The sequence below is a fragment of the Microcoleus sp. BROC3 genome, from assembly GCF_036702515.1.
GTDB lineage: Bacteria > Cyanobacteriota > Cyanobacteriia > Cyanobacteriales > Microcoleaceae > Microcoleus.
In genome coordinates this window covers 1-57,671 of the sequence record NZ_JAUBTQ010000018.1, presented here as the reverse complement: position 1 = coordinate 57,671, position 57,671 = coordinate 1, and the positions used below count along the sequence as shown (strand labels likewise).

General features: G+C 46.8%; 51 protein-coding genes and 1 pseudogene (1 of these 52 running past the window's edge). 17 read left to right on the top strand and 35 right to left on the bottom strand.

What is annotated here, in order from left to right:
- From QUB30_RS13700 to QUB30_RS13670, 7 genes and pseudogenes are all read right to left on the bottom strand, one after another.
- On the bottom strand, positions 1 to 1,341 hold the 5' portion of the coding sequence (locus QUB30_RS13700) for a hybrid sensor histidine kinase/response regulator (RefSeq protein ID WP_333334041.1). 528 nt of this gene lie to the left of the window's left edge; 1,341 of the gene's 1,869 nt are visible here — the first part of the coding sequence; its start codon is at positions 1,339 to 1,341; the stop codon falls past the left edge of the window.
- A gap of 676 nt (positions 1,342 to 2,017) precedes the next feature.
- Positions 2,018 to 2,200, bottom strand: a pseudogene (locus QUB30_RS13695) (Hpt domain-containing protein); the annotation flags it as partial.
- Positions 2,201 to 2,604: 404 nt separating this feature from the next.
- Positions 2,605 to 8,397, bottom strand: a complete 5,793-nt coding sequence (locus QUB30_RS13690; RefSeq protein WP_333334039.1) for a PAS domain S-box protein — start codon at positions 8,395 to 8,397, stop codon at positions 2,605 to 2,607.
- 90 nt (positions 8,398 to 8,487) lie between these two features.
- A complete protein-coding gene (locus QUB30_RS13685) occupies positions 8,488 to 8,988 on the bottom strand; it encodes a chemotaxis protein CheW (RefSeq protein ID WP_333334037.1) in 501 nt (166 codons plus the stop codon).
- Positions 8,985 to 9,143, bottom strand: a complete 159-nt coding sequence (locus QUB30_RS13680; protein WP_333334035.1) for a hypothetical protein — start codon at positions 9,141 to 9,143, stop codon at positions 8,985 to 8,987. Before QUB30_RS13680 ends, QUB30_RS13685 begins: the two co-directional genes overlap by 4 nt.
- Before the next feature lie 106 nt (positions 9,144 to 9,249).
- Positions 9,250 to 9,615, bottom strand: a complete 366-nt coding sequence (locus QUB30_RS13675; protein ID WP_333334033.1) for a response regulator — start codon at positions 9,613 to 9,615, stop codon at positions 9,250 to 9,252.
- 264 nt (positions 9,616 to 9,879) lie between these two features.
- Positions 9,880 to 10,230, bottom strand: coding sequence for a hypothetical protein (locus QUB30_RS13670; RefSeq protein ID WP_333334031.1), 351 nt, complete (start codon positions 10,228 to 10,230; stop codon positions 9,880 to 9,882).
- A 1,343-nt stretch (positions 10,231 to 11,573) separates the two neighbouring features.
- On the opposite strand from QUB30_RS13670, the gene QUB30_RS13665 reads away from it, so the two are divergent.
- From QUB30_RS13665 to QUB30_RS13655, 3 genes are all read left to right on the top strand, one after another.
- Positions 11,574 to 11,783 (top strand): hypothetical protein, encoded by a 210-nt coding sequence (locus QUB30_RS13665; protein WP_333334029.1) that lies wholly within the window; start codon positions 11,574 to 11,576, stop codon positions 11,781 to 11,783.
- Complete coding sequence (locus QUB30_RS13660) at positions 11,744 to 12,478, top strand: phosphoadenylyl-sulfate reductase (protein WP_333334027.1); 735 nt, start codon at positions 11,744 to 11,746, stop codon at positions 12,476 to 12,478. Before QUB30_RS13665 ends, QUB30_RS13660 begins: the two co-directional genes overlap by 40 nt.
- 174 nt (positions 12,479 to 12,652) lie before the next feature.
- Entirely contained in the window at positions 12,653 to 13,630 is a 978-nt protein-coding gene (locus QUB30_RS13655) for a class II fructose-bisphosphate aldolase (protein WP_333334025.1), read from the top strand.
- Between the two features lie 54 nt (positions 13,631 to 13,684).
- Here the strand turns inward: QUB30_RS13655 and QUB30_RS13650 are convergent, their stop codons facing one another.
- Positions 13,685 to 14,524, bottom strand: coding sequence for a Uma2 family endonuclease (locus tag QUB30_RS13650; protein ID WP_333334023.1), 840 nt, complete (start codon positions 14,522 to 14,524; stop codon positions 13,685 to 13,687).
- A 243-nt stretch (positions 14,525 to 14,767) separates the two neighbouring features.
- On the opposite strand from QUB30_RS13650, the gene QUB30_RS13645 reads away from it, so the two are divergent.
- Positions 14,768 to 16,978: a Tex family protein gene (locus tag QUB30_RS13645; protein ID WP_333334021.1), complete on the top strand. Its 2,211-nt coding sequence runs from the start codon at positions 14,768 to 14,770 to the stop codon at positions 16,976 to 16,978.
- 524 nt (positions 16,979 to 17,502) lie between these two features.
- Here the strand turns inward: QUB30_RS13645 and ndk are convergent.
- Positions 17,503 to 17,952 (bottom strand): nucleoside-diphosphate kinase, encoded by a 450-nt coding sequence (gene ndk / locus QUB30_RS13640; RefSeq protein WP_333235397.1) that lies wholly within the window; start codon positions 17,950 to 17,952, stop codon positions 17,503 to 17,505.
- Between the two features lie 302 nt (positions 17,953 to 18,254).
- Here ndk and QUB30_RS13635 point away from each other — a divergent pair, with 302 nt between their 5' ends.
- On the top strand, positions 18,255 to 19,010 hold the full coding sequence (locus QUB30_RS13635; protein ID WP_333334018.1) for a hypothetical protein: 756 nt from the start codon (positions 18,255 to 18,257) through the stop codon (positions 19,008 to 19,010).
- A gap of 91 nt (positions 19,011 to 19,101) precedes the next feature.
- Here QUB30_RS13635 and proB read toward each other — a convergent pair whose 3' ends face one another.
- The 7 genes from proB to QUB30_RS13600 form a co-directional block, all read right to left on the bottom strand.
- Complete coding sequence (gene proB / locus QUB30_RS13630; protein ID WP_333334016.1) at positions 19,102 to 20,274, bottom strand: glutamate 5-kinase; 1,173 nt, start codon at positions 20,272 to 20,274, stop codon at positions 19,102 to 19,104.
- Positions 20,275 to 20,349: 75 nt separating this feature from the next.
- Positions 20,350 to 20,871 (bottom strand): YqeG family HAD IIIA-type phosphatase, encoded by a 522-nt coding sequence (locus QUB30_RS13625; RefSeq protein WP_015174714.1) that lies wholly within the window; start codon positions 20,869 to 20,871, stop codon positions 20,350 to 20,352.
- Between the two features lie 149 nt (positions 20,872 to 21,020).
- Complete coding sequence (gene mltG / locus QUB30_RS13620; protein ID WP_333334013.1) at positions 21,021 to 22,145, bottom strand: endolytic transglycosylase MltG; 1,125 nt, start codon at positions 22,143 to 22,145, stop codon at positions 21,021 to 21,023.
- Positions 22,146 to 22,393: 248 nt separating this feature from the next.
- The gene (locus QUB30_RS13615) at positions 22,394 to 22,972 is read right to left on the bottom strand and encodes a DUF3727 domain-containing protein (RefSeq protein ID WP_333334011.1); all 579 of its coding nucleotides are present in this window, start codon (positions 22,970 to 22,972) and stop codon (positions 22,394 to 22,396) included.
- Between the two features lie 319 nt (positions 22,973 to 23,291).
- Positions 23,292 to 23,750, bottom strand: a complete 459-nt coding sequence (ruvX, locus tag QUB30_RS13610; RefSeq protein ID WP_333334009.1) for a Holliday junction resolvase RuvX — start codon at positions 23,748 to 23,750, stop codon at positions 23,292 to 23,294.
- A gap of 263 nt (positions 23,751 to 24,013) precedes the next feature.
- Positions 24,014 to 25,345, bottom strand: coding sequence for a GNAT family N-acetyltransferase (locus QUB30_RS13605; protein ID WP_333334006.1), 1,332 nt, complete (start codon positions 25,343 to 25,345; stop codon positions 24,014 to 24,016).
- Positions 25,346 to 25,536: 191 nt separating this feature from the next.
- On the bottom strand, positions 25,537 to 26,718 hold the full coding sequence (locus QUB30_RS13600) for a F420-0:Gamma-glutamyl ligase (RefSeq protein ID WP_333334004.1): 1,182 nt from the start codon (positions 26,716 to 26,718) through the stop codon (positions 25,537 to 25,539).
- 24 nt (positions 26,719 to 26,742) lie between these two features.
- Here QUB30_RS13600 and QUB30_RS13595 point away from each other — a divergent pair, with 24 nt between their 5' ends.
- Entirely contained in the window at positions 26,743 to 27,021 is a 279-nt protein-coding gene (locus tag QUB30_RS13595) for a hypothetical protein (protein ID WP_333334001.1), read from the top strand.
- On the opposite strand, the gene QUB30_RS13590 is transcribed toward QUB30_RS13595, so the two are convergent.
- Both QUB30_RS13590 and QUB30_RS13585 read right to left on the bottom strand, forming a co-directional pair.
- Positions 26,982 to 28,058 (bottom strand): flagellar assembly protein H, encoded by a 1,077-nt coding sequence (locus QUB30_RS13590; protein WP_333333999.1) that lies wholly within the window; start codon positions 28,056 to 28,058, stop codon positions 26,982 to 26,984. The genes QUB30_RS13595 and QUB30_RS13590 overlap by 40 nt on opposite strands.
- Before the next feature lie 183 nt (positions 28,059 to 28,241).
- On the bottom strand, positions 28,242 to 28,982 hold the full coding sequence (locus QUB30_RS13585) for an SIMPL domain-containing protein (protein ID WP_333333997.1): 741 nt from the start codon (positions 28,980 to 28,982) through the stop codon (positions 28,242 to 28,244).
- A 286-nt stretch (positions 28,983 to 29,268) separates the two neighbouring features.
- On the opposite strand from QUB30_RS13585, the gene QUB30_RS13580 reads away from it, so the two are divergent.
- The 3 genes from QUB30_RS13580 to QUB30_RS13570 all read left to right on the top strand — a co-directional run bounded on the left by QUB30_RS13580 (position 29,269) and on the right by QUB30_RS13570 (position 33,026).
- On the top strand, positions 29,269 to 29,652 hold the full coding sequence (locus tag QUB30_RS13580; RefSeq protein ID WP_333333995.1) for a YkvA family protein: 384 nt from the start codon (positions 29,269 to 29,271) through the stop codon (positions 29,650 to 29,652).
- A 209-nt stretch (positions 29,653 to 29,861) separates the two neighbouring features.
- A complete protein-coding gene (pcrA, locus tag QUB30_RS13575; RefSeq protein WP_333333993.1) occupies positions 29,862 to 32,228 on the top strand; it encodes a DNA helicase PcrA in 2,367 nt (788 codons plus the stop codon).
- A gap of 192 nt (positions 32,229 to 32,420) precedes the next feature.
- Positions 32,421 to 33,026 carry a hypothetical protein gene (locus tag QUB30_RS13570; RefSeq protein ID WP_333333991.1) on the top strand — a complete coding sequence of 202 codons (606 nt, stop codon included), beginning with the start codon at positions 32,421 to 32,423 and terminating at the stop codon, positions 33,024 to 33,026.
- A 272-nt stretch (positions 33,027 to 33,298) separates the two neighbouring features.
- Here the strand turns inward: QUB30_RS13570 and QUB30_RS13565 are convergent, their stop codons facing one another.
- From QUB30_RS13565 to QUB30_RS13535, 7 genes are all read right to left on the bottom strand, one after another.
- On the bottom strand, positions 33,299 to 33,499 hold the full coding sequence (locus QUB30_RS13565) for a hypothetical protein (protein ID WP_333051533.1): 201 nt from the start codon (positions 33,497 to 33,499) through the stop codon (positions 33,299 to 33,301).
- Entirely contained in the window at positions 33,496 to 33,840 is a 345-nt protein-coding gene (locus QUB30_RS13560; RefSeq protein WP_333333990.1) for a hypothetical protein, read from the bottom strand. The genes QUB30_RS13565 and QUB30_RS13560 overlap by 4 nt, the downstream gene beginning before the upstream one ends.
- Before the next feature lie 105 nt (positions 33,841 to 33,945).
- Entirely contained in the window at positions 33,946 to 35,220 is a 1,275-nt protein-coding gene (locus QUB30_RS13555) for an FGGY-family carbohydrate kinase (RefSeq protein ID WP_333333988.1), read from the bottom strand.
- 327 nt (positions 35,221 to 35,547) lie between these two features.
- Positions 35,548 to 36,975, bottom strand: a complete 1,428-nt coding sequence (locus QUB30_RS13550) for a serine/threonine-protein kinase (protein WP_333333986.1) — start codon at positions 36,973 to 36,975, stop codon at positions 35,548 to 35,550.
- Between the two features lie 326 nt (positions 36,976 to 37,301).
- A complete protein-coding gene (gene ilvB / locus QUB30_RS13545) occupies positions 37,302 to 39,137 on the bottom strand; it encodes a biosynthetic-type acetolactate synthase large subunit (RefSeq protein WP_333333984.1) in 1,836 nt (611 codons plus the stop codon).
- Between the two features lie 189 nt (positions 39,138 to 39,326).
- Entirely contained in the window at positions 39,327 to 39,581 is a 255-nt protein-coding gene (locus tag QUB30_RS13540) for a hypothetical protein (RefSeq protein ID WP_333333982.1), read from the bottom strand.
- On the bottom strand, positions 39,571 to 40,869 hold the full coding sequence (locus tag QUB30_RS13535) for an MFS transporter (protein ID WP_333333980.1): 1,299 nt from the start codon (positions 40,867 to 40,869) through the stop codon (positions 39,571 to 39,573). Before QUB30_RS13535 ends, QUB30_RS13540 begins: the two co-directional genes overlap by 11 nt.
- A gap of 351 nt (positions 40,870 to 41,220) precedes the next feature.
- Between QUB30_RS13535 and QUB30_RS13530 the strand changes: the two genes are divergently transcribed.
- Positions 41,221 to 41,559, top strand: coding sequence for a P-II family nitrogen regulator (locus QUB30_RS13530; RefSeq protein WP_265234570.1), 339 nt, complete (start codon positions 41,221 to 41,223; stop codon positions 41,557 to 41,559).
- Positions 41,560 to 41,676: 117 nt separating this feature from the next.
- On the opposite strand, the gene rdgB is transcribed toward QUB30_RS13530, so the two are convergent.
- Both rdgB and QUB30_RS13520 read right to left on the bottom strand, forming a co-directional pair.
- Positions 41,677 to 42,267 (bottom strand): RdgB/HAM1 family non-canonical purine NTP pyrophosphatase, encoded by a 591-nt coding sequence (gene rdgB, locus QUB30_RS13525; RefSeq protein ID WP_333333978.1) that lies wholly within the window; start codon positions 42,265 to 42,267, stop codon positions 41,677 to 41,679.
- 213 nt (positions 42,268 to 42,480) lie between these two features.
- Positions 42,481 to 43,905 carry a phosphoglucomutase/phosphomannomutase family protein gene (locus QUB30_RS13520; RefSeq protein WP_333333976.1) on the bottom strand — a complete coding sequence of 475 codons (1,425 nt, stop codon included), beginning with the start codon at positions 43,903 to 43,905 and terminating at the stop codon, positions 42,481 to 42,483.
- 317 nt (positions 43,906 to 44,222) lie between these two features.
- On the opposite strand from QUB30_RS13520, the gene QUB30_RS13515 reads away from it, so the two are divergent.
- Both QUB30_RS13515 and QUB30_RS13510 read left to right on the top strand, forming a co-directional pair.
- Entirely contained in the window at positions 44,223 to 44,630 is a 408-nt protein-coding gene (locus QUB30_RS13515; RefSeq protein ID WP_333333974.1) for a hypothetical protein, read from the top strand.
- Positions 44,631 to 44,995: 365 nt separating this feature from the next.
- Complete coding sequence (locus QUB30_RS13510; protein WP_333333972.1) at positions 44,996 to 45,325, top strand: hypothetical protein; 330 nt, start codon at positions 44,996 to 44,998, stop codon at positions 45,323 to 45,325.
- Between the two features lie 421 nt (positions 45,326 to 45,746).
- Here QUB30_RS13510 and QUB30_RS13505 read toward each other — a convergent pair whose 3' ends face one another.
- The 4 genes from QUB30_RS13505 to accA form a co-directional block, all read right to left on the bottom strand.
- Positions 45,747 to 47,192: a tyrosine-type recombinase/integrase gene (locus QUB30_RS13505; protein ID WP_333333970.1), complete on the bottom strand. Its 1,446-nt coding sequence runs from the start codon at positions 47,190 to 47,192 to the stop codon at positions 45,747 to 45,749.
- Between the two features lie 581 nt (positions 47,193 to 47,773).
- The gene (gene folE, locus QUB30_RS13500; protein WP_333333968.1) at positions 47,774 to 48,508 is read right to left on the bottom strand and encodes a GTP cyclohydrolase I FolE; all 735 of its coding nucleotides are present in this window, start codon (positions 48,506 to 48,508) and stop codon (positions 47,774 to 47,776) included.
- A 117-nt stretch (positions 48,509 to 48,625) separates the two neighbouring features.
- Positions 48,626 to 49,351, bottom strand: coding sequence for an SDR family oxidoreductase (locus QUB30_RS13495; protein ID WP_333333966.1), 726 nt, complete (start codon positions 49,349 to 49,351; stop codon positions 48,626 to 48,628).
- Positions 49,352 to 49,601: 250 nt separating this feature from the next.
- Positions 49,602 to 50,582: an acetyl-CoA carboxylase carboxyl transferase subunit alpha gene (accA, locus tag QUB30_RS13490; protein WP_333333964.1), complete on the bottom strand. Its 981-nt coding sequence runs from the start codon at positions 50,580 to 50,582 to the stop codon at positions 49,602 to 49,604.
- A gap of 175 nt (positions 50,583 to 50,757) precedes the next feature.
- Between accA and QUB30_RS13485 the strand changes: the two genes are divergently transcribed.
- Complete coding sequence (locus QUB30_RS13485; RefSeq protein ID WP_333333962.1) at positions 50,758 to 51,039, top strand: hypothetical protein; 282 nt, start codon at positions 50,758 to 50,760, stop codon at positions 51,037 to 51,039.
- 78 nt (positions 51,040 to 51,117) lie between these two features.
- Here the strand turns inward: QUB30_RS13485 and QUB30_RS13480 are convergent, their stop codons facing one another.
- Positions 51,118 to 52,140: a long-chain acyl-[acyl-carrier-protein] reductase gene (locus tag QUB30_RS13480; protein WP_333333960.1), complete on the bottom strand. Its 1,023-nt coding sequence runs from the start codon at positions 52,138 to 52,140 to the stop codon at positions 51,118 to 51,120.
- A gap of 149 nt (positions 52,141 to 52,289) precedes the next feature.
- A complete protein-coding gene (locus QUB30_RS13475) occupies positions 52,290 to 52,982 on the bottom strand; it encodes an aldehyde oxygenase (deformylating) (RefSeq protein ID WP_333293278.1) in 693 nt (230 codons plus the stop codon).
- Between the two features lie 71 nt (positions 52,983 to 53,053).
- On the opposite strand from QUB30_RS13475, the gene QUB30_RS13470 reads away from it, so the two are divergent.
- From QUB30_RS13470 to QUB30_RS13460, 3 genes are all read left to right on the top strand, one after another.
- Positions 53,054 to 53,245, top strand: coding sequence for a hypothetical protein (locus tag QUB30_RS13470; RefSeq protein WP_333303059.1), 192 nt, complete (start codon positions 53,054 to 53,056; stop codon positions 53,243 to 53,245).
- Between the two features lie 231 nt (positions 53,246 to 53,476).
- Positions 53,477 to 54,295: a carbohydrate ABC transporter permease gene (locus QUB30_RS13465; protein WP_333333958.1), complete on the top strand. Its 819-nt coding sequence runs from the start codon at positions 53,477 to 53,479 to the stop codon at positions 54,293 to 54,295.
- A 241-nt stretch (positions 54,296 to 54,536) separates the two neighbouring features.
- Positions 54,537 to 54,785: a transporter suffix domain-containing protein gene (locus tag QUB30_RS13460; RefSeq protein WP_333333956.1), complete on the top strand. Its 249-nt coding sequence runs from the start codon at positions 54,537 to 54,539 to the stop codon at positions 54,783 to 54,785.
- A 60-nt stretch (positions 54,786 to 54,845) separates the two neighbouring features.
- Here the strand turns inward: QUB30_RS13460 and QUB30_RS13455 are convergent, their stop codons facing one another.
- Positions 54,846 to 55,874, bottom strand: a complete 1,029-nt coding sequence (locus QUB30_RS13455; RefSeq protein ID WP_333333955.1) for a hypothetical protein — start codon at positions 55,872 to 55,874, stop codon at positions 54,846 to 54,848.
- 116 nt (positions 55,875 to 55,990) lie between these two features.
- Here QUB30_RS13455 and QUB30_RS13450 point away from each other — a divergent pair, with 116 nt between their 5' ends.
- Positions 55,991 to 56,125, top strand: coding sequence for a hypothetical protein (locus QUB30_RS13450; protein ID WP_333333953.1), 135 nt, complete (start codon positions 55,991 to 55,993; stop codon positions 56,123 to 56,125).
- Between the two features lie 43 nt (positions 56,126 to 56,168).
- Here QUB30_RS13450 and QUB30_RS13445 read toward each other — a convergent pair.
- On the bottom strand, positions 56,169 to 57,671 hold a 1,503-nt coding region (locus QUB30_RS13445), incomplete at its 5' end, for an efflux RND transporter permease subunit (RefSeq protein ID WP_333333951.1).

Here is a 57,671-nt window from a genome sequence, read left to right as displayed (position 1 = left end):
AGGAGGTGGCAAGGGTTTTACCACAATTTCCTGCTGGCCGATCAACCGTTCCACGGCCACCGCCAGCATTCCTTCGCTAGAAGCCAAAACCAGCACCGGAATGTGGTCTTGAGTCAAAGGGTCAGGAGAGGGCGCATCCGGCCCCAAAATGCTGTATTCGAGCAAATCTTGGAGTCGCACCAAACGAATAAATTCCTCCCGCCACCACAGCATGGGCTGATTCCCAGCGGTGTGAACTTCCGAAGCTTTGATGTGGAGAATTTCCTCAACTGCATCCAGTGGCACGGCTATTTTATTGCGATCGGTCTTCACCATCAAGGCCTCAGTAATCGACAGCAGCAGCGGCAGTTTGAGGATAAAACTCGTACCCTTTCCCAGGCGAGAGTCAACCTTCACAGTTCCGCGCACCGTCCGCAAATTAGCCCGTACCACGTCGAGGCCGACCCCCCGGCCTGAAAGGTTGCTCACTTCTTCGACTGTGCTGAAACCCGGCCAAAATAGAAAATCGTAGAGTTCGGCAATGGAAAATTCTTGAGCTTGTTCCTCCGTCGCCAAACCCTTATTCACAATTTTGCGGCGAATCATTTCCGGGTCAATGCCTTTCCCGTCATCGGCGACAGTAATAATAGTTTGGCCGCCTTGGTGGCGCGCTTCAATTTCAATTTGACCGCTTGGCGGCTTGCCTATTTCCTGCCGAACTTCGGGCATTTCGATGCCGTGGTCGAAAGCATTTCGCACTAGATGTACTAAGGGGTCGCGCAAGGCGTCGAGCAAACTTTCATCAATTTTTGTATCGCGTCCCAGCAGCAGCAGGTTGACATCTTTATCGTATGTGAGACACATATCCCTGAGCGCTCGCGGCAAGTGATCGACGGCTCGGCTGAAGCTAACTACTCGCAACTGCATGACGCGGCTGCGGAGTTGTTCGGTGATGCGGCGCAGTTGGTCGGTACTGCGCTCGAATTTCATCGCTAAGGTGTCTAATTTGGTGGCGGATTGAGAAATTGCTTCGGCAGTTTCGATGACTTCTGTGGCTGTAGAGTGGAACTCTGTATAACGATCCATCTCTAAGAGATCGAAGTGAGAATTTGCCTGAGAGGATTTGCTGTTAGCAATAACTGGGAATTCTGTTTCTGGTGCTGAAAGTTTCCCGATTTCTGGGTGGGGATTTCCCAGCTTCCACTCTCCAAAACTCAGTCTGTCGTATTCTTCTCGCAACTGACCGCCGAATTGGTTTAAATCTACGATACTGCGACGGATGCGCTTGACTTCGCCGCGCAGTTCGGATTCTTGAAGTTCCAAATTTGTACGGTTGATGACTAATTCTCCGACTAGATTCACTAATTCTGTCAAGCGTTCCAAGTCTACTCGGATTGTTGGCCTTTGCGGGTTGGGGAGTGGGGGAGTGGAGGAGTGGGGGAGTGGAGGAAAAAGGGGTTTCCGATGTTTCCGATTCTTCTGATTCCTGTTCGGGTGCGGGGGAGTTTTGGGGGATTTCGATCGCCTTTCCTTCGAGTAGCTGCAGGCGTGCGGTTTGCAAGTTTTGGGCGATCGCCCAACCCTCGGACTGCAACCGTTCTACAGTCAAGTCTGCAGAGTCGATCAAATCTCTGAGGGGTTCGGCGACTTTCCCAAAATCGGGCAATTGCAGCATTCCAGCCAAACCGGAGAGTTGATAGTAAACCTGGTTGAGGGCGGTCACGCTTTTTGCCAAATCTGCCTCCGAAGCTTGGGAAAGCTCGGTTTCCAGGCGATCGAACACTGGCGGCAACTCATGTTCAAAAATCAATTTTAGGGTTTCCGGGGCCGCCGACTTGCTCATTACCGGAACTGGCGGTGGTTGTGGCGGGCCGTACTGACGCTCTAACTGAGCTTGGATTTGGGCGATCGTCTCCAAGTTTTCCTTTCGATCGGGAGTGCTGACACCCGAGTGGTGAATTGATTCGGCTGCAATCCTTTTGAGAGCATCCACCCCTTGCAGTAAAACCGTCACAGTTGCCGGTTCCAGGGCCGACAAGTCTGTGCGATCGCGCAAAATGACAAAACAGTCCTCCAGCCTGTGAGCCGCCGCCGACAGGTTGTGAAAGCCCAACATCGAACCCGCACCTTTAATCGAGTGAGCCGCCCGAAACATTTCTTTAACTGCCGCTTCTCGCTCTTTCAACCCGGCAGCTTCCATCGCCAATAAGTTCGTCTCCATCGACTGGAGAAACTCTTGGGTTTCTGCGGTGAAAGCATCTATTAATTCGTTTAACTCGTCATCATTCATATATATGAGTCTGTTTTCTTTTGGCAGTTGTCTGTTGGCTGTTTTTACATATATGATGTCCGGTTAATTGACTGTAATTGTTGTAGGGGCCGGTGGACGATTATCTATAACTTGACATTCAGGATAATCGCGAACCCGCCCAAACCCCAATGATAGTTATTAGTGATTCGTATAACAGTTAACTGTCAACAGTTAACTGTCAACTGACTAAGGGATGAGAATTAAATAAAATCCACTTTTCATGACTGTTGTGGGATGGGCGTCCCGCCCGTCTATCGGGGACGGGCGGGACGCCCATCCCACAAGAAAAAAGGGAAATTATTTAATTGACGATCCTAACTGCGGAAATTCGCCACCGACTTTTGTAATTTACCAACAGAACCGGAGAGATCGTCCAAAGATGCTTTTACATCCGAACCTTTTTGTGCAGTTGTATTCGCAATCTCATTCACTTGCTGCATACTGTTAGAAATTTCCTCAGCCGAAACAGTTTGCTTCGCCGCCGCACGGGTAATGTTCTGCACCAAAGAATTCATTTCCCGGCTCACTTCAATGATAGCATTCAGGTGAGTTTTAGCTTCGCTGGCGAGCTTGGTACCTTCCACAACTTCTTGCGTTCCAGATTCCATTGCCTTCATGACACGGCTGATTTCTTCTTGAATTGTACCGACAATTTCAGATATCTCCTCAGTAGCGCCCGCCGATCTTTCTGCTAATTTCCGCACTTCTTCGGCAACAACTGCAAAACCTAAACCTTGTTCGCCGGCTCTGGCAGCCTCAATAGTAGCATTCAGAGCTAATAAATTAGTTTGCGAAGCAAGTTGAGAAATCGAAGTCACAATTTTCCCAATTTGTTGAGAAGACTCGCCCAAACGCTTCATCATTTTCGAGGTAGAGGCGATCGTCAACCGGAGCCCGTTAATGCCTTCGACAGCTCGATCGACAGCCATACCGCCGACTTCAGCCGTTTGAGAAGACTGCTGGGCAACTGTTTCGGCGCGCACCGAAACATCTCGCACGTCGCGGATCGAATTCACAATCCGCTCGATTTCCCGCATGATGGCAGATATTTTTGCTGCTTGAATTTCTGCCTGTTGGGTGAGTTGACTGGTATTGTTAATCGACTCGCCCGTGGCAGATGTTACCTGTTCGGCTAAAGTTTGAATTCCCGTTACCACCTTCCGCAGAGAACCGATTAAGAAGTTGAAAGAGTCGGCGACAGCACCTAAAACGTCGTTAGTAACTTCCGCCCTGACTGTCAAGTCGCCTTGAGCCGCGCCTTTAATTTCTCCCAACAATTTGAGCACTTGCTGCGTCAGAGAATCAGCTTCAGCTTTGCGTTCTGCGGCCAATTTTTCCAGTCGTTCTTCTGCTTCTTTGCGCTCGGTGATGTCAAAGCGGATGGCGATATATTTGACTATGGTGCCGCTGGTATCAAAAATGGGGGCGATCGTGGAATCTACCCAGTAAAACGAGCCATCTTTGCGCCGATTTTTGATTTCCCCTTTCCACGCCAAGCCGCGAGAAATTGTCAGCCACATTTCTTGAAAAAATGATTTGGGATGGTAGCCGGAATTGACGATGCGGTGGTCGCGGTGCAGGAGTTCTCCCATGCTGTAACCAGATATTTGAGCGAATCTGTCGTTGGCGTAGGTAATCAGGCCTTTGGGGTCAGTTTCGCTGACGATCGCAGATTCGTCGAGAGCATTTTGCCGCGTTTTGAGTTCTTGCAGCAAGCGTTCCTGTGCCTCGGCCAACTGCTGCATTCGCTGCTGGGAAGCTCTTTCCTCGGTGACGTTGCGGCAAACTACTACGCCGCCTTTGAGTGCGCCGGTTTCGTCTTTGAGTGGCCGGCCGTTAATTTTGATCCACAGGCCCTCCGGCTTGCCTCGATGGCGGGTGAAAACCTCTACGTCGTCAGGGGATTCTCCTCGAATTGCCCGCGTTAAGGGGATGTCGGCTGTGGGATAAGGAGTGACTCCATCGGGTAAAAATAAACCGTATTTTGCCGACCACTCGTCGGGGAGAGTATCTGTAGAACCCGTGCCGAAGATCTCTTGGGCGGCGGGATTGAACAACACAAAATTGCCTTTTTCGTCGGCAGCAATTATGCCGTCGCCAATGCTGTCTATTAGCAGTTGCAAGAGATTGCTTTGCTGCCGAAATTGCTCTTCGGAACTGGCTAATTGGGCTGTTGTTTGTTGCAGTTGCACCATCGCCTGTTTGCTTTCGGTAATGTCGCGAGCGACTGCATACATGAGCTTTTGTTCGGTTTCAGGTCGCACTTTCCACGACAGCCACTTGTAGGAACCGTCTTTGCAGCGGTAGCGATTTTCAAAGAACTGTACTTCGCCGCCATCGTATACTTTTCCCGCTTCGGCTGTGGTTTCTTGGCGATCGTCTGGATGGACGAAATTGATAAAAGGTTGGTTTTCCACTTCTTCTAGGGTGTAGCCGAGGGTTGTTTCCCAAGCGGGATTGAGGCGCTTGAATTTCCCTTCAAAATCTACAATACAAACCAAGTCTAGGGAAAGGGTAAAAAATCGATCCCGCTCTTCTTCTGCTTTTTTGCGATCGGTAATTTCGATCGCCACACCGCCGACACCGATGGGTTTGCCGTCAGATCCTGGTAAAGGAAAGTAAGAAGCCAGCCAATCCCGCACGATACCGGGCTGTTTGAAAGTTGAACCGGATACTTCGATATTCAAAACTGGTTGGTTGGTGGCGAGAATCTGCTGCAACATCGGCTCTAGGGTATCGACCCTTTCGGGTACAACTTCCCTCAAGGTCTTGCCGAGGTGTTGGGCCACCGACGGCCCAGTAGTTTCGGCAAAACTTTCGTTGATTTGCAGGAACCGCAGTTGGTCGTCCAAGATACACATTGAAGCCGGGGCGGCTGTGAAAAATGCGTCAAAGCGGGTTTGACGCAAAACTAATTCTCGTTCTAAGGCTTTGCGATCGCTGATGTCGCGAGCTTCGGAAATCAGCAGCACGACTTTGCCGCTGTCGTCTACGATCGGCTTGAGGGAGAAGTCCACAGTGATCGCAGCACCCCCAGCAACGAGCACGTCGGCTTCGTAACGGACTACCTCGCCGGCGGCGGCTTTTGCGAGCGCATCTTGCACTTTTTGCTTGGCTTCTGGGGAAATTTGCCACCACAGATTATCTGCAAACTGCGTGCCTACGAAGTCTTCGCGCCCCAGTCCGGCGACGGCGAGGGCTGTTTGGTTGGCTTCCAAAACGGTTCCGTCTGGTTTGAGCAGCCCCACTAATTGGAACGATTGATCGAAAATGGCTCGGAACAGTCTTTCGCGATCGCGCAGCATTTCTTCTGCGCGTTTGCGATCGCTGATGTCGCGAGTAACTGTAGCTATGCCCACTGGCGAGCCGGTTTCTGGGTTTTTAACGGTAAATAGGGTGAAATCAACGGGACAGTTTTCGCCGGTTTCAAAGTTCCTCAAGCGGAATTCGCCCTGCCAAAAACCGTCTCGCACAGTAGCCGGCAGGATTTCTTCTTTTAAGCTTTTAGCATCTTCTGGTGTTAGGAAGTCATATAGAGTTTTGGTTTTGACTTCTTCAATATTTTGCAATCCGGCTAGTTTAATACCAGCCGCATTCAGGTACGTTGTGTCTCCCTCCAGGGTAGCCGTGCCAATAAAATCAGAGCTGCTTTCTACGATCGAAATCAATCTTTGCTTTTCGATTTCGGCTTGCTTGCGCTCCGTAATGTCGTTGTTGGTTTCTAAAATTGCTTTGGGTTTTCCCTGTTCGTCTCGCTGCAAATTCCAGCGACTGAATACGGTGATTTGGGCGTCGTAATTGGTAGTGTGAATTAGTTCTCCTTCCCAATAATCCTGCGCTTCTAACTGTACCCAGATATCTGCTAAAGGCAAGGAAAAAATGGTGTGCCATAGAGTATGGGTTAGTTTTCCCAAGGCTTCTTTTTTTGTCCAGCCGTACATCCGTTCGGCTCCTTGATTCCAATAATTAATCGTGCCGTCAATATCCCGAACGATCAAAGCGTCGCTGGCGAGGTCGAGCATTTGCAAGTTCTGCTCCAAGGCTTGTTCTACGCGCTTGCGTTCTTGAATGTTGCGGGCGATCGTTGAGATAAATTCAAGTTCTGAATTATTGGATTTGTGGGCAACAATTACTTGAGAAACTGGTATTTCTTCGCCGTCTAAACTCTGCCAAATTGTCTCGCCACTCCACACCCCGTCCCGGCAAGCTGCGGGGATGCCGACGTTCACAAGAGTGTCGATACTTTTGGGGGATGTCAGGTCAGAAATGCTGATTCCGGTTAAATCTGCGTGCTGGCCAACTCGCAACATTTCTCTGGCGGCGCGGTTGAGATAAATGGTGCGCTGTTGGGCGTCGGCAATGGCTACCCAGTCTGTTGTGGTTTCTAAAATTGCTTTGAACCGCAATAGTTCTTGTTCGGATTTGCGACGATCTGTGATGTCGCGCGCGAAGCAGAGCATTCCTAAAATGTTGCCTTCTGCATCTTTGAGAGGCAATTTCTGGGTGTCGAAGGTGTGTACTTTGCCGTCGGCTAAGGTGGCTAAGTCGTTGGAACCAGGCGCGAGGTGGTTGCCGGCCCGGAAGTTTTGGATTTGGTTCTGGGAATCGGTTTCTGCCTGGAAGTTGGCAAAGATTCGATCGACCGATATGCCGATTTCTGCGTCGTCTTTGCCGATAATTTCTGCTTGAGTTTTGCCGAAGGCGGCGGCGAAACCTGCATTGACTAGGGTGTAGCGCAAGTTTCGATCTTTGACGAAGATGCAGTCTGGCGTAGCGTCAATGACTGTGCGCAGCAAGTTTTGGGAGCTTTCTGCTTCTGCTAGTGTCTGCAGCAGTTGTTCTTCGACTTGCAGGCGCTTGGTGATGTCTCTAATGGCGCAGACGAGAATTTTGCTGCCGCAGGCATCTACAAAGGTAGATTTTTTGGCGCTGAAAAAGCGGGTGTTTCCTGCTGCGTCTGTGATGGTTTCTTGGATTCCGCTGTTGGTATTTGTTAAGAAAACTAATTCGTCTTTTTCTCTATATGTGTCTGCTTGCTCTTTGGGCAAGAATTCGTCGTATGATTTGCCAATAAGTTCTTCTCTGCTGCGACCTATGTATTGACAAAAAGCATCGTTTAATGTTAAATAGCGGTGCTGTTCGTCTTTGACGTAAATCGGGTCGGGGATGGTGTTGAGGACGTTGTTTAAGAATTGTTCTGAGGCTTTTAATTGCTCTTCGACTGCGGTGCGATCGCGAATTTCTTCTTGCAATTGTGCGTTAGTTTGCAGGATCTGCTCGGTTCTTTCATTCACTCGCTGCTCTAGTTCTGCGGTTAGCTGCTGCAATGCCACTTCTGTCTGTTTGCGCTGGGTAATCTCGCGGCCTTCGGCGAGGATTTGAAATACTTCTCCTGTTTTATTGAACAGCGGCTTAAACGACACGTCAATTACTGTTACTTGGTTGTTGGGGCCAGTGATTTCGTATTCTTCCCGAACAAACTTGCCGGTCGAGACTTGTTTAATATTCGTTGTTAGGCGCTGCTGGTTGGTTGGGGATGATGCCCACCAAGGTGCCAGCCAAAATTTCTGCCCCAGCACTTCTGATGCTTGGAAATCTCCCAATTCTAGCGCTGTCTGATTTGCTTCGAGCACAGTACCGTCTGGCTCCAATAATGCGATCAGTTGAAAAGCTCGATCGAAGATTGCCTGAAATCGCTGGGTACTTTCGCTGAGGGCTTGTTCTGTTTCTTTTTTAGAGTTAAGGATTTGGGTGGAACCTACTAAGAAGTCGTAGCGGTTGGACAAACTCAAAAAAGCGATCGCCGGAATTACAGTTATCCAATCGGACACGGTTTGCACCACCGGGGAGTGTGGCAGTCCCAGGTATTCGGCGGCGTGGCCGCTGTGACCGAAAGCGCAGCTCCAAAATATGCCGGCTGTGACTGTGGCGAAGATGTCGAACCCGAATTGACGGTTTCGCCACAAACCTAAGGTGATCAGCGAGGCGATGGCCAAGTAACAGAAACAAATGATGCAATTAGCAACTCCAGCTATCAGCGATTGGGAGAAGTCAGGCAATGTCAGGGTGAAAGTCGTGGCGATCCAAGTATAAAGAAGTTCGATCATAAAATTAAGAATGGGCAAATAAGCTGCGGGCAATTGTTAGTTAAATTTATTGATGGAAAGCGGTTGCTGATTTACCTGTATTCTGGATTTTTACCAGCGTTCGGAATGGGCGATCGCTTCTACATCAACAATCATTAGCAAGCGTCCTGCGGAATTGTACAGACCTTTTAAGAATGGAACTAGGTCGGGACTGACATCTAGTGCTGAGACAATGCGATCGGGATTGAGAGCTAAAACTCCTTCGACGCGGGAGACGGCCAATCCCATCCGCATTCTCGACAATCTCACGTCTCGCGGATCGGGCGCTTCCACCACTAAGATGCGGCTGCTTGAGTGGTGGGTGTCAACCGGATCGAGCCCTGTAAACCGTCCGAAGTCTGCTGCTGCTAAGATTTCGCCCCGCAAGTTGGTTAATCCCAGCAAAAATGGCAGGGTGTTCGGAACCGGGGAAATTGGTTGTTCTTTGAGGGAAAGCACTTCTCGCACTGCGTCTAACTCTACGCCGAACAGACTGCCTCCTTGACCGAAGAGGAGAAATTGCTTGGTTCCACTTGCTTGAGTCTCCGCACCGGGGGGAGCCATTATTTTCATTGCTGATTTTTAGTTTCTAGTGTAGCTGACAAATGAGGATGTTGCTTTGGCAAGAAAGCGGAGCGCTCGCGAGAGTTTTTCAGCATCACTTGTTGGGCATCAAATGCTTGGGTGAAATAAATCCCGGGTTTGGCAACGGGGTCAGTCGCTATCATTAAAGGTAAAACTTGTAGGGAATTGTGAAACCCAATTTATTCAACAAAATGGGGTTGCTCGCTATTATGTTTTTCGGTGAAAGCTGCCAATCGCTTTATATTCTGTTTACGCTGAAAGCAGGCGCTGCACGATTTTGACGAGTTGCTGAGGTTCAAAGGGTTTGCTGACGTAAGCGTCAGCGCCTAAATCAGTTCCCCAAGCTTTATCGATCTCGGTGTTTTTATGAGTACAAAATACTACTGGCAAGTGTGCCGTTGCGCGATCGCCCCGCAATTCTCTGATCACTTCAAATCCATTCATTCGCGGCATCACTACATCTAAAACGACCAGAGCCGGAGGGGTTTTGCGGATCATGGCGATCGCTTCTTCGCCATCGCCTGCCCGGAGCACTTCAATTCCCGCATCTAGAAGAATGCGGCAGATGATTTCCAGTTCGCTGGGCACGTCATCCACTACTAAAACTTTTGACATAATTCCGCACTTCCTTGCTGTTGTGTACAGCCACAATCTTTGTTCAGAAGCAGGCGCGCTCGACTGTTTGACTGCACCGCGAACAAATTAATATACTTCCAAATACAATATAGCCGATCGTCTGGCCCAAGGGAAGAAGGAAGAAGGATTTGGTTATCTAAGAGAGAAGGAAGAGAAAAAACTGCGAGCCCTGTATCCGTGACTTCCGTGTCGTGAATTTTACTAATTGGGCATTGGAAATTCCCAATTCCCAATTATCAAAACTCAAGCTTCGATAATTACCCGTAAATTCCCGCGTTTTTTAGTAACCCGACAAGCGGTTGAGGAACCCGACCGCTCAAATTCCAAATCTAGCAAAGTTGAGCCTATCCTTAAGTTGTTTAGCGACAGTTGTTTAATCGATTCTGGCAAGAGCGGATCGATAATTCGCAATTGATTTTCTGGAGCGTCAGGAACTAAATTTAACATCATTTGCAAGAGTTGAAAAATACTGCCGGTTGCCCAAGCTTGTGGCGAACAAGCTACAGGATACTGCACGGGACGATCGCTCTCGCTGTTGCATTCGTAGCCGCAGAAAAGTTCGGGGGGACGCTCGTAGGGTTGGAGCAATGTCATGTCAAATCAGCTTTGAGCTACTTCTAGGGCTTGTTCGACACTTTTACCCCGATCGCAGCCCTTGCGCCTTCTTTCTGGTGCTCTACCACAGCTAAAATGATAATAGGACGGGAGCATCTTATATATATAAAAACACTTCTTCTGGTTCCTTCCTTATTTCTCTTTCCTTCTGCCTCCTGCCTCAAAAATTAGATTTCTAGCTTGGAGGCAAAAGTGAGATTATCCCAATAGCACAATACTCAAGAAACCGGGTGTTTTCGTCGTAAACACCCCGTTTTATTGAGTGTTGTGCGTAAGTTTTGGATAAGTGAATCAGGCAGGGAGCCTCCCGGTTTTTATGTAACGCGATCTTACTTTTTTCCTTCGCTTTTGAGTTGACAAGGCGATCGCGCACGGACAAGCTGAATTGACTTCTGCTGAAAGAGATAATTACAACCAATGAAGCGAGTTTTCTCAGTCGTACCTTCCCTCAATATCAAAAAATGTTTAAAATATTACAATAACAGGACTTAAGCGTTAGCGATCGAATCAATCGGGTTTTTGAACTGCGATCGATCGCACTCCGCGAGAGATTTTTGTAAAAAAAACGATTGATGCCTCTAGGACTAATAGAGGAAATTAACTTATGACATATAGTGACTTCATTACTATACCTAAAGTTAGATAATCATTTAATTTCAGGACTTACGCATGGGGGCCCAGCAACCGGGTTTTTTACCTTGGGTGCGGTATACAACGCATCTTTTCGTAAAAAAACCCGGTTTCTCAACAATCGTGCGCAAGTCCTAAATTTTAAGGTAGAAAAACCCTTAAAGCTGTTTGTGGATCTCCCATATGTACTGCCAAGTTTCTATAGGCCAACGACCTCAAATAAAAATGTTTTTTTAGGCACTACCATTAATATCAAAAATGCTCGCGCCGCATTAATTATCGCTCCAATTTTATTAAAACTCAGGCTAAAATATAATTTTTATAGGACTTACCTAAGAAATCAGTTTTTACACTAGCTGTAGTAGTAATGTGCGCACTGCACACCCTATAGATAGAGTCTGTGCGTAACTCCTAAAGATGTAAGTTTAAACGGGTATTGCGATTATATTGTCACGATATCGAAATATTTATAGGAAATTCGCCTAGCGCTGTTACTCTTGGTACTGATTGGAAGTTTTTCCCGTTGATAGATAGCACGATATCTATGGATAAGCGAGATTATTTTATTAATGAGGGGAGTCAAAAATTAGGAATTTTAGCAAGGCCATTTAAAGAATTTTATTCTCTCGAATTTATAATTTGGGCGCACATTCAATTGACCGCGCGACAGTCCAATTTTACCCAGTAGAGGAGTGTTGGGTTCACGAAAACTCGGACAAGCGGGCGATCGCCATCATCGCGATCGATTGTGGGCCCAGCCGAAAAGACTGCTGCAAAATGCAGTCAAATTCATCGGCGATAGAGAGACGGCGATCGGCTATAATAAAGGGTTAGAGGAAAAGAACACCGATAACCCGAAAATATGGTTGCCATCCAGAACAATCTCAACATTGCCGCCTTAGAAGCAGAATACAGTCAAAAAACACCGCGAGAAATTCTCAAATTTGCCCTAGAAAAATTTGAAAATATCTCAATTTCTTTTAGCGGTGCCGAGGACGTAGTTCTGATTGATATAGCCTCAAAGATTACCAAAAATTTCCGCGTTTTTACCCTAGATACCGGCAGATTGCACTCAGAAACCTATCAGTTTTTAGAGCAAGTCAGAAAACATTACGGCATTAAATTAGAAGTAATGTTTCCCGATGCAGCCGAAGTACAAGCCCTAGTAGAAGAAAAGGGATTGTTTAGTTTTTATCAAGACGGTCACAAAGAATGCTGCGGCGTGCGGAAAGTCAAGCCGCTGCGCCGCAAATTAAATACTCTCGATGCTTGGATTACCGGTCAGCGCAAAGACCAAAGTCCCAGTACCCGCAACGGTATTCCGGTTATTGAAGTTGACACTGCCTTCTCAACTCCCGACCATGAATTAATTAAATTCAACCCCTTAGCAAACTGGTCTTCAGCAGAGGTTTGGGAATACATTCGCGCTTTGGATGTGCCTTACAACAAGTTGCACGAACGCGGTTTTGTAAGTATTGGTTGCGAACCTTGTACGAAGCCGGTATTGCCGAACCAACACGAACGCGAAGGTCGCTGGTGGTGGGAAGAAGCGACCGTAAAAGAGTGCGGTTTGCACGCTGGTAACGCACAAAAATAGTAAATCACTCAAGGAGTAAGGTGCGCTAGGCGCACCTTACCCAAGAATAGATGCACTTCACATAAATCGTAACGGAAGAATTCGCAATTAAAATAAACAAAAATTAAGCTGATCTTGCCCTTAAATTTTGTTAGAATGATCGACATTCAGAAAAGTTTTTAAACTAGGTACTATATGCTCGCCTCAACTAGCGAATTGCTGAACACGGCTTTGAGAAATGGTTATGCGATCGGCGCTTTTAACGTCTACAACCTCGAAGGAGTAAAAGCCGTCATCAAAGCGGCCGAAGCGCTGCACAGTCCTGCCATACTGCAACTTCACCCCAGCGTCCTCCAATACGGAAAATCGCCTTTAGTCGGGCTTTCCATGGAAGCAGCCCGGAAATCTTTAGTGCCGATCGCAGTACACTTAGATCACAGTACCTCAGAAAAAGACATTCACCTCGGCCTAGCCGCCGGCATCAAATCAATTATGGCAGACGGTTCTTTTTTGCCATACGAACAAAACTTAATATTTAGCCGGGAAATGACTAAATTATCCCACGCTAACGGTGCGGTAGTTGAAGCAGAAATCGGCAGAATTAGTGGCAGGGAAGAAAGTTTGACAATCGATGATAAAGCCGCAAAAATGACCGATCCCGTAGCAGCAGTAGAGTTTATCAAAGAAACTAAGGTGGATTTTTTAGCCGTAACAATTGGTAACGTTCACGGCAAATATTTCAGCGAACCGAAACTCGATTTTCCGCGTCTGGAAAAAATCCGGGCTGCTGTTTCAGTGCCGTTAGTGATGCACGGTGCTAGCGGTTTGCCGGACTCAACGATCGATCAATGTATTAAATTCGGAGTATCTAAATTTAATGTGAATACGGAAGTTCGCGAAGCTTATATGGACGTGTTAAAAAGTAACATTTCTGAGGCACATCCGGATTTGTGGGAAATAATGGAAAAAGCTATAAATGCCATGCGATGGGTCATTTCTGACAAATTGCAACTTTTCGGTTCTGTCGGTAAAGCTTATTTGCATCAATCTCTCGACGCGGATGACTTGACCGCAAAGAGTACCAGCAACAAACAAACAAGCGGCAACAAATTAAGTTTCGATCAAATGTTAAAGCCTGTGTATAGTGAGGCCTTCTGTCTTATCTTGAAGTAAAAAAAACTAAAGTCCTGACTGCGAACCAGTTTTTAGTCAGGACTTCAGTCCTCTCTAACCGTTTAAAAATAGATCGGGATCGATGCCAGATTCCCGCAGCCGCCGAATTAAAGACTGCAATTGAGCTTCCGCTGACTCGGCCCGCTGCCGTTGCTGTTCCGCTTCAGTCAGAATCCAATTGCCATCAACATCATACCAGCGCAACCACAGTCGATCGATTCCCTGAAACTCTCCTTGCCACAAACCCAAGCCCAAACTTAGGTCAGCAATCCACACTCGCGACTCTGCCAATTCTAATTCTTGATAGTGTCCGCCCTTCAATTCAAACACTCGCAACCTGTTAGTATAGCGACTGAAAACGGCATAAATCGGAACCCGCAAAATTTGCTCGTAAACCTCCCATTTTCTGGGCGGTTCCTCCTTCGTCTCGATCTCCAAAACTTGCCCGTTACCCGCAGCGTTTCCCGACTGAGGTGGCAGCTTTTCCTCATCGGTATTGTCGCCTAAATCTTCTTTTTCCGTTCCCGGCGAAAGCAGTTCTACAATTACAAAAGGATTCACGCCTTCCTGCCAAGTAACGTAACTCATCCGCAGTTCGGATCGATCGTAAAGTCGGGGAACTCCCACAACTCCAAACCAATCCGGCCGCTTGTGCCGCAAAGTGTGATGCACATCATAATAAAGGTTCATGTCGGTGCCGCTAAATATCTCAGAAGCTGGATAATTCCGAGGTCGAAACGTCAGGCTCAACAACTGCGGCTGCAAATCGTGAAATTCGTCAGGCAAACCAGGTTCCTCCGGGTCTTCGCTGGGTAAATCGTACATCGTCGGCAGCGTTTCTCTGGGCGATCGCGGCGGATCGGTTTGCGGCACAGGATATTTAAAATGAAACATATAATATTGAGCAATGACTGCATTTATGCTAACATCACGGGAGCATCCCAATGAGGCTTTCACAGGAGTGCAAGCCGTACAGCTAGAAGCGAGATATATCGGCTTTGCTGTGCGGGACGATCGCACTCCTAGAAAACGATTTTAACAAAAATGGGATGATTCCCTTTTCTTCCTCTCTTGTGTGAAGTTAATCTAAAATCTAAAATCTAAAATCTAAAATCGACTAATCCGAAATTCTGCACTATGATCGACATTCCTCAACTAATTGCTCAAGAACTTTCCATTAATCTTTCTCAAGTCAATAATGCTCTGGAACTTTTCGCCGAGGGAGCAACTATTCCGTTTATTGCCCGCTACCGCAAAGAACGCACGGATTTGCTGAATGAAATTCAGTTGCGGGACATCTCCGATCGCTTCACCTATCTGACGGAAATTGAAGAGCGCAAAAAGTCGATTTTAGATACGATTAGCTCTCAGGGGAAACTCACTGAAGAACTGCAAGCTAAAATCGAATCGTGTTTGCAAAAAAACGAACTCGAAGACCTTTATCTGCCTTACAAACCCAAGCGGCGGACGCGAGCAACAATTGCTAGGGAAAAGGGTTTGGAACCGCTGGCCGAATTTATCAAGTCTCTCAACTTACCGAAGGCTCAACCAGCAGACTTTGAGGCGGAAGCAGCTAAATACATTTCGGAAGAAAAGGGAGTGAATACAGCAGAAGAAGCTCTCAAAGGTGCTGCGGATATTTTGGCGGAAGCGGTTTCGGAAAAAGCAGAACTGCGGGCTTATTTGCGAGAATTTTTGATGAAAACAGGAGTTTTTGTCTCGAAAATTAAAGATGATTTCCCGGAAGGAAGCACTAAATTTGAAATGTACCGCAATTATCAAGTTGCAGCGAGAAGCGTTCAGTCGCACAATATGTTAGCGCTGTTTCGCGGGGAAACGGAAGGGGTTTTAGATTTGGAACTGGCTTTTGATGAATCCGCAGTGATGGCTTATTTGGAAGCTCAAGAAATTAGAACTAGGATACCGGAAGTTAAAGAGTTTTATCGATTGACTTTGAAGGATGCCTTCAACCGACTGATGAAGACTTCGTTAATTACAGAAGTACGATCGCACAACAAAGCCGCCGCTGATATCGAGTCAATCGCCACTTTTGAAACCAACCTCCGCGAGTTGCTGCTGTCAGCGCCGGCTGGTATGAAACCCACATTGGCGATCGATCCGGGATTTCGCACGGGCTGCAAAGTTTCCGCCCTCGATGAAACCGGGCAATTTTTAGAATATCAAGCAATTTTCCCCCACCAAGCGGCCGCTCAGCGACAGCAAGCTGGTAAAATTGTCAAGCATTTAATTGAAAAATATAAAATTGAATTAATCGCGATCGGCAACGGTACAGCTTCCCGGGAAACAGACGAATTTGTTTCGGAAGTTTTGGCAGAAATGGACAGGAAACCGATTAAAGTCATGGTGAATGAATCCGGTGCATCGATTTATTCAGCAAGCGAAGTGGCGATCGCCGAATTTCCCGACCTCGACATCACCGTTCGCGGCGCAGTCAGCATCGGACGGCGCTTGCAAGACCCCCTGGCCGAACTCGTGAAAATCGACCCGAAATCAATAGGAGTCGGTCAATACCAGCACGACGTTGACCAAAAACTGCTCAAAAAGAAACTCGACGAAACAGTCGAAAGCTGCGTTAATTATGTCGGAGTTGATTTAAACACAGCCTCCAAAGAACTGCTGACATTTGTGTCAGGAATGACGGCAACAGTTGCCAAAAATATCGTTAATTACCGCAACGAAAACGGCGCATTTAAAAATCGCCGCCAACTCCTGAAAGTTCCCAAACTCGGGCCAAAAGCTTTTGAACAAGCAGCCGGATTTCTCCGCATTCGCGGCGGCGAAAACCCCCTGGACAATACAGCAGTTCATCCCGAAAGTTATCCTGTAGTGCAAGCGATCGCCAAGGATTTAGACTTGCCGCTGACAGGAATAACACAAATATCGGAAAAAATCAAGACTGTAAATATCAAGAAATATGTCACAGAGAAAGTCGGAGAACCGACACTCCGAGACATTATTTCCGAACTAGAAAAACCGGGGAGAGACCCGCGAGCCGAGTTTAAATATGCCACTTTCCAAGCAGGAATCAAAGAAATCTCCGACTTGCAAGTTGGGATGGAATTAGAAGGCATAATCACGAATGTAGCTAACTTTGGAGCCTTTGTTGATGTCGGAGTGCACCAAGATGGTTTGGTTCACATTTCTCAATTAGCCGATCGATTCGTGGAAGATCCGAAACAGATTGTTAAAGTCGGACAAGTTGTGAAAGTGCGAGTTTTGGAGGTGAATGAGAAGTTAAAGCGGGTTAGTTTGACAATGAAGCTGCAAGAAAAACCGCAACCGCAAAATGGCAATAGCGCGAGGCTTCCGACTCCGCGCCGACGTTAAAACTAGGGCTAAAAGCTCGATTTTTAGGCAATCTCAGCGGGTTTAGGATCGTCAATTAAATAATTTCCCTTTTTTCTTGTGGGATGGGCGTCCCGCCCGTCTATCGGGGACGGGCGGGACGCCCATCCCACAACAGTCATGAAAAGTGGATTTTATTTAATTCTCATCCCTTAGGGGCTAAGGGCGATCGGCGATAATATCGTTTCCGGTGGCATCGGAATGATACTGAGGACACGGCACTGCCGTATCTAAACTTGCTGTTAATAAACGTGGGATACGCTGTAATTTCAGAGGTGGGAGAACTAGATGAATTATAAAAATTTATTGGCTCACAAACAACTTGCCTTTAGTTGTGGACAGCATCTGAGCAATTAGTTAATATAATTAAATCATAAAACGACGATTTATTACCCACTGATTGCCAAATTCTTAAACATAAAACACTAAAACAAATATTTTAACTTCACTATCTTAGCCTCAAACTAAGATAATCTCCCGATCGATCGATCGGGAGAATCTCAAAACTACTCCACAATCCAAGGAGTTAAACAAGGCGTCCAAGAACTCAATTCTTCTTCCTTGAACCAGAGACGAATTTCCTCATTGGCAGTTTCCACGGCATCAGAACCATGAATAATATTGCGGCCGACATTCACAGCCAAATCGCCGCGAATTGTCCCAGGTTCTGAATTCAGAGGATTTGTTGCGCCAATGATTTTTCTCGCCGACGCCACAACGCCGTCGCCTTCCCACACCATCGCCACCAGGGGCCCGGAAGTGATGAAGTCTACCAGTCCCGCAAAAAAGGGTCTTTCTTTGTGTACGCCATAATGCTGTTCGGCAAGTTCGCGACTCGCCGTCATCAGCTTCATGCCAACTAGCGTAAAGCCTTTGGCTTCAAAACGACCGATAATTTCGCCAACGAGTCCGCGCTGTACACCATCGGGCTTAATCGCTAAAAAAGTGCGTTCCAAGATTAACTCCTACAATTTTCTTAACTGATACAAAAAATAGATTAACCCAGAACGCACCCAAAGGCAATTCGCCATGGAAAATTGTCATCTATACTCATTGCCACACCAATCACTCTATATCGGAGTACCCTGCTTCTCAACTCCGATTTAGTGGTGGAACACAATATGATGCAAATCACACTCGATTCTGACTACAAACACAACTAAACATGATATCAAATACAAAGATTTTTCCTAAAAAACCTCGATAATAAGCAAGGTGTGAAACCCCAGTTTAAATAACTTAGTGAGGGTACGAGGCTATGAAAGAAGTTATTGAATTTATTCAAACACAAAAGCAAGAATTTGCACATTTACCCTTATTTGGATTTCTAGCAAATCAAAATACTTACCTGAAACAAAGACTAATTTTTGCACCTATTTTGGCTCCTTTTGCTGTCGGGTTGAGCGATTTAAATAAATATGTAATCCGAGACTCTTCTAGTAACAACAAAGTTCAGGAACTAATTAATAAATATACTTATAACCAAAACTATTACTGGCACGATTATCTAGAATACCTAGAGGAACTTGGCTTTAACCAATCAATGACTTATGGTGATTTTAGACTGCTTTGGGGTGAAGAAACTAAAAAAACGCGATCGCTGTGTTCAGTGCTCGAACGCTACGCTTGGAAAGCCTCTCCCATTCAGAAACTGGTGTTAGTGGAAGTCCTCGAAGGAACGGCGACAGTTTTTTTTGAGGCGGCGCTAGCAGTGGTAATGGAATTACAGGAAATTACCCAAAAAGAATATGTTTATTTTGGAGGAGGTGATGTCGGTTTAGACAATTATCACCTTTTAAACACGCCAGAGATGTTGCAAGTTTTAGCAGAGATCAAACTTACTAATGCGGAACGCCAAGCAGCTTTAGAATTAGCACAAAATGTATTTGAATTGTTTACAGAAGCGATGAACGAGCTGTTCCGACACAGCCAAACAAATTCTTGCAATACTGTGCTGCAAGTATCCTCAATTTCTGCGTTCGCTCATTGCGCGATCGACTGTCTCGATAGTTAGTAATATCAATTCCGGTTGCACTCCTCATGATAGTTGACTGTTGACTGTTGACTCGATTTTATGATTCCGATGCAACCGGAAACGAGATAGTTTAAACAATCACTAAATTATCTCGGTGTACCGCAGTTTCTACACCCGCATAGCCTAAAATCTCAGCAATTTTATCGGACTTGCAGCCCTGGATTTGTCTCAATTCTAAACTGCTATAATTCACAAGTCCTCTAGCAATTTGCTTGCCGGTTGCGTCGCACAACTGCACGGAATCATCAGCTTGAAATTGTCCTTCTACTTGAGCAATACCCGCAGCTAAAAGCGATTTTCCGCCGTGGGAAATTGCCTTGACAGCACCCGCATCTAAATATAGTTTTCCTGCCGGAATGAGCACGTTAGCTATCCAGTGTTTGCGAGCGTTTACAGGGCGCGGTTGAGGCTCGAATTGAGTGCCGATCGACTCTCCGTTGAGTATTTTCTCGATATTACCAGGAAAGCAGCCGTCAGTGATGACTGTGCGCACTCCCGATGCAGTTGCTATTCTCGCGGCTTCAATTTTTGTCACCATTCCGCCGGTTCCCCAACCGCTGCGGGAATCTCCTGTTTGCACCTGAAATTCTGTGAGCTGTGCCATACTTTGGACTAGGGCGATCGGCTGCGCGTCTGGATTGCTGCGCGGATCGGCGGAGTACAGCCGATCGACATCTGTGAGCACAAACAACCAATCTGCTTCTACCAAACTCGCTACTAGCGCCGAAAGCGTATCGTTATCGCCAAATTTGAGCTCGTCTACCGCCACAGTATCGTTTTCATTGACGATCGGAATCACGCCCAACCTGAGCAGTTGCTGAAAAGTATTGTAAGCATTAACATAACCGTTACGCTGCACTAAATCGCCCCTAGTGAGCAATACTTGAGCGATCGGCTGTTGCAGAGTAGTAAACAAGTCATCGTACACCCGCATCAGCCGCCCTTGACCCACAGCCGCCACAGCCTGTTTCAAAGCAATGTTTCGCGGGCGTTCCGTCAAACCCAAGCGCGCGCAGCCCACCCCAACCGCACCCGAAGAAACCAAAACTACTCGATGGCCTTGCTGCCGCAAACCGGCTAAAATTTCTACTAATGCAGCAATAGTTGAAAGAGCTAAGTTTCCCGTAGTCGATCGAGTCAGAGTCGAAGTTCCTATTTTAACAACAATAGTTTGAGTCTGTTGTCTGTTGACTGTTGACTGTTGACTGTTGACTGTTGACTGTTGACTGTTGTCTGTTGCCATTAGTTACCAATTCCTAATTACCAATTCCCAATGCCCTATGCCCCATGCCCTATGCCCAATTCCCGATGCCCAATTTTAATCTTTAATTTTCAGAGATGCCCCCAAAGCTTGAGAAACCCAAACTTCAAAAGAGCGCACCGGATACTTCCGAAGCGCATAGCCAGCATCAACCATTGGTTCCACTAAAATAGTGAACATACCCAAACGATTGCCAGCTAAAACATCAGTAAAAAGTCGATCGCCCACCATCGCCACCTGTTCCACCGGTAAATTCATTGCAGTCACTGCTGTTCGCAACTTGCGGCGCGACGGTTTAGCAGCACCAGTGATGTAAGGTAGATTCAAAGACTCAGCAATTCGACCGATCCGATTTTGACTTAAATTATTGCTTGCCAACCATAGCGATACCACGGGTTTAATTTCTTGCACCCACAAGCTGAGTTCAGGAGAAGCATTCATTGCCGTAATGGGAACGAGAGTTTCGTCCACATCCAAAACTAATCCTTTTATCTGATATTTTTGCAGAATATCCGCCGTTAAATTCACGACCGAATTGCCTAGAACTAAGTCAGGCTGTAGTAGTTTACCCCAAGTCATAATGATTTTAGGTTTTAGATTTTAGAGTTTAGATTGAGAAATAATAAATTGGGAGTTAAAGATTCAAAAAGTAAAAAATCAAAAGTGAATAATTATGGCTTTTCCTTTGTGACTTTTGACTTTTTACTTTTGTATTAGTCATTACCAATCTATGGAGTCGATCGCAACTGCTGGTCAACTTTAGCAATCGCAGCATCGTGTTCCGCCTGCGTGCGGCTAAAAATGTGAGTGCCGTCGTATCTAGCCATAAAATACAGGTATTCTGTATTTTCCGGAGTCAGAGTCGCTTCCAGACTTGCTATTCCCGGAGATGCGATCGGAGTTGGCGGCAGCCCTACATTGATATAAGTATTGTAAGGAGAAGGCGTTTCCACCTGCTTGAAAGTCAAAGGCTTCTCCTTAGTTTGCCTAATGCCGAGGGCGTATTCAACCGTCGGGTCAGAACCCAAGGGCATACCCTTATTCAGACGGTTGTTGAATACCCCAGAAATACGATTGCGCTCGCCCGCAACCACAGCCTCTTTTTCCACAATACTAGCCAGCGTCACCCACTCTTTCAAATCCAGCTTAGTATTCTTCTGATTTTTTTGATAGATCGGCAAAGCCAACTGCTCGAAACGACCGAGCATTTGCTTGATGACAGCTTCCGGGCTAATTGCATCGCCGTCTAGCTGATAAGTATCCGGGTACAAAAACCCTTCCAAGTGAGGCAATCCGCTGGGTAGCCAAGGGTACTGAGCGTAGGGAACTTGACTCGCCACAGCCATAAAATCCTTAGCAGGGAAAAAACCTTGCGCTTCAAAATAAGCGCTCATTTGTTGCAGCGACCACCCTTCTGGAATCGTGAAACTTTGCTGTACGACTTCGCCCTTCCAAATTTTATCAGCAACTGCACTCAGAGGCTGAGTCGGCGACAGTTGGTAAGTTCCTGCTTGAAAACCTCCCTCGCGGTTTTGCAGAGTCAGCCAGCGGGCCCACATATTCCATGCCGAGCTCGATCGAATCAACCCGGCGGCCTCTAAATCCCGGCCGATTTTTTGACTGGGAGTACCCTCCGGGATTTGGATCGAAACAGCAGCATCCTCTGCCGGATTCCCCGATGAGGATGTGATTTTAGGTGGCGCGGAAGCCCAGCTCCACCAAGCCCAGCCCTGCCAAGCGCAAACCCCCCAGATTGCCGGCAGCAACGCCAGATAAAACAACCATTTAGAGACTTGCGGAGTACCTTTTCTTCCCTCGCGCGCGTTGCCTTTTGTCATTTGTTCTTTATTCATAGTCCGTTGTCCTGGATAAGCGGCGGTTAACTAGCGACTAATGACTGATGACCTGCGATTGATGACCGAAAAGTTACGAATAAAAGCCCTTTAAAAGACCCAATTCACGCGGCCCAATTCACGCAGCCCGATCGCGAAGGCAGAAGCGGCCATCTCGAAAAAGTTCGATCGGGCGAGCAGTTTACTGTTTTATAAAATAGTAAAAAATTCTGCTTTTTGCCATCAGGGCTGGTGCCTGCAATTAATATCTAATCAAGCTCGTCAAAGAACTGGTCTTCCAGCATAGGTAACATCGGTTCCAGCCTTTGGAACTCTTCTTCTGATAGCAATTCTGGCTTGCCGTCATCATTCATGCGAGCCAAGATAAAGAACGGGTCTAGAGGCGTATAAATCGCATATTCCTGTTCTTCGTGGTAGAAGCTGGTCAGCCACATTAGCTCCTCAAACTCCGACTCCTCATCTGGATCGACATCAGATGCCATATCCTCTTCGGGAAATTCCGGCAATTCGCCAACAACAGTCAGCGTCACCGCCGTGCGCCGGAGTGTCAAGTTCTGCTCTTGCAGGACAACTTTAGCGGTATCAAAAATTTTGTCAATTTCTGTTTCGTCTTCTACAGGAATTGCTGCTTCGTCGTTATCGTCTCCGTGCCAGGTAAAAATTTCTACTGGCGAGTCAATTGGAAGCAGCAAAGCGTATTCTTGACCTTCTAGGTTCATCGAATATTCTATGTTGCAAGTCAGCGATCGCCCAACTTCATCCGTCAAGGTGACGGACTCTTCGTTGGAATTGCCATTCTCTTTTTTGCGGTATGGGGATGAGGACATCGCGTGTATCTTATTTTCCGTCAATAATTCAGTAACGTTGGCTTGACAATTGGGAATTTTCGTGGCGATATTCTGGCTAATGGCTAAGTGGGCGATCGCCAGTCCACAAGCTTAAACCGCGAGACTCGCGGCCTTTTCCACAGGCGAGGAGTGCAGCGTTTAAATCTCAGTCGAGTCAGCAAGCGACACTGAGGACAAATCACGATTTTGTGCTTCTTCAGTACCGAAGGTACAGCAGAATTTTCTCCAGTTTGTCAAGGGTTACAGGTGTGCGTAGCAAACTTGCACAACCAGGATATCATGCCTCTGTGACAAGCTATCAAGGATTGGGAAGGGCGGAGATATTTTGCCTCCGTTCGTCTAGCCACTGCTGCAAAATCAGGGCCGCTGCTTTACGATCGATCGCACCCTTATTTTGCGACACCGAAATCCCTTGTGTTTTCATCAATTCCTCTGCCTCAACCGAAGTCAGGCGCTCGTCCACGTATTCTAGGGGGAGCTCTAAGGCGGAGGCGATGCGAGCAGCATATTTCTGCACTTGTCGGGCTTGAGTGCCCAATTCTCCGCTCAGGGAGTAGGGCAAGCCTGCAACCAAAATTTGCACTCTCCGCTCTCGGACGAGCTCTCGGAGATAAGCTACGTCTCGATCGAAGGACGATCGTACCAGTGTTGTAATGCCCGTAGCTATTAAACCGGTGCCGTCACACCCGGCGATGCCGACTCGTTTGAGGCCGATATCTAATCCCAGTGCTGAAATCCATAATTTATCGTTGGACATTATCAATCAAGCAATTTTAGATTTTAGATTTTAGATTTTAGATTTACTGTTTTTTTGCGTAAATAATCTTATTTAACGAACCGCGAAGACGCTAAGGACGCGAAGGAATAAGAGAATAAAGTAAGAAGAAGATAGGTAATCTTAAGTTGAGTTCAATCAAAAGCAGAAGGGATATTTTGGGATTATGACCGAAAAAAGGAATGTTTTGGATGATTAATTCTCTTTTTTTCTGCCTTCTACCTTTTACCTTCTGCTTTCACTTATTAAGAATTGAGTTCTCCCGGCCAGCCGCCGTCTAGAGGCAAATCCGACAAATTTAGAGGCAAAATGCTGCTGCCATCAGTTGCTGCTGATTCGGAATTTTGGCCGCCCAAGGGGTTAACTTGATTCGTTTGGCTGTTTCCTGAGTCAGCCAACAGAGGTTTAATCTCACAGGACGGGTGCCCTGCTGTCGCTTCCCCAGCCATCGGGCCGAGCCAGGACATCCTGCCCGGTACGGGTTTGCGAGTTGGCTGGAAGCTCTGCAACATTTCTGATAGCTGGAGTCCTTCTAGAGAGACTAACTTGGACTCCCGCAATTTGTGCCACACCGATCGAGACATCAGCAAACTGTGTTCCACGCGCACTGCTCCAAATTGCTCTAAATAAGCTTCCCGTTCCGGCTGATAGTCAGCGGAAGCCAGTTGCAGGCTTTGAACTGGGAAATCCTGAACGAGGCGCGCCATCTGGGACAGCAGTTCCGGGTACAGCCAAGTATAGGCCGGGTGTACCGTCAACTGGGCGACGTGCGGTTGGTGGCCGTTGCGGGATAGCTGCACCTGAAAATAGCCGATCGCGGCTTTCCGCTGCGGTTCAAACACGTAGCCGCTGACTACCTCGGTTTTGCCCAGCCACTGTCTGACACCTTCGACTAAAGCGCCGAAAAAACTGGTTTTGAAGTCTTGAATGTGCCGATCGAATACTTGGCGCACCAGCGGCGGCATAGACGCGGTATCCAGTTGGTAGAGCAACTGAGCGTCTGCGTTGCTGACGGGCAGCAGGTTGGGCAAATCTGGGGTCGAGGAAGCCATTTCTTGCAGGCGTTCTGGGGCGATCGTCCAGTATGTCATCTGGGCCAAAGGCTGAAACCCGTTCTGCCGGTACAAAGCCAAGGAAGTTTTGTCGCCGACATTCACTTCCAACAGCCACGTCCGCGCCTCCCAGACTGCCTCAAAGCAGTACCGCAGCAGCATAGAACCAATTCCTTTGCTGCGGGCTTCCGGGTCTACTCCTATGCGATCGATCCGCCAAGTGCTGCGGGTGCGGTTGAAAGGAGAAATCTGAATTATGCCCTTAACGCTCCCCTCTTCTTCGGCAACGTGGGCACGGAACAGGGACTGACAAGGGTTGGGAAACAAGCTAAAAATCTTTAGTAGTCCGTACCAGCGACGAATCTGCTGCAACTTTCTACCTAATACCACGTCGCAGCTTCCGCCCTTGCTGTTTTCTGGCTCTTCGGCTGTTTCCGCGCACAGTTGTTCCATCACCTCGATGTCGCGATACTGAAACGGGCGAATCACAACCTGGTTTTGGTTTTGGGAGGGAAATGAAGTCATAGCATACAAGTGGAGAATGGAAATTTAAAAATAAAAATTCAGAAAGGGGAAGAGTTAGAGAAGTTTTGAGTTTTGAATTGGTAAATTTTGATTTCAAAACTTATAACTTTTGATTCTTCTCCCTTTCTTGCGCGATCGAAAATTAAAAATTTCAAATCATCTTTTTGAATTTTTAATTTTCTGTTTTCAACTCAAGATTTTTGTTGCAGAGGTCGAATTACAACGACTGGTGTGCGCTCGTCAGCATTCCCGGCGGGGTTGCTTCGCAAGGCTTGCTCTAAGAATGTTACCGATAAATCGGAGGTCGCTGCTAATATCTTAACTGCTTTCAAGTCATTAGCGTCTACGATCGCCGCCGCAAGTCCGGTTTCTCGTTGAATTTCTTCTACAACTTGCTGAGGATTGTCCGGGCCTAGGACAATAAATTGGTCGAAGGGAGGCAAAGTCCCCGTAACGTCGTCGATCAGCCTGGCTTGTTCCCCTGCTAGTTGGTAAAAGACTCCCGGTTTGCCAAATATTTTAGCCACAGCGCCGATCGCAAATGCCGCTACTACGCGCCAAGGGCCTACTACATCCACCAACGTCTGCATTCCGCAAGCTGTAGCCAAACTCGACATGGGTAAGAAAAACAAACACACTCGCTTCGCTGCCCATCCTGGTTTAACTTCGCTGGGGTGGCGGTAGCGTCCCTGCATCAAAGCTAGGGGAGTTTCTGCCAGGGCGACAATATCGCCTTTCTGGGCGCGCGGCAGCACGTACCGCTTGACTATTTCGACGGGATTGTCCAATTCCGTCAGGATGTGGGTGCGAATCGGCAAGACTTCTGCAACTCCGACATTTCTGGCGATGGGTACGGTGTCGGAGTTGGGAAATTGCAGGGGAACTACTACGTTACGGACTTTGGGGATGCGGCCACTTGGGCCGTAGGTGACGAAATGTACTTGCACCCAAGCTGACTGCAATTTGGTTAAATCTTGCCCTTGAATGTCTACAGAGACTTTAATTTTCGTGTTTTTTTGGGCTTTAACAATATAGCCGAACCAGTAATCGTCTGCTCTAGCTGTTGCATCTTTGTGGCAAGGAATCACCTTTGTCTGGGAAGTAACGCCATCCAAACTTCCGTCTGACAGCAGTTTCACCTGCGCCCGGACTTCCGGCAACATAATCTCAAAGCGCTGTGTCAGGTTGCGGAACTCCATTTCCCCGACTAAAAGATAGCGGTTGGGTTCCGAGATGGCTAAGTGCCATTCTCCGGCTGTTAGTTCTAGTTTATTTGCACTCCCAGTCCGGCGATAGTTCAACTCTAGGCCCAATCCGCCCAATGCTAGCAGCGAACCGGCTGCTGCGATTCCTGTTGCTAAAGTCTCAATCACTCAAATCACCGCCAATAATATTTTGTGTTTACTGTAGTCGATATCGGGTACTTCGAGCGACGATCCGGTAGCAATTGGATTTGTGGGGTTGTTGCGGGCGATCGAACTTATGCAAAATTACAGGTAAGTGCGATCGGGCGTCTGCGGTGGCGGGGTTGGAGAGTGGGATGGGCGATCGAAATAGATTTTTCGGATGACTTTCACGGGATCGCGGGAAATTCGGGTAGAGTTTATGACTACCCGAACAGGTATTATCGCGCTTTTTATCCCAACCTTGCTCTCAATTCATCAGCCGATAATTGAGGCAATTGTTCTACAAACAATGTCAATTGTTCCACCGGCATTGCTAGTAAATTGGTAACGGCGGTAGGCAGAAGCTCCCCCAATTCATTTTGGCGAATTCTCAAAACATTTTCTGCTAATAATCTGACCGCTTGATCTTTTCCTGCTTCCTCGACTGTTAGCATGGATATTGCCAGCAACAGCACCGTAAAGTCCGCTGCGGGTAACTTGGATATTGGAGATAATAAAGCAGTCATTTTTGAGTTAATTTCTCCAAATCGTACTTGCAGAAAATTTTCTAAAATTAAGCGCTGTTGTGCTTGTCTTCCTTGTTCAATTCCTTGTTGTTGTGCGGCTTCTAACTGTTCTCTAAAAAGTGATGGGATCGCCATAATTAACTCCCGCTCTTCTGGCTGTAACTCTTGTTCGGTATCGGTTACTAAGTTTGACTGTAACTGATACAACAATTCTAGCGCGATAATCCGTAACGGATCGTCCGTTGCTAAACTGCTCAACTGGGCGATCGCCCTTTGCTGCACTTTTCCTTTCCCTAAAATCCTCAACCACATGGTTTCGGAAGTTTCGGGTAATTGGTGAATCACCACAATTGCCGATTTCAAATGCCTGGGCAAAAAATAAATGCCCTCCATCCAATGCTCAGGCTTGGGTATTGCGCCAAAACCATCCAGTATTGCTTTCGATGCTGTAGGTGTCAAAATCCACAGTGTCGGTAAATTAGCACCATCATAGCGAGTATTTTCTCTTCTGGCTTGCCGCTCCAATTCACCTCGCAAATCCCATAACTTACTCATACAGCTAATGACTTCGCCGACAGTTACTGGATTGCGAAACGGTTCAAAAATTGCCGCCGTCTCAGCCATTTTTCCCAACAACCCTAAAGTTGCTGAGTATTCAGGAATTACAGTCATTGGAATGAAATAAACATCGATTTCTCGGACTTCGGCAGTAACATCATGCCCGATATTCACCGTCCCGATGGGAGACAGCAGTTCTGTCAACAAGTCTTTGGCAAAGCGATCGTGAATAAATCGCGTCATAAAAATTGCTTTTCATATTTTATGATTAAATTTTCTCATGTTATCGTCGCATATTTAAGATATTTTATCTAACAACCAGCAGATAAACATAAAAAAATAAAACACTCAGATACCCGACTTCTTTAAGAAGTCGGGTATCTAACAGATATCGCATTTTACGTTCAATTAGAATGCAGCCCCCCATCAATACCCAATTTGCAAAGTCACAGAAGCTTCTACCTGCTGTTCCCCTCCCACCACAGGCGTTGCAGCGTCAGCAGCAGCAGCGCGAACACCAGCCAATTGTCGGTACATAGGAGGTGGCGCGATCGCACCGTTGACTTGAATGCCCAGAATGTCTCCCCGCTTGAGGTTGAGGGCGCTCAAGACTGCATCCGCTTGCGCTTGAGCGTCTTGAGTTGCTTTGCGGAGTGCTTGTTTTCGAGCAGATTCGATCGCACTTTCGGCAGCGGCAAAACTCACGCCGTCGATGCGTGTGGCTCCGGCATTCACCGCATCGTCGAGCAAAGTGCCGGCAGATGCAGTATTAATCCGAAAACTGACGGTATTCGTCGCCGTATAGCCCGTCAAGCGCTGTTGGTTGTTGTCGTAGTTATAAATGGGATTGAGGGTGATGCCGGCAGTTTCGAGTTTTTCGACTTGGCGCGATCGCAGCAACTCTACCACAGCGGACGATCGCCTCGCCGCTTCCTGCTGCACTTCGGCCGCCGTTTTCCCCTGCACCTCAACCCCCAGCCGCACTTGTGTTTGAGTTGTAGGAATCGCTTCCACACCCCGCCCAGTAACAGTCAGCGTTCTGATCCGCTGTTCTTGAGCCGCCGCCGGATCTAATCCCGCGAAACTGACGAGAGTTAAGGTTAAACACAACGCTGTTACCAGACTGCGGAAATTAATGCGATCGCGCGATCGTAAAGTTGAATTCATAAATTTGATTCTCCTCACATACAACAGATGCTATACTTTACCTTCCCACTGAAATTGCTAAATATCCGGGTTGTTACATTTTTAGCAACTAAAAAAATAGTCCGTACTTCTGAAGAAATTATGAGTTATTATGATGTCCGCAGGACGCTCCACTAAAAAATTGGTGTTCTGGGCAAAATAAGAGGTTTGGCAACGATAAATATAGAAACCCACCCAGTTTATGACACTCCGACGCAACTACTCTTTCATTTTAAATAAAATTTAAAAATGATAAAATTGTTAAAAGATGCAATCCTTAAAACAAGTTGCCCGCCGACTCAAAAAAGAAACTTACGCTGTTTATTTAGCCAGTACAGACCAGAGAGTACCTTGGTACGCCAGAATTTTAGCAGGCCTTACGGTTGCCTATGCTTTTAGCCCGATCGACTTAATTCCTGACTTCATACCGATTCTCGGCTACTTGGACGATTTGATAATTGTACCTTTGGGAATTTGGCTGGTACTGAAGATGATTCCGCCACAGGTTTTAGCCGAGTGTCGGGAAAAAGCAGCCGCAGAAATAGAGCGAGGAAAACCGATAAATCGGGCTGCCGCTGTTGTGATTATTGCCATTTGGATTGGCTTGGGAATATTAGCAGCAATGTGGCTAACACGGATATTTAAACGTTAAAAAAAATTACCTATCTAGTTATAGTGTAGGGTACGCGCCAAACACCTTAGCTTAAACAAGTCGCTTGGCAAAAAAATATTTAAAGTTTAAAAAATCACCTTTCTAGTTATAATATAGGGTGCGCTAGGCGCACCTTACGTTAAAAGAACTCGCGGTATCGCATACCAAGTATTATTTACCCCTTAAAAAATTAAACTAACTTTCTAGCTATGACTCAAACCAGTGATTTCCTCAGCCACCTCAACCCATCTCAGCGCCAAGCAGTCGCCCATTATAACGGGCCGCTGTTAGTAGTAGCGGGCGCTGGTTCCGGCAAAACCAGAGCTCTAACTTACCGAGTTGCTAACTTAGTTCGCACCCATCGAGTCGATCCAGAAAATATTCTGGCGGTGACATTTACAAATAAAGCCGCCAGGGAGATGAAAGAAAGAATTGAGAAATTGCTGGCCACTCAGCAAGCTGAAGCGGAATATGGCAAACCTTTGGTAGACTTAGCCCCGGATGTACAAACCAAATTGCGATCGCAAATTTACCAGAGAATTACCAAGCACATTTGGATGGGGACTTTCCACTCTTTGTGCGGCCGCATTCTCCGCTACGATATTGAAAAATACCAAGACGAAAAAGGCCGCAAGTGGCAGAAAAATTTTTCGATTTTTGATGAATCAGATGCTCAAAGTATCGTCAAACAAATCGTCACCAAAACACTGAACCTCGACGACAAGAAATTTGACCCGCGAAAAGTCCGCTATGCCATCAGCAACGCTAAAAATAAAGGCTTGTCGCCTCAAGAATACCAAGCAGCAGAACCGGATTATCGCGGTCGTGTAATTGCCGATGTTTACAGTCGCTACCAAGACGCTTTAGCAGCCAACAATGCCCTAGATTTTGACGACTTAATCCTCGTTCCCGTTAAACTTTTGAGCCAAAACGAGCAAGTATTAAGTTACTGGCATAAAAAGTTTTGCCATATTTTAGTTGACGAATACCAAGATACTAACCGCACTCAATACGATTTGATTCGGATGTTAGTGACAAATAACGCCGACCCGAAAAGCTTCGATAAATGGCAAAACCGCTCGATTTTTGTCGTGGGCGATGTCGATCAATCAATTTACAGCTTTCGGATGGCAGATTATACCATATTGCTGGAATTTCAAGAGGATTTTGGAGATGGTTTGTCCGACGATAAAACTCGGACAATGGTAAAATTAGAGGAAAATTATCGATCGCGCGAAAACATCCTGCAAGTCGCGAACCACTTGATCGAACACAATACCGAAAGGATCGAGAAAATTCTGCGCCCGACTCGCGAACCGGGAGCTCCGATTGTTGTCTGGCGGGCGGACAACGAATTAGATGAAGCAGAATTTGTAGCGGGTCAAATTCATTCCTTGAAGCGCCAAAATTCCGAATACGAAAACGGCAGTAACTTTGCGATTCTCTACCGCACAAACGCTCAATCTCGCTCCTTTGAAGAAGCGTTAATGCGTTTAGACATTCCTTACAATATTGTCGGCGGGCTGAAGTTTTACGATCGCAAAGAAATCAAAGATATCCTAGCATACCTGCGGGCGGTTGCCAATCCCGACGATAGCGTCAGCCTCAAACGCATCATCAATACTCCCCGTCGCGGCATTGGGGATACCACATTTTCCAAAATCGAAGACGCTGCAACTCAATTGGGCATTCCCCTGTGGGAAATCCTCAGCGATGAATCTTCTGTCAATACTCTAGCAGGGCGATCGGCAAAAGCTATTATTAAGTTTGCCGAAATGATTGGTCGTTGGCAATCGCAAGTTGAAACTCTGCCGGCTTCGCAAATTGTCCAAGGAATTATTGAAGATTCAGGCTACATTCAAGATTTGAAAAATCAAGGAACCGACGAAGCCACAAATCGCATAGAAAACGTCATAGAATTGTACAATGCAGTGCTACAATTTGAAGAACAAAACGAAGAACCGACGCTGACATCATTTTTAGCAAAAGCATCTTTAGCATCTGATTTAGATGACTTGCAGGAAGAAGATTCCCGCGTGTCGCTGATGACGCTGCACTCAGCCAAAGGGTTAGAATTTCCCGTAGTATTTTTAGTCGGGATGGAACAGGGTTTATTTCCCAATTTCCGCAGCTTGGACGACCCGAAAGCGATCGAAGAAGAACGCCGTTTGTGCTACGTCGGCATCACTCGCGCCCAGGAATTGCTATTTCTCACCCACACTCGCGAACGCCGCTTGTGGGGAGGTTTCCGGGAACACTGCACCCCTTCGCTATTCTTAGGGGAATTGCCGACACATTTGCTGGCTGGAAGCGCGAAGAAAACTCCAGCGGGGAAAACGGCTGCATCTAAAGGAAAAACTAATAATTCAGCCACTAATTCCGGGAGTTCTAAACCGGAAAACAATGGACAATCGACGGATTGGCAAACGGGCGATCGGGTTTTTCATCATGCTTTTGGAGTGGGAGAAATTACGCACGTTTTAGGGGCGGGCGACAAAATTAATTTGGCAATTAAGTTTTCGGGCTTGGGCAGAAAAATCATCGATCCGAGAACAGCTAAGTTGCAGCGAGTGTAATAGAAAATTCGGCGGTTGAAACCGCGTTTATACAGGGAGAACCCTAGAATATCGGGTTGAAGAAGGGGCGGTTAAAATGCGGTAAAAATTACGTTTTTATCTTTAGTCTACGTCGGGTAACTCGTTTGTGTAGACGCGGTTTCAACCTTCGTTTTATCTAAGTAAAAAGTAGAAATAAAAACCTAAAGTCTTATGTCTTACAGTCAATTTACGACCATCGGCAAGGTTAAAGAAGCCTTCAATCTTACAGTAGTGGAAGGAATCAGATTTCTGCCCGAAATCGAACCGATCGCACCCGCAACAGCCTTGCAGACCATGCTGGAGACAAATTTGCCTTGGGCGATCGCCACTAGCACCGAAAAAGCCCGTTCTGAAGCTATTATCAACCCTGTATTGCTGGAAGTTCGCAGGATTCTGAACCAACAAATCAGCGTGTTTTCGGGTGAGGAATTTAATGTTGATGTAGCTGTTGGACTTACAGGAGTTTGCGATTTTATCATCAGCCGTTCCCCGGAACAATTAGACGTTGAAGCCCCGGTAATTGTGATGGTGGAAGCTAAAAAAGGAGATTTGAAAGTAGGTTTGGGTCAATGTATTGCTGAAATGGTGGCGGCCCAGAGATTTAATGAAGCCAAAGGGCGATCGATTTCCGTCATCTACGGCAGCGTTTGCAGCGGCACAGCTTGGCGGTTTCTCAAGCTGGAAGGGCAAATAGTGACGATCGATCTTACCGATTATCCGCTACCTCCAGTAGATAAAATATTGGGATTTTTAGTGTGGATGGTGCGCGAAAATTAGCATCTATCAAATCTGCGTTGAAAACTGGCGATCGGAGTCGGCGGTTTCAACCGCTACTAAACAAACGAAGTCCGAGGAGAAGGGGACTGAAAAGAAATGATTCAAGGCTATCCCTAGCGTGAATTGCCCCTCGATCGATCTTATCTCACATCTTGCACCATTCTCAAGAACAGGCTTTCCGGCCTGTTCCACAAGAAAATTCACTCTTTGTGGAACAGGCCGGAAAGCCTGTTCATAAAAGACTTATTAACAATGATGCAACATCTCATATCTTATTCGACTACCTGAGATTCCACACGCCTGTATTTACCCGCCAAACGTTCTCGACGCTGGCGGCGGTTATCAGCTTCAAATATGGCAATCGCTTCATCTAACTTCAAATTGAAAGCGTCCAACTGTCGGCAGACTTCACGCATCTTTTCAACGTGTCGCTTTCTGGTTTCAGCGTCGGGGATTCTAGGTTGTTGATTCATCGTAAGTTCCAATCCATTTTGATTTCTTGAATGCTTGCTGCTGAGGCATCGACAATTGCCTCTCCGTCTTCTATCGTTCCATACAGAAAGTTTAACGTATCCGCAGTCGCAGCGGGTTGAGATTCTGCCACCTGCTGCAAAAGCCTGTACAAACGATTGTAAGAGGTTCTCAACCTTTCCTTAATATTATCCAGGGATTCTAGTTCGGGGAGTGTCGCTTCTGTCTCGCCAAACTGCTGCATGAATATATATTCTGTGGCGGTTGTTTCGTTGAGGATTTCCACTAGCCGTCGCTGCAATGTGAAAATTGTGCTGAGGATGTCATCAGGTAGCTTTGCCATTGTCCTTAATTTTTAGGGATAACAACTTAACACAATATATCAGAATGTTTTGTTACTCCTATTTTAGTTTTAATCAAGAGCGATATCAGTCCAAATTTACCACCTTTAAATTTGCGTTCCATACTTCGCCAATAACGCAGTCCCATAAGCAGCCCCAGTATGAATTGGCGTTTCAACAGGCACTTTTAAATAACGCTTTCTAATCGCACTCCAAACCAAATTTTTTGCCCCGCCGCCAGCAGTATAAACTTTTGTCAAAGGAGTTGCACCCAATTCTTGCAATAATTGATATCCCCGCGCTTCAATCCGCGCTATGCTTTCTAGCAAACCGTGCAGAAATTCCACTGAATCACTGGGACGCGGTTCGAGTCTGGGCGGCAAATTCGGGTCATTAATCGGAAAGCGATCGCCCTTTTTTAACAATGGGTAATAATCCAGCAAACTCTCTTGTGCAGGGTCAATTTGTGTGCTATAATTATCTAACTCAACATCAGTAAAAAAGTGTCGCAGCACCGCACCTCCGGTATTAGAAGCACCTCCAACTAACCACAAATCGCCTAATTTATGACTGTAAATCCCGTATCTAGAATCATCTACGCGGGTATGACTTAACAGTTTGACTGCCAGTGTAGAACCGAGAGAAGTTACTGCTTCCCCTGGTAAATTGACACCGCTTGCTAAAAATGCGGCAATGCTATCGGTTGTACCAGCACAAATCATACAATCGCGGGGAAAACCGAAGCGATCGCCCACTTGAGATCTCACTTCCCCCACAGGCGTACCCGGTGCGACAACTCGCGGCAATTCAGGAGTTGCAGCGCCCGCAATTCCCTGTGTCAGCCAATTCGGATAGCACAAAGTATCAACATCGAAACCGAGTTTCAAAGCATTGTGATAGTCGCTAATTCCCAATTTTCCGTGCAGCAGAAATGCCAGCCAGTCAGCTTGATGCAGGAAAACCGTAGGGGCGGTGCCCCCGTGCCCGCCCTCCTGCCACCACAGGAGTTTTGCCAGACTGGATGTAGCGCTTAATACTGTGTGGTTGGCAGGCGCGATCGCCCGCAACCTCTCTGTCACGGCTGCACCGCGCGCATCATTGTATAAAATCGGCTCGCATACTGGTATACCGTCGGTATTGCACAGCATGACAGTGGAAGATGTGCCGTCAAGGGCGATCGCCCTTACCTGATTGCGGATTGCTGGGGGAATTTGCTCGATCGAATCCCACAGCGCATTTTGCCACACCGAGGGCAATTCAAGCTGTTGTTGCCCGTTGTTAGCAAAAGTATATTCAGTTTCACAATGTATTGTACCCTGGGAGTCTATGACAGTCGATCGGGCGCCAGTCGTGCCGAAATCTATTCCCAAATAAAGATTCATTTGCCACTCCCGCGAATTTTCCTATTTTGAGGAAACCACAAAGTTTATTTACATCTTATGGTTGTTTCTAACTCCACTTCTTTAGCGAGAATATCAGCATTTATCTGCTCTTTGTCCTATTCTTTAAATAGGGGATGATTTTCTAAGGTGCGCTCGCTAGGTCTGAAAATTTTTAGGTCTTCTACAGATTTTAATAGGGCATATCTAACCTGTATATGTTTTAACATAATTGGTGCGTTACACTTCGCTAACTCACCCTAAATTTCGTAAAAATAAGGTTCGATAAAAAAGACTTGAAAAAAGGCTGAAATCGCTATAAATTACAGCTTACAGCTCTCGATGCGAAAGAAGAGAGAACCATACAACCAACCCTAACCACCCCAACACCCGAACAACCCAACCCAATCCTTCTCCCCCCCACGCAAACACACGCGCACAGGACGGAAGGTGGCCCCGTGGTGCTTGCAAATTAAAGGTTAAATCATTGTAGCTTAACCACTCTTTCCTCCCCTTTCTCCTCTTTCGCCAACCGACACGATCGCCTAGCTTGCATTCAGTGTCATAATCAACTTTACCGCCTATTTCTAACCAGATTTTTTTCTGGACGCTAAAGCCAAAGTTACCCTGACTGTATTTTACCCACAACTGGTCGATCGTCCGCAAATCATCGCCAGGAAAATTCTCGATCGAGTTCGTATCGAACCAACCTTCCTTCTCCCGTCTAGCAGCTTTTAACATCACCTTGAATGTTTCCTGATCCGCCTCTTTCCACTCCCCTGTGGCCAATAAATCCCGGAGACGAGTATAGTCAACACCCCGCGCTGATTTAAGCGAGTCTGGTGGCGGTGCCGGTGGAGGTGTTTGAGCTGATAATTGAGGTGATTGAGTACCAAGAGCCTGCAAAACTTCAGTAGCAGATTGATAACGTTTCTTAATAGCAGGTTGTATCATTTTGTCTAAAATCTGACTCAGTTCCGAACTGACAGATGTTTTTAAGTGTTCTCGCCACACCCACTCAAACTCGCTATCATCGAATAAATCAATCGGCTTAACCTGAGTTAACAGACACAGACAAGTGACACCCAGACTATAAATATCACTCGCATGAATCGGTTTACCGTTGGCTTGTTCTGGTGCCGTATATCCAGCCGTCCCGATCCTCGTTCCCGTTACCGCTAGAGCCGTTTGTGTCGCATATTTCGCGGCTCCAAAGTCAACTAAAACCAGTTGCCCATCTTGCCTAAGAATAATATTTTCTGGCTTGATATCTCGGTGAATAACTTGGCGAGAGTGAATGAACTCGAATACTGGCAATAAATTATTAAGCAAGTCGCGAATCTGCGTTTCGCTAAAATATCTCTTAGATTCTAGTGCTTCGGCTAAATTTTCACCGTCGATGAATTCTTGGACTAAATACTGCCGTCCATCTTGACTAAAATATGCTAATAAGTCGGGAATTTGAGAATGTTTACCCAACTGTTCTAGGCGGACTGCTTCAAGCTCAAATAACTCAGCAGCTTTCTGGATACTAGAAGCGCCTTGAAATTGGGGGTAAAATTGTTTAATAACGCAGGGAGGTTTTGAGGGTTTATACTCGTCAAGAGCGAGAAAAGTACGCCCAAATCCCCCTTGTCCTATAATTTTTTTGGCTCCGTAGCGATCGCCCAATAGCAGTTTATTCCCGCATTTTTGACAAAATTGTGTAGAGCCAGACGGGTTTTGGAATAGGCAATCCGGGTTTAGACACTGGCTCATAAAATATGCTTAGAGATTACAGATTAAAGCTCTTGATGCGATGCCAGCGGAGATGGTTCTAAATGTGGAAAAGCAGAGCCGGGTAAAGAGAGGGCATTGCCGATATGTGTCAACTTAAGTCTGAAACCTTTGTATCTCTCGCTTTTATCCGAGGCCAGATCCCCCTAAATCCCCCTTAAGAAGGGGGACTTAGAGCTCGCTCCGGTTCCCCCCTTATTAAGGGGGGCTAGGGGGGATCTGGCCTCGACGATAAACAGCAGTCTATGACCACGTTTGACCTTAAGTTGAGACTAATAGGCACAGCCTAAGTGCCCACTCAAAACTCGTTAAACTTTTGTCCCGCACTCAGGACAAAACTTATTGCTCGAAACATTCTTCGCACCGCAACTCGGACAATAAATCAACTCCGCAGATGGCAACGTGCTACGATCGGGCAAACCAACCATTTGAGCGTTGCTCTTACCTGGAACTACCATCGGATAGCAGTTTTCGTCCCTCGTCACCTTCACGTTCATCAGCACCGGGCCGTCGTGAGCGAGCATTTGAGCGATCGCATCTTTGAGTTCCTCCGGCCGCGAAACCAGCATCCCCTTCACGCCATAAGCCTCAGCCAGCATCACAAAATCCGGCATCCCTACAGTCATATTCGACGACGAATAACGCTCCCCGTAGAACGCCTGCTGCCACTGCCGCACCATTCCCTGCCAGCCGTTATTTACAATCACAATCTTGACATTAATGCCGTATTGTGCTAAAGTTCCCAGCTCTTGAATATTCATTTGTACGCTAGCATCGCCAGCAATACAAATAACTTGCTCATTGGGTAGCGCCATTTTCGCGCCCATCGCCGCCGGCAGCCCGAAACCCATCGTGCCCAAACCAGCGCTCGAAATCCAGCGGCGCGGCCCGTTGTTCAAGAATTGAGCCGACCACATTTGATGTTGACCGACATCCGTTGTGTAATAAGCATCCGGCGCTTGAGTAGCCAACTGAGAAATCACCTGTTGCGGAGACAAAATGTCTGGGTAATGAGGCACAACTAACGGATAGTCCTGTTTCCACCGATCGATCCTGTGCAGCCATTCCGCAGTCTGTCCAGTCTTCCCCGAAACTCCAGTTTCCCGACAGCGGCGCAGCAAATCGATCAAAACATGGCGGACATCTCCGACAATGGGCACATCAGGGCCGCGATTTTTGCCTACTTCCGCCGGGTCGATATCGATGTGAATCACCTTTGCGCGCGCGGCAAACTCGTCTAATTTCCCGGTCACGCGATCGTCAAACCTCGCCCCCACAGCAATCAGCAAATCGCACTCGGTCACGGCAAAATTAGCGTAAGCAGTGCCGTGCATCCCCAGCATTTTCACCGACAAAGGATGGTTTTCGTCAAAGGAACCTTTGCCCATCAGCGTTGTCGTGACCGGCAATTGGAAAAGTTCGGCGAGTTCCTTAATTTCTTCGTGGGCCCCGGCTGCGATCGCCCCGCCCCCGACATAAAGCAAAGGACGCTTTGCTTGCTGCAGCAAATAGATTGCTTGATTAATTTGCCGAGGATTTCCCTTCACCGTCGGCCGGTAGCCCGGAATTCTCACCGATCCGGGTTCCACGGGCAGATAGTCAAATTCTTCTAAACCCACATCCTTGGGCACGTCAACCAAGACTGGCCCCGGCCGCCCTGTACTCGCGATGTGGAAAGCTTCTGCCACAATTCGCGCCATATCTCTGGGGTCGCGCACTACATAGGAATGCTTGACAATTGGCAGGGTAATCCCGTAAATATCAGTTTCCTGAAACGCATCAGTGCCGATCGCCGGACGGGGAACCTGACCGGTAATAATTACCATCGGGATCGAATCCATGTGCGCCGTCGCAATCCCCGTCACTAAATTAGTTGCGCCGGGGCCCGAAGTAGCAAAACAAACCCCAACTTGTCCGGTAGCGCGGGCGTATCCGTCAGCCGCGTGAGCTGCGCCTTGCTCGTGGCGCACCAGAATATGTTTGATCGCGCCAGTTTCTTCAGCGCGGTAGAGTTCGTCGTAAAGCGGCAGAATTGCGCCGCCGGGATAACCAAAAATATGCTTGACGCCGTGGCGGATCAAGCTGTCAATCAGAGCAAATCCACCAGTTGCACGCTTGATGGTCACTTTAGTTTTTAGTTGCACAGAATTTCCTTCCTTAAACTAATTATGATTTTTAATGAAAGCTTTTATACTACTTTAATCTCAATTAATGAAACTATGAAAATTTAAGTGGTGAGATTTTACGAAAGATTTCGCGATCGGACTGGGTTCGCCCGATCGAGAAATGGTGGAACAGCAGAGGAAGAAAAGAAACAGAGGAAATCGCGGCTTCTATGCCGGTTTACCGCTATATGACGCTTGTATAGCATTCGTCATGCGGCATTCGACAACAAAAACAATCGTTTCAGCAATTAAGAACCTCCTCACCATCAGGGGGATTGCTATGTTAGAGATCGATCGCGAAAATAAAGCCCTCTTCCCTCTTCCTTCTCCCTTCTTCTTGACATCCGTTACATCCGTTACATCCGTTACATCCCGTACATTGCTCGTTGCCGAACTTCCTTCTTGCCAAAGTTCAGAGAACATCCTGCAAGACTTTGCGGGTATGTCGCCAAGCTGCCATGCCCATCACCGATACCAAAAAGCCCAAACTCAGTAACACGATCCGCAAGCCGAGGTCATCCGATCGGACGGCTTTGCTGACAGCATCAGTCAGCGGGCCGGTAATCGCTAAAGGCAGGCTCAGAGCAATATTAATCGCATTGTTTTCCAATCCAAAGACTTTGCCCCGCATAGATTCTGGAGTTTTTTCTTGAATCAGAGCCTGCATCGGCCCGTTAATTAACGAAGCACCAAAACCGAACAGAGCACTCAATCCGAATCCCACCCACAACTGTCGGGTAAAGGAAAACATTGCTAATACAAAACCCATCATCAAGAAACCGATTAACGGCAGAGGTTTGTGGTGGAAGCGACCGCCCCAGTGTCCCAAAAAGGCTGCGCCGAAGACCATTCCGACTCCCGCAGCAGCCAGCAAAAAGCCAAATTGAGTTTCTTTGAGACCTATTTTGCCTGAAAGTGCGATCGCCAGCACCTGAAGCGCTGCAAACACCGAATACAAAATCGTCAACTGCACCATCGCGTTGCTGACAAGGTGATTGTGTTTCAAATAGCGCAAACCTTCTTTGAGGTCTTGCCAAGGATGGACGTTTTTGCCACTGCTGCCGGCATGAGTTTCTTTGATCCGCATGGCATAGATCAAACCTGCTGATATCAGGTACAACCCGCCCAGCAAAAACTCTTGAGAAGCTGCTCCGAAGCTGTGTTTGACCCAACTAAACAGCGGTTCGCCGATCGTCATACCGACAATAATCCCGCCCATTGTGGACGAGGCGAACAGCGCATTTGCCGACATCAGTCCCTCTCGTCCCACGGCCAGGGGGATTGCAGCCTGCTCTGCCGGAGCAAAAAATTGCGTTACGGTAGAGATCAAAAACGTCATCGCCAACAAAACGGCAAAAGCTTTGGGCAAAAACGGCAAAGCTATAATCAGCACGGCTCGAATCACGTTGCAGCCGATCAGCATTTGCTTTTTGGAAAAGCGGTCTACGACGATACCGGCGGCCGAACCAAATACGATTGCCGGCAGCGTGTAGGCAATCATCACCGCTGACAGCATAGAATTTTCCGAATGCTGCCAAGAAACAGGCCAGGGTCGGTAGTCGCCTGTTTTCAGCAGAATAATCAGCAATACGTAAAAGATTTTATCCGCCACTTGGGCCAATAACTGGCCCGTCCACAAGGCGAGGAAGGGGCGATTTCTCAGTAGGGCATCAAGCCCGCTGCGGTCAGGGGGAGGGCTAGCTGGGTGCATAGGAATAGTTTAACTGACCGCCTCTGGCAATTATAGTTTTCAGCAATACGTGCAAATCTCACATAGCAAAGCGGAACCTCGGAAAACTCCTGTCTCCTGCGTTCTTTTTCTGTTTTAGCAGATGGCGGGGGAGGGCTGCTGCTGTCTTTTTAACTCTACCGCGATCGACCGGAGCCGAGAGCCCACACTCCCGGAAAATCCGAGAAGATTGTTAAAGGTTGGCGTGCATTTCATCGCGAGTACAAGATAGGGTAATATATTTGACAAAATACTTGCTGTTGGCCGCGATCTTAAAAGATGTCACGCCGATTAAGTAATATAACGAAAGTAGTAATGTTAGGAGTGAGAAAGTTGAAAAAGGTTGAAGCTATTATTCGCCCCTTTAAACTAGACGAAGTGAAAATCGCGCTCGTCAATGCTGGCATTGTGGGGATGACTGTTTCTGAAGTTAGAGGTTTTGGGCGTCAGAAGGGCATGACTGAACGCTATCGGGGTTCGGAGTACACCGTTGAGTTTTTGCAAAAGCTCAAGGTCGAGATTGTTGTGGAAAACGATCAGGTTGACATGGTGGTTGATAAAATTATCGCTGCTTCCCGCACGGGCGAGATTGGCGACGGCAAGATTTTCATCTCTCCTGTAGAACAAATTATTCGGATTCGGACTGGGGAAAAAAACCAGGAAGCAATCTAAGATCTTGGGGCAGCGGGCATCGGTCATCTGTCATCGGTAATTGGTAATGGAGAAAGCCTCTTCCCTGTTCAGTTCTGATGTCTGATTGCCAATTCCCATGCCCCTGTTTTTTTTGCCTCAGTTTTGGTTGACAATATTCGCCATTTGTGGTAGTAAAGCATGGAAGGCTCGACCGCGATGAGAGTGCGATCGCTTGATATCGGGTGTCATTTCTGCAAAAGTCTGTTGCTGTGCGGGTACGTAAAAAATGGGGTCATATCCGAAACCTCCGGTACCGCGAGTAGCGTGCAGAATTTCGCCCCGACAAATTCCTTCTACTTGCAAGGCAATTGTACCGTCGGGACGGGCGATCGCGATCGCGCAGACAAATTGTGCTTCCCGGTTTTGTTCGTTGCCTAATTCTTTGAGGAGTCGAGATATCCTGTCAGCATCGGTTTTCCCGTAGCGCGCGGAATAAATCCCGGGTTGACCGTCGAGTGCATCTACCATTAAACCAGAATCATCGGCGATCGACCATTGGCCGGTTGCTTTTGCCACTTCAGACGCCTTCAAGCAAGCATTAGCAATAAAAGTTTCGCCTGTTTCCTCGATTTCCAACTCTTCCGGTTTGAGTTGCAATTCCCATCCCAACTCCTGAAGATAAACTTGCATTTCCTTGAGTTTACCCGAATTGCCCGTAGCTACAACTAACAATTTGCGATCGGTCATTATTTCAATTAAAACTTACGGATTGATATTAACAAAAAAACGTCGCACACTCGCAAATAAGTTATATTGTTTCTGGTTGGTAGGGAATCTGTTACTTGTAGGCTGGGAAATAATAGGATTTTTTGACCGCAGATATCGGCGGATGAACACTGATTAACGCTGATAGTATTTGAGCTGTTTTTATCGGCGTTTATCTGCGGTTCAAAACTCCGATTAATTTTGCGCCCAAGTTTTCGCCCAGTTTAAGTTTTGCATAACTTCTTTCAAGGTCGCTGCTTCTGAATACAGCCGCAACACTGGTTCGGTTCCGCTAAACCGAATTAACAGCCAGCTTCCGTCGGCTAAACGGAATTTATATCCGTCAACTTTGTTGCAATCTACAACTGCTTTGCCGGCGATTTCTGTTAAGGGTTGATTTTGCAGCAGCGACAGCAAACGCGACCTTTCTTCCATGTTTGCTAAGTGCAAGTCGATTCTGTCATAAGCTGAAGTAAAGCTTGTTTCTTGTTGCAGTCGGCTGTAAATTTCGCTTAAGTCTTCCCCTGATTTGACAACTGCTTCTAACAAGTACAGCGCTGACAGCAAAGCATCTCGTTCGGGAATGTGCGTACCGTAGCCAATTCCTCCCGATTCTTCGCCGCCGACTAAGACTTGGGTTGTTAACATTCGATCGGCTATATACTTGTAACCGATCGGCGTTTCAAATAATGGCAAGTTGTACAGCTTGGCAATTTTGGGAATTATGTCTGAACCGCTGACTGTTTTGATGACTTCCCCGGTCAAGCCGCGCCGTGAAGCTAAATGTTCGATTAATATGGGAACTAGGATTTGTGAACTGAGAAAGTTGCCGCTAGAGTCAACGGCTGCAATTCGATCGCTATCTCCGTCAAATACAAATCCGATTGACAAACCAGAACTTTGTCGCTGGTGAGTGCGCATCACCCGAAATAACTGCGACAGGTAGCGCGGCAAAGGTTCCGGTGCACCGCCGCCGAACAGCGGATCTCGATCGCTGTTGACTTCGTGTACTATTTCTTCTAAAATTTGAGCTAATCCTCCTGCTGCGGCACCGTGCATTACATCTACAAATACTGTAATTTTGCCGCTGGCGATCGCTTCTTTAATCGCCTCAATATCTACCATTTCCCGCAAGGTTTTGCAGTAAGCCGGCCAAGGATTGAAATTCTCTAATTTCCCGGGAGTTTCTGAAAGTGCCGCCGGATTTTCGAGTTTTGCTTCTATCTGTTGAGTAACTTCGGGCGAAACTGAACCGCCAAATCCGCCCTTGACTTTTAACCCTAAATATGGACCGGGATTGTGGCTGGCTGTCAGGACGATCGCACCCAAAGCATTTAATTGTTTGGCAGCTAAACTGAAAGCTGGAGTGGGGGCGTAGGATTCGCTAAGCAGCACGTCAAATCCTGCGTTTTGGATAGCAACGGCCGCTGTTTTGGCAAATTCTTCAGCCAGAAATCGGCGGTCGTGACCGACAATTACGGTACCGCTGCTGCCATCGCTGCCGCCGGTTTGTGCGAGAACTTGTGCCGCTAAGGGAGCGACTAACGCTACGCGATCAAATGTAAAATCGTCAGCAATGATGCCGCGCCAGCCATCTGTACCGAATTTAATAGGATTCATGAACGCTTCGCAATTTCAATACTTTTGATTACTGTAATCTTACTTTCTAGACACTTTCTAGTCAACTAACGTATTTACGTCGTTTCAGACGTTGAGCTAGCTTACTTAGAGAGAGCGTAAATTCTAGAAGATTTCTAGTCTAACTTTACCGACACCACAGTGTCCGCTATACCCAACTCTCTCCCAACGATTTGAGGGGTTCTGGGAGTAACTGAAAGTAGTAAATCCCTGTGTCACGGGGTTGACAGTCTTAAATCGGTACTGTTATAGTAAGCGAAGCGCCTGACACAGGCGATAAACCTTGTTAAACTACTACTATGCCAAACCCCACTGGACACATCGACTCAATCAAGAAAACTCAGTTTTCCTCCCCCTGGCGGTCGGGTGCTACCCGCACCATCCGAGTGCCGATCGCTTTAGCTGATACAACCCTCGAATATGCTCGACAGCTTGATAAAGGTATTGAACCGCACGACACAGTGAATAGTGCCAGTCCTAAAATAGAAGTAAGTGTAACTCTATCCCCTGACACACGCGATTCGAGTGATGAAGTGAATAGGTTGAAGGATGAGGTTGAACGGTTGCAGAACGAGTTAGGTAACCTGCGGGTGCAAAGTGAACTGCCAGAGGCAGCCAACCTGCTTAACCAGTTGAAGGCTAAAAGGAAGAAATCGACAGCCTCGCTTGCTGATGTAGAGGCACTTTTGGAGATGATTGAGGGGTAAACCCCAAAAAGGGAATTAGGAAGCTGCGCCCCTTAAAAGGGGGCTTTATTTCTGTTCCTAGTAAAACAGACTATTTAAGAGTATTTGAGTGTATTTCTGAGCTTAGCCGCCTAAGTTAGGCGGCTATTTCTCAAAATGAAGGTATTTGCCCGAATTTGCGGCTTGACTTGAAGTGTCATTTACTGCGATCGTCAAAGCACGAGAGACAGCCACCGGGATTGGGCCCCGATGACCGCTGTTTTCTCAATTGGAATTAGCAATTGAGAACATTATTTTGTAAAAAAGGACTTAACTGTCGAGGATAAATGGAAATCGAGACTACCCCCTGGCACGAAACGAGAAGCCTTATCTCGCCCCAAATCGAGATGCTTCAAGAAGGAGGAATGATTCAGTACAAAAAATCGTTCCTTAAAACCGAAAGCCCTAAGTCAGCGACACTTAAGTCAAGATTTCTATCCTACAACGCAAATTACGTCAAATATTGCTTCCTCAAAGAGTTTTATCAACTTTTGTTTGACGGCACTAGGCAGAAGGTGTTTGAGAGTGACGACAACGAGCTAGTTGCCTTGCTGGCTGAGGTTGTAACTGACTTTACTCAATACTGCCGAGAGCAGCCCTCGGAGGAAAACGCCCGCCAACTGTTTCGGACATTTTGCAAAGCTCACCTTTACAGGTCGGCTGCTAAGGGGTCATAATTTCGCATATTTTTGTGCTGCAAAACCTATAGGGTTGAGAAATATTTTGCCGTAAATCACGGCAGGAAAACTTGTTCAAACCTGCTAGGTTTCGACAAGTACATCCCAGCTACAAGAGCTGGTAGCCAGGATGTCCGAACAGACTGTTCCCCCCAGTTGAGTAAAATTGATCGGTATTGATTTATCAAGGTTCTAAGTTTTGCCCGGTCTAACAGCCGGGTTTTTATTGGCTATTTACCTTCTTTTCACAGATAGCCGCCTAAGTTAGGCGGCTAAGCCAGAAAATACACACAAATACTCAGAGGCCCTTCTTGTTTCGTTCACGTCATGCACACAGTTCGATTGAAAGTTTCCTTCTTCCGTGCCGTGCGATCGGCAATAAAAAACCGCCCTTTTTAGGGGGCGGTCGGTAGGGTGAGGGTTAAGCTTCAATAATTTGGGTGTTTTCAGTGACCCCTAGATAGTGCTTGAGAATTACATCAACGCTGTTACCACAAGAAGTAGCGATATAAAGCAAAGCGTTGTTGTCGTGCTTGTTAGCGTGAGCAGCAAGAGTAATGTACGTGTGACGAGTATGGTATTGGGGCAGGTAGCCAGAGATTTTACCTTCATCGGCTAGTTGTCGGACTATACCGGGGTAGTAATAAGTTTTGGTAGTTCCATCGGCAAGTATTCTTTTGCTAGTATGGTAAAGCCAGTGATTTTTTAACAAAGAAGCTGTTATACCTCCACCTTTACTGTTAGCAAAAACCAATTTAGAATCAATACTTTTTTGTTTTATCGCCAAAAGTAATTCCTCTAAACTGGATTTTGCTTTAAAGTAAAACAAACGTATCTCACCTGTTTTAGTTTCCTTGACCTTACGTGTTGATGCACCTAGTGATTTGCTAAATCGAATTACTCGGCGTTCAAAGTCGATATCGTTCCAAGTAAGTGCAAAAGCTTCACTTGTCCTACAACCTGTTAAAAAATAAAACTGAACTAAAGGAGCTATACATTCACTTGCGGTAAGAGATTCTGACTCGTAAAAGGCTTGGATGATGGTATCGCGTTCTTCTTTGGTGAAAGCACGTCGGTCATTCTCAAGTTCTTTTTCGTCTTGTATCTCGTACCACTCCTTAAGTTCACCGTTCACCATTTTGGGTGAGTATTTATCCTGAGTGGTTTGATGTGGCGTTGCGTACTCTTCTAAATCGACAAAAGGATCTGTCGTTATTTCATGTCGCAATAACCCTTTAGTTTTTGAAAAATCAAATGCTCGTTTAATTTCTCTGAAAAACAAAGATTTAGCGTGAGATTTAATTTTTCCTAGTTCGCCATTAAGTTGTTTGTCGTTTAAGGAAAACTCAGAAAGAGGACGGTTGTCAGCTCCCTTGTACGTTCTAGCTTGCTTGTCCCAAAGTTTTCCATAAATTATATTAGAAAACTTTCTTTCATAAGTAGCCCTAAACGTAGTCTCTTCAACAACAGTCTTCTTCCACTCTAGGTACGCTTCCCACATCTCCCCTACCGTAATTTCAGGCTCAGGTTGTTTAGCTCCCGGTAGTTGAAGTACGTCGGCTAGTTTGGCGTACTTGCCGCCCCCCAGTCCGTACTTAGCGAGAGTAGGGTCAAACAGTTTTTCCCACTCGGGGTGATCGAGGTCTACTTCAAGTGCGATCGCTAATTGGGTAGCTCGCTTCCAGTCCTCGGGGTTGTCCTTATAGCCGTATTTGCCTATTCCTAGGCACTTGGGCTTGCCGTTGAGTGACTTTCCGTCCAGTTGTTCCCACAGAGGGTTATGGCGCTTGGGGAAGCGCAAGGCAAGACTGCCTTTGTCAGAGTACACGGTTACATCGCAAGGTTGGGGACGCTTGTCAGCTCTCATGGTGTTTTGCTCCAAAGTATTGATTTATCAAGGTTCTGCTTTTTCTAGACTTTTTCTAGATTATTGCTCTAGTCTACTTTTTTGGAGATAGCCGCCTAACATAGCAGCCTATGTTTCAAAACAGTATAACAAAGTTACTACTAGATTGAATTTGATTCATTAGTCACAAATCATGAGTCACCCGTCTATTTTATGGGTTTATCAGTCGATCGTCATCCGATTTGAGATTTGAGATTTGAGATTTGAGATTTTGGAATCGCTCCCGCAGCCTTTACTCTGGCTATTGACCGAAAGCATCCAGGATACAAGCCCCCGGATTCATCCGTCCAGAAATAAAAAACGTGTATCCGATCGACAAGCCCCCGAATTTATCCGTGGGGTCAATGCTTCAATGCTTCAATTCTAAAATCTAAAATCTAAAATCTAAAATCTAAAATCGATTGGCTGTTGACTGTTGACTGCTGACTGTTAGTTATCATTAGCCTTGCTTGATAGATGATGTTGGGTTTCGTCCCTCAACCCAACCTACTAATTACTGTTAACTGCCAACTGCCAACTGCCAACTGCCAACTCTCAACTGACTAAAAGAATGCGGGTTGGTGGCGGATCAAATTCAGGAATTCTTCCCGAGTTTTCTGTTCCTCTTGAAACACGCCCAACATGGCACTCGTAACCGTCCAAGCACCGGGTTTTTGCACGCCCCGCATCGTCATGCACATATGGCTGGCTTCCATGACTACAGCTACTCCCTTCGGTTCCAATATTGTCTGAACTGCTTCGGCAATTTGACGTGTCAAACGTTCCTGCACCTGCAACCGACGGCTGTACATCTCGGAAATTCTGGCTAATTTGCTCAGTCCCACTACTTTTTGGTTGGGAATGTAAGCAATGTGAACTCGACCCATAAACGGCAGCATATGGTGTTCGCACATACTGAATACGCTGATGTCTCGCACCAGTACCATTTCGTTGTGACCTTCGTCAAAGATAGCGCCGTTGAGGAGTTCTTCTAGGGATTGACTGTACCCGCTGGTGAGAAACCGCATTGCTTCTGCTACCCGCTTTGGGGTTTTGAGCAATCCTTCGCGTTCGGGATCTTCTCCTACTCCCAGCAGCAGGGTGCGAACCGCCTCCATCATTTCTTCCTGGCCAACTTCTGAGGGTACGGGTACGCTGGATTCTTGACCGTGCGAGGAATTGCGATCTGGTCGAATGGGGATGCGCGGGGAGTTATTATCTGCGGTTTGTAACAGTTTCATGCTGTCAGTCGAGAGTGAGTTCGAGCCATTGGAATCGGTGGAAGATGCAATTGTCATAACAAGTTGGTGTGAGGGTGAATCGATTTTAGATTTTAGATTTTCGATAGGGGGATATAGCGAGAGATTCAAAGATTGTTGAATTCGAGAAAAATCCAGCAGTCTCAAATCTCAAGTTCACAAAACTCCTGCGTTGGACATGAGGGTGATTTCTTCAATTACTGCACTCGCTGGCAACTGAACTGCGTGCAGAATTGATTGCGCGACGATTTCTGGCGTTAACATGGCGGTGCGATCGAAGTCGGATTGCACGGTGTTTGTGTCCCACATGGGAGTGTTGACAGAACCCGGACAGATTGCTGTTACCCGAATTCCGCGAGCCCGTTCTTCGGCGGCTAAGGTTTTAGATAAAGCCATGAGACCGAATTTGCTGACGCAGTAGGCTCCCCAGTTAGGGAAAGTTTGGCTGCCGGCGATCGAGGAAACGTTGATGATGATTCCCGATCCGCGATCGCGCATGGAGGGCAAAACTCCTAGAATGCACTGCCAAACGCTAGTAAGATTGAGGTCTAAAACGCTCTGCCAGTCGGCTAGCGACGTTTCCGTCAAGGAGCCGGTGTAGCCCATACCCGCGCTGTTGACCAGGATATCTACGGGGCCGAATTGAGCTGCGATCGCGCTGATGCTGCTTTGCACTTGCTCAATTTTTGCCAAGTCTAAGGGATAAGCTTCTGCTTTCACTCCGACTTTTCTGGCTGCGGCGGCAACGGCTTCTAAGTTTTCTGACTCTCGGCTAACTAAGGCCAGATTTATGCCCTCGGCGGCGAACGCTAGAGCCGTCGCTTTGCCAATACCGCTGCTAGCTCCGGTAATCAGAGCCTGCTTTGTGGTTGGATGGTTCATTCAGTGTCCTAATACTTTCGCTCGGCAACTCCCTACAGCGTTGCAGCCTTCTTCGGCAAATTAGACAACTGTCTGCTGCGGGCGATAACAGTTAATTATGAGATCAACATTAAGAACTGTTAAGCCGGTGTCACCTGAAAAATTATAACACTGCTGACTGATTCGCAGAATAGTGACTGGTGAGTTATCAGTTATGAGTTGGAAGTTAAGAGATTTTTCACTCATAACCGATAACTCTGAATCGATCGGCTCAAGCAGAAATTTCAGTGAATACACCGATGTGGCGAAACTTTTGATACCGGAGCTGCCGTCGCTGCTGAGCCGTAAGCTGTGTCAGTTCTGCTAAGTTTTCCAACAAAGCTTGTTTGAGTAGGGAAGCGGCTTTGAGGGGATTCGAGTGAGCGCCGCCGATCGGCTCTGGTACTATTTGATCGAGAACGCCGAGGTTTTTCAAATCCCAGGAAGTAATTTTGAGGGCTTCTGCGGCCAAGTTAGCTTTGCCAGAGTCTTTCCAGAGAATGGCCGCGCAAGCTTCGGGGGTGGCGACGGTGTAGACGGAATGTTCCAGCATCAACAGCCGCTCGCCGACACCGATACCCAATGCGCCGCCGGAACCGCCTTCGCCGATGACGGTGCAAATAATGGGAACGTCGAGGCGAAACATTTCTCGGAGGTTGCAGGCTATCGCCTCTCCCTGTCCTAGCTGTTCTGCTTCTAAGCCCGCCCAAGCCCCGGGAGTGTCGATAAACGTGAAAATCGGCATTCCGAAGCGATCGGCGTGTTCCATCAACCGCAGGGCTTTGCGGTAGCCGCCGGGAGCTGCCATGCCGAAGTTGCGGGCGATATTGTCTTTAGTGTCGCGCCCTTTTTGATGACCGATGATGACTGTGGGACGCCCGTCTATGCGGGCAATTCCGCCGACGAGGGCCGGGTCGTCTCCGCCGCGCCGATCGCCGTGAAGCTCGATCCACTCGTCGCTAATTGCCTGAATGTAATCGAGGGTACTGGGGCGGCGCGGGTGACGGGCGAGTTGCAGTCGCTGCATGGGGGACAAGCTGCTGAAAATCTCTTGTCGCAGTTGAGCCGAACGCGCTTCGAGTTTGCGAATTTCGTCGGTGACATCGACGCTGTTTTCTTCGGCGAGTTGGCGAATCTGGTGAATTCTGGTTTCGAGTTCGGCCAGGGGCTTTTCAAAATCTAAGAGTAGTGGTTTGCGGTCGGGGTTTGCCACGCTGATAATTTCTATAAGGTTTTAAGGTTTTGTGGATCGACTATTTCCCGATCCTACCCTGTCAGGGGATGCTGAAAAAGAGGGGAAGTTTTGAATTTTGAATTTTGAATTTTGCTTTGCTTAGCAACCTGGTTGAAAACCAGAGGCTTGAGCCTCGTTTTTTGCTACACTATTATTGCTTGCTTCTGATGTTTACGCGCATATTACTCCGCGCCGCTCGGCTCCCGACAGCCACAAAAGACCTAACCCTGAACTGTTCCCAAGTCCAATCAGCGACACCAGCGCGATCGAGCTCACCTCTACGGAAGCTTTAACAGCCCTGTCTATATTAGCTGTTGTCGCCGACCATCAAATATCAGAAAAAAGACAAACTCTTGTCGCTAATCCCCTGGGCTGGTTGAGAACTACACACAACTTTTCTTTTCGTCGTGCGATCGGACATAATGTTAACGGTTAACTGTTAACTCTCTCAAAAAAGTTACTGGTTATTATCAGAAAAACTTTCCGCAATAACCAATAACTGCAACAAATCACATCAAAATGACATTAAAGGTCGGAAACCGTGTTTAACTGAAATCTCACCGATTTGCTCCATTTTTTCGACAGTAATTTGATTCCGTCCCCAAGAAAAATTGGTATACAATTTTTCAAATTCCAGCAGCATTGATTCGGCAAAACAGGCAAACAACTGTCTGCCCGGCACATCCATATTGACAATCTTCATAATTTTCCACTCAATATCGAGGGAATGCTCCACAATGCCGCCATTGAGTACGTAAATTTCTGGATGCTGAACCTGAGTTGCCAAATTTTTCGGATAGCCACCGTCAATCAATAAACAGGGTTGCTTCAATGTCTTAGGGTCAATTTCTACTCCCTTTGGCATACTGGCTACCCAGACTACAATATCCGCTTGGGGCAGGGCTTCTTCCAAATCCATGATTTTGCCTCGCCCCAATTCCGATTGCAAATCTTGCAATCGTTCTTTGTCGCGGGCAATCAGCAACAATTCTGCTACATTTGTTTTAACATTGAGCCAGCGACACACCGCACTGCCAATATCCCCAGTAGCACCGCAAACCGCTACAGTGGCTTTTGAAAGTTCAATTCCCAATTTTGGGGCTGCTTGTTCTACTTGACGGCAGAGGATGTAAGCGGTGTGAGTGTTACCAGTGGTGAAGCGTTCAAACTCCAACTTGAGATTGCGAATTTGCTTAATTTGCTGCAAGTTGAAAGTCTCAAAAATGATCGAAGAAAAGCCGCCTAAAGCAGTGATGTTAATCCCGTTTTTTTGAGCGTGTGCCATCGCATTAAGGATTTTGCGAGTGGCTGCTTTAATCCGGCGAGTGGCTAGCATTTCTGGCAGAAAACAGGACTCCACATAGCGGCCTTCTATTTTTTGTCCAGTGATGCTTGTTACGGTGATCTGATCAACTATTTGGGGCGGTGCGCTGCACCAAAAATCGAGACCTTGATCGGCATATTCTGGATAGCCCAGCTCGTTAGCTACTGATTGGGCGTGTTCTAAGCTGGTTAAGTGACCGATTAGACCAAACATTAAGTTGTCAAATGAAGGAAGATTGAAGATTGAAGATGGAAAATGGAAGATGGAAGATGGGAAGATTAAAAATTTATATTTTAAAATGAGGTATCCCATTTTTGATTTTTTATTTTTAATTTTTTTCCCATTCCTTATTTCCTAATTAACTAGGCTGCTAAGCCTTGTGCTGACATCCGCATGATGTCGCGGCTGTTAAAGCCTATGTTGCCTAGAGCTTCGCCGTAGGCAATCATAAAGTCTTCGATTAAAGCGTCTTTTTCCATACCCAAAACGCGGGCATCGTCTGCGACAGAGTTTAGCAGTCTCCAGATGATGGGCAGGTTTTGGCGGTTGGCAGCTTCGAGTTCGGCTTTGGATTCCTCAAAGTGAGCTTGCAGCCAGACTTCCCCAAAGTTGAGGTGGGTGTATTCTTCTTTGACGACGCCTTCGGTGATTTTGCGAGCAAAGTCATCGGCGACGGGGATGTAGATGTTGTAAGCTGCGATCGCAAAACACTCGATAATTAGCGATTGAATCAACAAGCAAGTTACAATCTGACCTTGGGCCGCAGCCGTCTGGAAGTTTTTGTGCAGTTCCGAAAAGAACTGCTTGGCAAATGCCATGTCCGGCGTGACTTTAAGATTCCGGCCACAAGCTTGGAAGCCTTTCATGTGGCGGTTCTCCATCTTGGACAAGCCAACTAACTCTGCTTTTTTGTCAGCCAACAGTTCGGCCAGTGTCAGGTAATTGTCGTGAGCTTCTTGTTCGCCTTCAATCACAATGGCGTTGATGCGGCTGTAAGCATCTTTGTAAGTTTCGGTTTGAAAGTCAATTGTTGGGCTGGCCTCAAGCTGGGGCATAGATATGTAGTCTCCTCATATTAAGCTTGTGGGATGTCTGCAAACCCCTTTCAAATTGGGGGTCAGTGACTGTGCACTTTACCTTTTTTGAACGCACCCCATCTAAATCAGAGATTATAGCTGAGGATTCTTTCGACAAAGAACTTTTCTTTGACGTTCCGGGAAAAACTGGCGTCCTCAGCGTGTTTGGCGGACTTTTGCCGTCGAACACTCCAGAAAGACTATCGCTAGAATGCTATCTATTTACTAATTACTTGAATTAGTCGTTAGTCGCTCTTTTGCCCGGAAATAGATGATAGAAATACGGTCTATGTCTCCACCTTTCAGGGTTTTACAGTACCAACTCTATCTATAACATTATATCCTAACCACAACTTCCTCCCTAGGTACTCCTTCTTTCCCTCTACGACTATTATGTTGTTGTATGGGAATCTGGGAGGCGATCGGGTTGGAGAACCTCACAGGCTTATTATTTTAGGTTAATTCACAAATTTATGGGTAAATCCTTTGACAGGTCTCAAACGCTGGAACTGCTGAGTTTTATTTTGTTGCTGGCGGGTGCTGCGCTGGTGCTGCTGCCACTAGCTGCTGTATTTTGGGTTTCCTTATCACCATCTGGTGTCGGTGTCAAGGCCACAGGCCTGACTTTTGCGAACTATCAGGAGGCTTGGCGACGGGGCAATTTTTTGTTGGCATTTGTTAATTCTACTCTAGTGGCGATCGCAGTAACTGCTTTTCAGGTTGTGACTTCTGCTTTAGCCGGTTACGCCTTGGCCAGGCTGAAGTTTCGCGGGCGACAGGCGATTGTGTTGGGGGTTTTGGCGACGCTGGTAATTCCATTTCAGCTTTTGGTGATTCCGATTTTCTTGGTTTTGAAGTGGGGGCATCTGCTGAATACCTACGGGGCGCTGATTTTGCCGACGGCGGCTAACGGTTTTGGGATTTTTCTGCTGCGCCAGTATTTTATGACTGTTCCGGTGGAGTTGGAGGAGGCGGCAATGCTGGATGGGGCTAACCGCTGGCAGGTTTTGTGGCAGGTGATGTTACCTTTGGCCCGCCCTGCTTTGGTGACTCTGTTTTTGTTTACGTTTATCGGGGAGTGGAACGATTTGTTTAAGCCGCTGGTGTTTACGACGCGGCCCGAGTTGCGGACTGTGCAGTTGGTTCTGGCCGAATTTCAGGAACAGTTTACTAGCAGTTGGCAGTTGTTGATGGCGGCGGTGGTAATTGGAACTGTACCGGTGGTGTTGCTGTTTTTGGCCGGTCAACGAGAGTTTATACGGGGGATTGCGGCGACGGGGATTAAGAATTGAGTTGGAAATGCTTCGCAATTAAGTTTGTAGTCATTTGTTGAACAATTCTCAAGAACAGGCAAGATGCCTGTTCCACAAATACTAAATATTCTTGTGGAACAGGCATCTTGCCTGTTGCTGACATTGGTACAAGATGTGAATTTGCAGTCACTCGGCAATTGAAATCGCTACTATACAAACGAAGTTCTCTTTAAGTGGACTAAGATATAAAGGGGATATTAAAGCTGTAGTATGTGAATCTATGCAGAAGCTCGGTTTGTTTTTATTTATCGTATCTTTTGTACCATGGTTAGTAGTCTTATTTATTGTGCCCTTCCTGCCGCTGAACCTTACGCAAAAAACTACTTTATCTGTCGTTTTGGTTGTTGTGGCAGAAGTTTGTTTTTGGATTAGCGTGGTGCTGTTGGGGAAAGAAGTAGTTACCAAATATCGGCGTTATTTGAATCCCCGCTATCTTTGGAAAAAAATCAGAAATTTTAACCGCAGATGAACAGGAATACACGCCCATAATGAGCCGGAAGGTTGGTGTTTATCTGCGGTCAAGGTTGAGCTATTCGCTAAAAATTTGCAAGCGAATAGAGCGTTCTCCGTCTCCGAAATCTACTTCAATCTTTTCTCCCGAAAGACTGTCCAAGCATCCCAAAAGCAACCGCAAATTGGGTGTGCTTGCTCCTGTATCCACGTATAATCTATCTGCCAAACTGCCTAAACGCTTCCAAATTGTGTAGAGTTTGACTACTGTTTGTTCTAGCTGTGCGGCTTGTTTTACAACGTCTGCGGTGGTTCCCAAACAGCCTACTCGCAAAGATTCTTCTAAGGCCATTTCCATGTCGAGGTGCGACTGATTGAGAGCTTGCACTTGGGCGGCGGCGTCGAGATATTTAGATAAGTTTTTGGCGTCGGATGTTAGCTGTTTGACAGTATCTACGTCGGGATTTTCTGCTACTTCTTTTTGAATTTCGCTTTGGTGAGATGGGGAAAGTTTCTCCATTTCTTTGACTAAAGGAGCGAGGTAGCGGGAAGGTAGAGAACCGCTAGATGCTTTTTCTTTGACTTCTTCTGGCAATAAATCTGAGTTCATTGCCATCCATTCGTCGGAGAGTTGTTTGACTTCGCGGCGGGTGATGCGATCGCCATTTGCGGCTGCATCTGTTACCATTTGCTGCACTTGGGGGGATGCTTTGGCGGTTTCTACAAAGGCTCTTTTGCTGAAGTTTCTAATGGAATCTGGGTCTAAATCTCCTTGCTCGATCAGAGTATCTGCACTATTAGCTAATTCTATTAGAGAATAGGCTTGACTTTTGCCAATTTCTCTTTCTTTGAGCCAGTTCAAAAAGCCAGTGCCGCGTCCTTCGCCGCCTTTTTTTTCTCTGTCTCTAACTGTTCGGAGAATGCGTCCCCGCCAAATGTCGGTTTGCAAGTCGAAGCGATCGCACACTTTCCAGGCATTGTCAACCTGATTTTCAAAATCAAAGTCTGGTATTTGTTCGTCTTCTGGGTCTGGCAATTGGAAATTGATATCGGTAAAGCCGTTGAGGGCTTCTGCAAGTTCTGCGGGATTTAGGGGGACTTCAGCCATTAGGAAAAATTTGTGTAGTGCAACAGCCGGTTTAATTGGGAACTTGCACGGGTTGACAGTTGAGACGCTATATGTAGCGGTAAGGTAGGCAAGATTTACCTACTAATAGAGCTTTTGTGCAAGTCATATCATTATTGCACGATGGGGTGCGATCGGACGATCGCTACCTGCACAAAAAATCTTCTCCGACAGTAGCCGCACAGCGTCGCCACAATAAAAAAGTCGGTGGCACAGATAGTCTGGTATTTTGAAGAAAGAACCACTAACGGGATAGTTGAAGGAACTAATTACCAACTACAATGGCGATACTTTATCGCGTTCAATCTCCTCGTGGGGAGTTGTTTTCCCGTTCAAAATTGTGCCATCCTCGGGCAGATTGTCTACTCGATCGCGCTTCTTAAAGCGATCGCGAGCCGAGACAACCACCACATACAGAACCGGCACCATAAACAAACTCAAGACAGTAGAAACAACCATCCCCCCCGCGATCGCATTCCCTAGCGATCGGCGGCTCGCTGCACCCGCACCTTCTGGGTTAACCAGAGGAGCAATACCCAAAACGAAAGCCAGAGAAGTCATCAAAATCGGTCGTAAACGCTCTTGAGAAGCCTCAACTGCCGCCTTAGCAATTGAATATCCCTGCTCCCGTAACTGGTTCGCAAACTCCACAATTAAAATCGCATTTTTACTTGACAATCCAATCAACATCACCAAACCAATCTGGCAATAAACATCATTCGCCAAACCCCGCAACGACTGAGCTAAAAGAGCGCCTAAAATCGCCAGAGGCACCGATAGCAAAATAATGAAAGGATCGACATAATTTTCATACTGCGCCGCCAAAACCAAAAACACAAAAATCAGTCCCAAACCAAAAATAATCGGTGCTTGACCGCCCGACTCAATTTCTTCTAAAGAACTCCCCGACCATTCATAGCCAAAACCCGAGGGCAAAACTTCAGCCGACACCTTTTCCATCGATTTTAGCGCCTGTCCAGAACTCGAGCCCGGAGCCGGAGTGCCAGTAATTTCAATTGACCTATATAAATTGTAGTGGTTAACAGTTTGCGCCCCCACCACCGGAGTTATCTTCACCAAATTGCTCAAAGAAATCATTTCATTCTTTCCAGAACGCACATACAATTTCCCAATATCTTCAGGGTTATCACGAAACTGTTTATCCGCCTGAACATACACCCGATAATTGCGCTGCTGCAGGTTAAAATCGTTCACATACTGAGCACCCAGAGCAGTTTGTAACGTACTGAAAACATCATCAATGGGAATATCTAGAGCCTTAGCTCGATTGCGGTCAACCTCCACAATTAACTGAGGCGTATTCGCTGCAAACGTACTAAATACCGCCTGCAATCCCGGTGTCTGATTTGCCTGCTTTAAAATCCCGCCCATAGTCTGGACTAAGCCATCTAAACCGCTGTTACCTTTGCGGTCTTGCAATTGAAATTGGAAACCCCCAAATTGACCTAAACCTTGAATTGCAGGCGGATTAACTGGAAAAATTCTCGCTTCTGGAATCCCGAAAAACTTACCACGCAACTTATCAATAATCGCTTGTACAGTTTGATCTTTTCCGTGACGTTCTTCCCAGGCTTTAAGTGTAGTAAATATAATGCCTTGATTAGAAGTGCTACCGCTAAAACCAAATCCACCCACTGAAAAAGTCCCGACAACTTCAGGAAGTTTGAGGATTTCTGCTTCTACTTGGTCCATTACTTTCTGAGTGTATTGCAGCGAAACACCTTGGGGCCCTTGAATAATTGTCAGAAAATAGCCCTG

Excerpts from the sequence above, each read along its gene's own strand:
- QUB30_RS13690 (WP_333334039.1), bottom strand. The coding sequence starts at position 8,397 with ATGATCGAACTTCTTTATACTTGGATCGCCACGACTTTCACCCTGACA.
- QUB30_RS13685 (WP_333334037.1), bottom strand. The coding sequence starts at position 8,988 with ATGAAAATAATGGCTCCCCCCGGTGCGGAGACTCAAGCAAGTGGAACC.
- QUB30_RS13680 (WP_333334035.1), bottom strand. The coding sequence starts at position 9,143 with ATGATAGCGACTGACCCCGTTGCCAAACCCGGGATTTATTTCACCCAA.
- QUB30_RS13675 (WP_333334033.1), bottom strand. The coding sequence starts at position 9,615 with ATGTCAAAAGTTTTAGTAGTGGATGACGTGCCCAGCGAACTGGAAATC.
- QUB30_RS13670 (WP_333334031.1), bottom strand. The coding sequence starts at position 10,230 with ATGACATTGCTCCAACCCTACGAGCGTCCCCCCGAACTTTTCTGCGGC.
- QUB30_RS13660 (WP_333334027.1), top strand. The coding sequence starts at position 11,744 with ATGGTTGCCATCCAGAACAATCTCAACATTGCCGCCTTAGAAGCAGAA.
- QUB30_RS13655 (WP_333334025.1), top strand. The coding sequence starts at position 12,653 with ATGCTCGCCTCAACTAGCGAATTGCTGAACACGGCTTTGAGAAATGGT.
- QUB30_RS13650 (WP_333334023.1), bottom strand. The coding sequence starts at position 14,524 with ATGTTTCATTTTAAATATCCTGTGCCGCAAACCGATCCGCCGCGATCG.
- QUB30_RS13645 (WP_333334021.1), top strand. The coding sequence starts at position 14,768 with ATGATCGACATTCCTCAACTAATTGCTCAAGAACTTTCCATTAATCTT.
- QUB30_RS13635 (WP_333334018.1), top strand. The coding sequence starts at position 18,255 with ATGAAAGAAGTTATTGAATTTATTCAAACACAAAAGCAAGAATTTGCA.
- proB (WP_333334016.1), bottom strand. The coding sequence starts at position 20,274 with ATGGCAACAGACAACAGTCAACAGTCAACAGTCAACAGTCAACAGTCA.
- QUB30_RS13625 (WP_015174714.1), bottom strand. The coding sequence starts at position 20,871 with ATGACTTGGGGTAAACTACTACAGCCTGACTTAGTTCTAGGCAATTCG.
- mltG (WP_333334013.1), bottom strand. The coding sequence starts at position 22,145 with ATGAATAAAGAACAAATGACAAAAGGCAACGCGCGCGAGGGAAGAAAA.
- QUB30_RS13615 (WP_333334011.1), bottom strand. The coding sequence starts at position 22,972 with ATGTCCTCATCCCCATACCGCAAAAAAGAGAATGGCAATTCCAACGAA.
- ruvX (WP_333334009.1), bottom strand. The coding sequence starts at position 23,750 with ATGTCCAACGATAAATTATGGATTTCAGCACTGGGATTAGATATCGGC.
- QUB30_RS13605 (WP_333334006.1), bottom strand. The coding sequence starts at position 25,345 with ATGACTTCATTTCCCTCCCAAAACCAAAACCAGGTTGTGATTCGCCCG.
- QUB30_RS13590 (WP_333333999.1), bottom strand. The coding sequence starts at position 28,058 with ATGACGCGATTTATTCACGATCGCTTTGCCAAAGACTTGTTGACAGAA.
- QUB30_RS13585 (WP_333333997.1), bottom strand. The coding sequence starts at position 28,982 with ATGAATTCAACTTTACGATCGCGCGATCGCATTAATTTCCGCAGTCTG.
- QUB30_RS13580 (WP_333333995.1), top strand. The coding sequence starts at position 29,269 with ATGCAATCCTTAAAACAAGTTGCCCGCCGACTCAAAAAAGAAACTTAC.
- pcrA (WP_333333993.1), top strand. The coding sequence starts at position 29,862 with ATGACTCAAACCAGTGATTTCCTCAGCCACCTCAACCCATCTCAGCGC.
- QUB30_RS13570 (WP_333333991.1), top strand. The coding sequence starts at position 32,421 with ATGTCTTACAGTCAATTTACGACCATCGGCAAGGTTAAAGAAGCCTTC.
- QUB30_RS13565 (WP_333051533.1), bottom strand. The coding sequence starts at position 33,499 with ATGAATCAACAACCTAGAATCCCCGACGCTGAAACCAGAAAGCGACAC.
- QUB30_RS13560 (WP_333333990.1), bottom strand. The coding sequence starts at position 33,840 with ATGGCAAAGCTACCTGATGACATCCTCAGCACAATTTTCACATTGCAG.
- QUB30_RS13555 (WP_333333988.1), bottom strand. The coding sequence starts at position 35,220 with ATGAATCTTTATTTGGGAATAGATTTCGGCACGACTGGCGCCCGATCG.
- QUB30_RS13550 (WP_333333986.1), bottom strand. The coding sequence starts at position 36,975 with ATGAGCCAGTGTCTAAACCCGGATTGCCTATTCCAAAACCCGTCTGGC.
- QUB30_RS13540 (WP_333333982.1), bottom strand. The coding sequence starts at position 39,581 with ATGTTCTCTGAACTTTGGCAAGAAGGAAGTTCGGCAACGAGCAATGTA.
- QUB30_RS13535 (WP_333333980.1), bottom strand. The coding sequence starts at position 40,869 with ATGCACCCAGCTAGCCCTCCCCCTGACCGCAGCGGGCTTGATGCCCTA.
- rdgB (WP_333333978.1), bottom strand. The coding sequence starts at position 42,267 with ATGACCGATCGCAAATTGTTAGTTGTAGCTACGGGCAATTCGGGTAAA.
- QUB30_RS13520 (WP_333333976.1), bottom strand. The coding sequence starts at position 43,905 with ATGAATCCTATTAAATTCGGTACAGATGGCTGGCGCGGCATCATTGCT.
- QUB30_RS13515 (WP_333333974.1), top strand. The coding sequence starts at position 44,223 with ATGCCAAACCCCACTGGACACATCGACTCAATCAAGAAAACTCAGTTT.
- QUB30_RS13510 (WP_333333972.1), top strand. The coding sequence starts at position 44,996 with ATGCTTCAAGAAGGAGGAATGATTCAGTACAAAAAATCGTTCCTTAAA.
- QUB30_RS13505 (WP_333333970.1), bottom strand. The coding sequence starts at position 47,192 with ATGAGAGCTGACAAGCGTCCCCAACCTTGCGATGTAACCGTGTACTCT.
- folE (WP_333333968.1), bottom strand. The coding sequence starts at position 48,508 with ATGACAATTGCATCTTCCACCGATTCCAATGGCTCGAACTCACTCTCG.
- QUB30_RS13495 (WP_333333966.1), bottom strand. The coding sequence starts at position 49,351 with ATGAACCATCCAACCACAAAGCAGGCTCTGATTACCGGAGCTAGCAGC.
- QUB30_RS13480 (WP_333333960.1), bottom strand. The coding sequence starts at position 52,140 with ATGTTTGGTCTAATCGGTCACTTAACCAGCTTAGAACACGCCCAATCA.
- QUB30_RS13475 (WP_333293278.1), bottom strand. The coding sequence starts at position 52,982 with ATGCCCCAGCTTGAGGCCAGCCCAACAATTGACTTTCAAACCGAAACT.
- QUB30_RS13465 (WP_333333958.1), top strand. The coding sequence starts at position 53,477 with ATGGGTAAATCCTTTGACAGGTCTCAAACGCTGGAACTGCTGAGTTTT.
- QUB30_RS13460 (WP_333333956.1), top strand. The coding sequence starts at position 54,537 with ATGCAGAAGCTCGGTTTGTTTTTATTTATCGTATCTTTTGTACCATGG.
- QUB30_RS13455 (WP_333333955.1), bottom strand. The coding sequence starts at position 55,874 with ATGGCTGAAGTCCCCCTAAATCCCGCAGAACTTGCAGAAGCCCTCAAC.